This window comes from Sulfitobacter dubius (assembly GCF_027214245.1).
GTDB classification, from domain to species: Bacteria; Pseudomonadota; Alphaproteobacteria; order Rhodobacterales; family Rhodobacteraceae; genus Sulfitobacter; species Sulfitobacter dubius_A.
The window spans coordinates 1-56,897 of sequence record NZ_JAPWHM010000007.1 but is presented as its reverse complement, the minus strand read 5'-3'; the positions used below and the strand labels follow the sequence as shown (position 1 = coordinate 56,897).

At 60.0% G+C, this 56,897-nt stretch carries 52 protein-coding genes and 2 pseudogenes (1 of these 54 running past the window's edge); 19 read left to right on the top strand and 35 right to left on the bottom strand.

All coding sequences use genetic code 11. From position 1 onward, the window contains the following. The 5 genes in view from O4H31_RS16565 to O4H31_RS16545 are tightly spaced (at most 12 nt apart) and all read left to right on the top strand, a layout consistent with a single transcriptional unit that may run on beyond the window. On the top strand, positions 1-819 hold the 3' portion of the coding sequence (locus O4H31_RS16565) for a TrbI/VirB10 family protein (protein WP_120352487.1). 561 nt of this gene lie to the left of the window's left edge; 819 of the gene's 1,380 nt are visible here — the last part of the coding sequence; the start codon falls outside the window, past its left edge; it ends in the stop codon at positions 817-819. Positions 820-823: 4 nt separating this feature from the next. Further along, on the top strand, positions 824-1,810 hold the full coding sequence (locus O4H31_RS16560) for an ATPase, T2SS/T4P/T4SS family (RefSeq protein ID WP_120352486.1): 987 nt from the start codon (positions 824-826) through the stop codon (positions 1,808-1,810). Further along, on the top strand, positions 1,807-2,001 hold the full coding sequence (locus O4H31_RS16555; RefSeq protein ID WP_047997766.1) for a DUF4177 domain-containing protein: 195 nt from the start codon (positions 1,807-1,809) through the stop codon (positions 1,999-2,001). The genes O4H31_RS16560 and O4H31_RS16555 overlap by 4 nt, the downstream gene beginning before the upstream one ends. Beyond that, positions 1,998-2,408 (top strand): hypothetical protein, encoded by a 411-nt coding sequence (locus O4H31_RS16550; RefSeq protein ID WP_120352485.1) that lies wholly within the window; start codon positions 1,998-2,000, stop codon positions 2,406-2,408. The genes O4H31_RS16555 and O4H31_RS16550 overlap by 4 nt, the downstream gene beginning before the upstream one ends. A 12-nt stretch (positions 2,409-2,420) precedes the next feature. Further along, entirely contained in the window at positions 2,421-3,497 is a 1,077-nt protein-coding gene (locus O4H31_RS16545) for a type IV secretion system protein (RefSeq protein ID WP_120352484.1), read from the top strand. 218 nt (positions 3,498-3,715) lie between these two features. Here the strand turns inward: O4H31_RS16545 and O4H31_RS16540 are convergent, their stop codons facing one another. The 9 genes from O4H31_RS16540 to O4H31_RS16500 form a co-directional block, all read right to left on the bottom strand. Further along, on the bottom strand, positions 3,716-6,361 hold the full coding sequence (locus O4H31_RS16540; protein WP_162931911.1) for a TrlF family AAA-like ATPase: 2,646 nt from the start codon (positions 6,359-6,361) through the stop codon (positions 3,716-3,718). A 777-nt stretch (positions 6,362-7,138) separates the two neighbouring features. Continuing rightward, positions 7,139-8,221: a macro domain-containing protein gene (locus tag O4H31_RS16535; RefSeq protein ID WP_120352483.1), complete on the bottom strand. Its 1,083-nt coding sequence runs from the start codon at positions 8,219-8,221 to the stop codon at positions 7,139-7,141. Next, positions 8,221-8,850 (bottom strand): DUF4433 domain-containing protein, encoded by a 630-nt coding sequence (locus O4H31_RS16530; RefSeq protein WP_206054332.1) that lies wholly within the window; start codon positions 8,848-8,850, stop codon positions 8,221-8,223. The genes O4H31_RS16535 and O4H31_RS16530 overlap by 1 nt, the downstream gene beginning before the upstream one ends. Positions 8,851-9,105: 255 nt before the next feature. Next, a complete protein-coding gene (locus O4H31_RS16525; protein ID WP_120352482.1) occupies positions 9,106-11,106 on the bottom strand; it encodes a type IV secretory system conjugative DNA transfer family protein in 2,001 nt (666 codons plus the stop codon). 8 nt (positions 11,107-11,114) lie between these two features. Continuing rightward, positions 11,115-13,466 carry a relaxase/mobilization nuclease domain-containing protein gene (locus tag O4H31_RS16520; protein ID WP_269347612.1) on the bottom strand — a complete coding sequence of 784 codons (2,352 nt, stop codon included), beginning with the start codon at positions 13,464-13,466 and terminating at the stop codon, positions 11,115-11,117. Next, the gene (locus tag O4H31_RS16515; protein WP_120352480.1) at positions 13,453-14,046 is read right to left on the bottom strand and encodes a helix-turn-helix domain-containing protein; all 594 of its coding nucleotides are present in this window, start codon (positions 14,044-14,046) and stop codon (positions 13,453-13,455) included. Before O4H31_RS16515 ends, O4H31_RS16520 begins: the two co-directional genes overlap by 14 nt. Before the next feature lie 563 nt (positions 14,047-14,609). Further along, entirely contained in the window at positions 14,610-14,816 is a 207-nt protein-coding gene (locus tag O4H31_RS16510) for a hypothetical protein (RefSeq protein ID WP_007120662.1), read from the bottom strand. Between the two features lie 538 nt (positions 14,817-15,354). Further along, the gene (locus O4H31_RS16505) at positions 15,355-16,284 is read right to left on the bottom strand and encodes a DUF2493 domain-containing protein (protein WP_120352478.1); all 930 of its coding nucleotides are present in this window, start codon (positions 16,282-16,284) and stop codon (positions 15,355-15,357) included. Between the two features lie 672 nt (positions 16,285-16,956). Continuing rightward, positions 16,957-17,319 carry an ArsR/SmtB family transcription factor gene (locus O4H31_RS16500; protein WP_120352477.1) on the bottom strand — a complete coding sequence of 121 codons (363 nt, stop codon included), beginning with the start codon at positions 17,317-17,319 and terminating at the stop codon, positions 16,957-16,959. A 48-nt stretch (positions 17,320-17,367) separates the two neighbouring features. On the opposite strand from O4H31_RS16500, the gene O4H31_RS16495 reads away from it, so the two are divergent. Both O4H31_RS16495 and O4H31_RS16490 read left to right on the top strand, forming a co-directional pair. Next, positions 17,368-17,814: an SRPBCC family protein gene (locus tag O4H31_RS16495; protein WP_120352476.1), complete on the top strand. Its 447-nt coding sequence runs from the start codon at positions 17,368-17,370 to the stop codon at positions 17,812-17,814. A gap of 28 nt (positions 17,815-17,842) precedes the next feature. Continuing rightward, positions 17,843-18,181, top strand: a complete 339-nt coding sequence (locus O4H31_RS16490) for a hypothetical protein (protein ID WP_120352475.1) — start codon at positions 17,843-17,845, stop codon at positions 18,179-18,181. A gap of 70 nt (positions 18,182-18,251) precedes the next feature. On the opposite strand, the gene O4H31_RS16485 is transcribed toward O4H31_RS16490, so the two are convergent. The 7 genes from O4H31_RS16485 to O4H31_RS16455 form a co-directional block, all read right to left on the bottom strand. Beyond that, positions 18,252-18,656 (bottom strand): VOC family protein, encoded by a 405-nt coding sequence (locus O4H31_RS16485; protein WP_240791658.1) that lies wholly within the window; start codon positions 18,654-18,656, stop codon positions 18,252-18,254. Between the two features lie 9 nt (positions 18,657-18,665). After that, a complete protein-coding gene (locus O4H31_RS19690; RefSeq protein WP_120352474.1) occupies positions 18,666-18,959 on the bottom strand; it encodes an ArsR/SmtB family transcription factor in 294 nt (97 codons plus the stop codon). A gap of 248 nt (positions 18,960-19,207) precedes the next feature. Next, a complete protein-coding gene (locus O4H31_RS16475) occupies positions 19,208-19,936 on the bottom strand; it encodes a DUF736 family protein (RefSeq protein WP_269347531.1) in 729 nt (242 codons plus the stop codon). Positions 19,937-20,061: 125 nt separating this feature from the next. Next, complete coding sequence (locus O4H31_RS16470; protein ID WP_120352472.1) at positions 20,062-20,364, bottom strand: hypothetical protein; 303 nt, start codon at positions 20,362-20,364, stop codon at positions 20,062-20,064. 100 nt (positions 20,365-20,464) lie between these two features. After that, positions 20,465-20,926, bottom strand: coding sequence for a DUF6915 family protein (locus O4H31_RS16465; RefSeq protein ID WP_120352471.1), 462 nt, complete (start codon positions 20,924-20,926; stop codon positions 20,465-20,467). Between the two features lies 1 nt (position 20,927). Continuing rightward, positions 20,928-21,314, bottom strand: a complete 387-nt coding sequence (locus tag O4H31_RS16460) for a DUF6878 family protein (protein ID WP_120352470.1) — start codon at positions 21,312-21,314, stop codon at positions 20,928-20,930. Positions 21,315-21,432: 118 nt separating this feature from the next. Next, on the bottom strand, positions 21,433-22,644 hold the full coding sequence (locus O4H31_RS16455) for a strawberry notch C-terminal domain-containing protein (protein WP_419723613.1): 1,212 nt from the start codon (positions 22,642-22,644) through the stop codon (positions 21,433-21,435). Between the two features lie 42 nt (positions 22,645-22,686). Between O4H31_RS16455 and O4H31_RS16450 the strand changes: the two are divergent. Continuing rightward, positions 22,687-24,005 (top strand): annotated as a pseudogene (locus O4H31_RS16450) (IS256 family transposase). A gap of 9 nt (positions 24,006-24,014) precedes the next feature. Here the strand turns inward: O4H31_RS16450 and O4H31_RS16445 are convergent. From O4H31_RS16445 to O4H31_RS16415, 7 genes are all read right to left on the bottom strand, one after another. Continuing rightward, positions 24,015-27,104, bottom strand: coding sequence for a strawberry notch-like NTP hydrolase domain-containing protein (locus O4H31_RS16445; RefSeq protein WP_254694018.1), 3,090 nt, complete (start codon positions 27,102-27,104; stop codon positions 24,015-24,017). 106 nt (positions 27,105-27,210) lie between these two features. Next, on the bottom strand, positions 27,211-27,486 hold the full coding sequence (locus O4H31_RS16440) for a type II toxin-antitoxin system mRNA interferase toxin, RelE/StbE family (RefSeq protein WP_071974127.1): 276 nt from the start codon (positions 27,484-27,486) through the stop codon (positions 27,211-27,213). Further along, positions 27,473-27,772, bottom strand: a complete 300-nt coding sequence (locus O4H31_RS16435; RefSeq protein WP_044353023.1) for a type II toxin-antitoxin system RelB/DinJ family antitoxin — start codon at positions 27,770-27,772, stop codon at positions 27,473-27,475. The genes O4H31_RS16440 and O4H31_RS16435 overlap by 14 nt, the downstream gene beginning before the upstream one ends. Positions 27,773-27,876: 104 nt before the next feature. Next, on the bottom strand, positions 27,877-28,533 hold the full coding sequence (locus O4H31_RS16430) for a DUF6927 domain-containing protein (RefSeq protein WP_120352469.1): 657 nt from the start codon (positions 28,531-28,533) through the stop codon (positions 27,877-27,879). Further along, a complete protein-coding gene (locus O4H31_RS16425) occupies positions 28,533-29,126 on the bottom strand; it encodes a regulator (protein WP_120352468.1) in 594 nt (197 codons plus the stop codon). Before O4H31_RS16425 ends, O4H31_RS16430 begins: the two co-directional genes overlap by 1 nt. A 74-nt stretch (positions 29,127-29,200) precedes the next feature. After that, positions 29,201-31,183, bottom strand: coding sequence for a ParB/RepB/Spo0J family partition protein (locus O4H31_RS16420; protein WP_120352467.1), 1,983 nt, complete (start codon positions 31,181-31,183; stop codon positions 29,201-29,203). A gap of 155 nt (positions 31,184-31,338) precedes the next feature. Then, positions 31,339-31,728 carry a DUF3768 domain-containing protein gene (locus O4H31_RS16415; RefSeq protein WP_120352466.1) on the bottom strand — a complete coding sequence of 130 codons (390 nt, stop codon included), beginning with the start codon at positions 31,726-31,728 and terminating at the stop codon, positions 31,339-31,341. A gap of 96 nt (positions 31,729-31,824) precedes the next feature. On the opposite strand from O4H31_RS16415, the gene alaE reads away from it, so the two are divergent. Then, positions 31,825-32,289, top strand: coding sequence for an L-alanine exporter AlaE (gene alaE, locus O4H31_RS16410; protein WP_254694017.1), 465 nt, complete (start codon positions 31,825-31,827; stop codon positions 32,287-32,289). Positions 32,290-32,364: 75 nt separating this feature from the next. Here the strand turns inward: alaE and O4H31_RS16405 are convergent, their stop codons facing one another. Both O4H31_RS16405 and O4H31_RS16400 read right to left on the bottom strand, forming a co-directional pair. After that, a complete protein-coding gene (locus O4H31_RS16405) occupies positions 32,365-33,312 on the bottom strand; it encodes an ArdC family protein (RefSeq protein ID WP_120352464.1) in 948 nt (315 codons plus the stop codon). A gap of 40 nt (positions 33,313-33,352) precedes the next feature. Then, complete coding sequence (locus tag O4H31_RS16400; protein WP_254694016.1) at positions 33,353-33,823, bottom strand: hypothetical protein; 471 nt, start codon at positions 33,821-33,823, stop codon at positions 33,353-33,355. Between the two features lie 293 nt (positions 33,824-34,116). Here O4H31_RS16400 and O4H31_RS16395 point away from each other — a divergent pair, with 293 nt between their 5' ends. Then, complete coding sequence (locus tag O4H31_RS16395) at positions 34,117-35,319, top strand: Fic family protein (RefSeq protein WP_120352462.1); 1,203 nt, start codon at positions 34,117-34,119, stop codon at positions 35,317-35,319. A 212-nt stretch (positions 35,320-35,531) separates the two neighbouring features. Here O4H31_RS16395 and repC read toward each other — a convergent pair whose 3' ends face one another. From repC to O4H31_RS16375, 4 genes and pseudogenes are all read right to left on the bottom strand, one after another. Then, positions 35,532-36,587, bottom strand: coding sequence for a plasmid replication protein RepC (repC, locus tag O4H31_RS16390; protein WP_120352461.1), 1,056 nt, complete (start codon positions 36,585-36,587; stop codon positions 35,532-35,534). Positions 36,588-36,825: 238 nt separating this feature from the next. Continuing rightward, positions 36,826-37,794 carry a plasmid partitioning protein RepB gene (gene repB, locus O4H31_RS16385; protein ID WP_254694015.1) on the bottom strand — a complete coding sequence of 323 codons (969 nt, stop codon included), beginning with the start codon at positions 37,792-37,794 and terminating at the stop codon, positions 36,826-36,828. Beyond that, the gene (gene repA / locus O4H31_RS16380) at positions 37,794-38,993 is read right to left on the bottom strand and encodes a plasmid partitioning protein RepA (protein ID WP_120352459.1); all 1,200 of its coding nucleotides are present in this window, start codon (positions 38,991-38,993) and stop codon (positions 37,794-37,796) included. The genes repB and repA overlap by 1 nt, the downstream gene beginning before the upstream one ends. A gap of 425 nt (positions 38,994-39,418) precedes the next feature. Then, positions 39,419-40,243 (bottom strand): annotated as a pseudogene (locus O4H31_RS16375) (recombinase family protein); the annotation flags it as partial. A gap of 204 nt (positions 40,244-40,447) precedes the next feature. Here O4H31_RS16375 and O4H31_RS16370 point away from each other — a divergent pair. Then, the gene (locus tag O4H31_RS16370) at positions 40,448-43,786 is read left to right on the top strand and encodes a DEAD/DEAH box helicase (protein ID WP_165935604.1); all 3,339 of its coding nucleotides are present in this window, start codon (positions 40,448-40,450) and stop codon (positions 43,784-43,786) included. 103 nt (positions 43,787-43,889) lie between these two features. Here the strand turns inward: O4H31_RS16370 and O4H31_RS16365 are convergent, their stop codons facing one another. Further along, positions 43,890-44,984 (bottom strand): tyrosine-type recombinase/integrase, encoded by a 1,095-nt coding sequence (locus tag O4H31_RS16365; RefSeq protein ID WP_120352530.1) that lies wholly within the window; start codon positions 44,982-44,984, stop codon positions 43,890-43,892. A gap of 158 nt (positions 44,985-45,142) precedes the next feature. Here O4H31_RS16365 and O4H31_RS16360 point away from each other — a divergent pair, with 158 nt between their 5' ends. Beyond that, positions 45,143-46,021, top strand: coding sequence for a DUF1403 family protein (locus O4H31_RS16360; RefSeq protein WP_120352529.1), 879 nt, complete (start codon positions 45,143-45,145; stop codon positions 46,019-46,021). Between the two features lies 1 nt (position 46,022). Continuing rightward, positions 46,023-46,631, top strand: coding sequence for an SMC-Scp complex subunit ScpB (gene scpB / locus O4H31_RS16355; protein ID WP_120352528.1), 609 nt, complete (start codon positions 46,023-46,025; stop codon positions 46,629-46,631). Between the two features lie 75 nt (positions 46,632-46,706). Here the strand turns inward: scpB and O4H31_RS16350 are convergent, their stop codons facing one another. From O4H31_RS16350 to O4H31_RS16340, 3 genes are all read right to left on the bottom strand, one after another. Continuing rightward, positions 46,707-47,792, bottom strand: coding sequence for a LacI family DNA-binding transcriptional regulator (locus tag O4H31_RS16350; protein ID WP_269347503.1), 1,086 nt, complete (start codon positions 47,790-47,792; stop codon positions 46,707-46,709). A gap of 76 nt (positions 47,793-47,868) precedes the next feature. Beyond that, positions 47,869-48,807 (bottom strand): ornithine cyclodeaminase family protein, encoded by a 939-nt coding sequence (locus tag O4H31_RS16345; RefSeq protein WP_120352526.1) that lies wholly within the window; start codon positions 48,805-48,807, stop codon positions 47,869-47,871. A 10-nt stretch (positions 48,808-48,817) separates the two neighbouring features. Further along, positions 48,818-49,825: an SIS domain-containing protein gene (locus O4H31_RS16340; protein WP_120352525.1), complete on the bottom strand. Its 1,008-nt coding sequence runs from the start codon at positions 49,823-49,825 to the stop codon at positions 48,818-48,820. A gap of 80 nt (positions 49,826-49,905) precedes the next feature. On the opposite strand from O4H31_RS16340, the gene O4H31_RS16335 reads away from it, so the two are divergent. From O4H31_RS16335 to O4H31_RS16315, 5 genes are read left to right on the top strand one after another with little or no spacing between them, the layout of a single operon-like run. Beyond that, the gene (locus O4H31_RS16335) at positions 49,906-50,838 is read left to right on the top strand and encodes a PfkB family carbohydrate kinase (protein ID WP_120352524.1); all 933 of its coding nucleotides are present in this window, start codon (positions 49,906-49,908) and stop codon (positions 50,836-50,838) included. A gap of 20 nt (positions 50,839-50,858) precedes the next feature. Next, positions 50,859-51,857 carry a TRAP transporter substrate-binding protein DctP gene (dctP, locus tag O4H31_RS16330; RefSeq protein WP_254694014.1) on the top strand — a complete coding sequence of 333 codons (999 nt, stop codon included), beginning with the start codon at positions 50,859-50,861 and terminating at the stop codon, positions 51,855-51,857. Positions 51,858-51,903: 46 nt separating this feature from the next. Then, positions 51,904-52,386: a TRAP transporter small permease gene (locus O4H31_RS16325; RefSeq protein WP_254694013.1), complete on the top strand. Its 483-nt coding sequence runs from the start codon at positions 51,904-51,906 to the stop codon at positions 52,384-52,386. After that, positions 52,383-53,657, top strand: a complete 1,275-nt coding sequence (locus tag O4H31_RS16320) for a TRAP transporter large permease (RefSeq protein ID WP_120352522.1) — start codon at positions 52,383-52,385, stop codon at positions 53,655-53,657. The genes O4H31_RS16325 and O4H31_RS16320 overlap by 4 nt, the downstream gene beginning before the upstream one ends. A 46-nt stretch (positions 53,658-53,703) precedes the next feature. Then, positions 53,704-53,865 carry a hypothetical protein gene (locus O4H31_RS16315; protein ID WP_269347498.1) on the top strand — a complete coding sequence of 54 codons (162 nt, stop codon included), beginning with the start codon at positions 53,704-53,706 and terminating at the stop codon, positions 53,863-53,865. A 237-nt stretch (positions 53,866-54,102) separates the two neighbouring features. Here O4H31_RS16315 and O4H31_RS16310 read toward each other — a convergent pair whose 3' ends face one another. Continuing rightward, positions 54,103-55,416, bottom strand: coding sequence for a glutamine synthetase family protein (locus O4H31_RS16310; protein ID WP_120352521.1), 1,314 nt, complete (start codon positions 55,414-55,416; stop codon positions 54,103-54,105). Continuing rightward, a complete protein-coding gene (locus tag O4H31_RS16305; protein ID WP_120352520.1) occupies positions 55,409-56,260 on the bottom strand; it encodes a MurR/RpiR family transcriptional regulator in 852 nt (283 codons plus the stop codon). The genes O4H31_RS16310 and O4H31_RS16305 overlap by 8 nt, the downstream gene beginning before the upstream one ends. 120 nt (positions 56,261-56,380) lie before the next feature. On the opposite strand from O4H31_RS16305, the gene O4H31_RS16300 reads away from it, so the two are divergent. Further along, the coding region (locus tag O4H31_RS16300) for an ABC transporter permease subunit (RefSeq protein ID WP_419723611.1) at positions 56,381-56,897 on the top strand (517 nt) is incomplete at its 3' end.

Sequence of the window (56,897 nt, the reverse complement as noted above, 5' to 3'; positions counted from 1 at the left end):
CCAACGGGCCCTACGGAGGATGAGCTGCGCGCACGTGAGCAAGAGCGACTGCGCCGTGAGGAAGAAGCCCGGCGCATGGCCGAGCTGGAGCGCCGCGCCGCGGAGGAACGCGCCTTCCAGGAGCGGCGCATCGTCTCTCCCACCATCGCTTTTGGTGGTGCCTCCGGAGCGAATGAAACGGCTCTGACCGAACGCACTTTTGGCGAGGTGACGGATTTCGTCCTGAACGGTGCGCTGCCCTCCACGGTGACGCAGGCCGAGGTGATCGCCAATCCTTCCAACACCATCATTCAGGGCACAATGATCCAGGCCGTCATGGAAACCGCCCTCGACAGCTCGCTACCCGGCCAGACCCGTGCCGTAGTGTCCGAGGATGTCTACAGCGTCGATGGCGCGCGCCTCTTGATCCCCCGCGGGTCCCGTCTCATCGGGCGCTACCGCGCTGGCGTCGATATCGCGCAGCGCCGGGTAACCATCGCCTGGGACCGGATCATCCTGCCTGACAATCAAACTATCCAGATCAGCTCCTTCGGGGGCGATGAACTTGGCCGTTCGGGTGTCACCGGTTTCGTGGACACGCGCTTTGCCGAGCGTTTCGGGTCGGCCGCCCTGATCTCGCTGATCTCCGCGGCACCTAGTGCCGCCGCCTCCGAGGTCCAGGATGAGACTGCCGCCGACGTTCTCGAAGACGTTGGCGATGATCTGGCAGATGCCACGGACAGCGTCATGGGCGATTACCTCTCCATCGGCCCCGTCATCTATGTCGACCAGGGCGCGCGCGTTACTGTCATGGTCGACCGCGATCTGGAGATATTCTGAGCCCATGTCGCTGAGCTATCTCGAAACCTCGCTCGACCGGATCGACGCCGCCGCCCGCGACGATGTCATCGAGATCTGCATCAACCCCGACGGGACCTGTTGGGGCGAATTCCAGGGCGATCACTTCATGCGCGCACTGGACCAGAGGCTGACGAGCGTTCAGGTCAGGGACCTCGGCAACCAGATCGCGTCCTCTGCCAATACCACGATGAGCAAGGACCGCCCCATCGTCTCGGTTTCGATCACCTATAAGGGTCGCCCGATCCGCGCGCAGGTCATCACCCCGCCCGCCGTGCTGTCAGCCATGTCGATCAGCTTGCGGTTCTTCTCGAGCCTGCCACTCGAGGGAATTGCGCTCGATTTCCTCTACGGAAAAGAGCGCAAGCTCGAAGACCTGCGCGTCGAAAAAAAGCGCGCCTTGCGCGCCGTGGTGGCCGCGGGTTTGATCGATGATGCGCTCGCCTTCTGCGTCGCGAACAAACTCAACATGATCGTCTCGGGCGGCACCTCCACCGGCAAGACCGTGGCCGCGCGCAAGATCCTCTCTCACGTACCAGCCGAGGAACGCATCGTCACCATCGAAGAAGCCGCCGAGCTTCTGCCGACCCAGCCAAATGCCGTGACCCTCATCGCCAATCGCGACGCGGAATTCCAGACCGCCGATGTGCTTCTCACCGCCACGCTGCGCATGCGCCCCGACCGGATCATCCTGGGCGAGGTGCGCGGCAAGGAGGCCATGACCTTCCTGGAAGCCATCAACACCGGCCATGGCGGGTCCATGACCACACTGCATGCCGAAACCCCGCAACTCGCCGTGCAGCGGCTCGCGATCGCGGCACTCAAGACCGAGATCCCGATGACCTATGCCGACATGATCCAGTACATCGAGAATTCCATCGATGTGATCATCCAGGCCGGTCGCCATGACGGTCGGCGCGGCATTACCGAATTCTACCTGCCCGGCGCAACTGAGATTGGAGCTTCCCCATGAAGACCTTTGAATACGATATCTTGTCCTTTCCCATGACCCGCAAAACCAGCCTCTCCGACATGCAGGCCAGCCTGAACGAGAAGGGCGCAGACGGGTGGGAGGTGGTGTCGATCAGCACTTCGGAATTCGCCAATATCGGGCACACCGTTTTCCTGAAACGCGAAACCACACCCGCTGGAGCCACGGCATGAGGCAGGCGCAGCACCTCGCCTTGGCCGCACTGGCCCTAAGCCTGACGCCTGCCTTCGCCGTTGCCGAGCGCGACCTGGTGCCAACCCTCGATCGCAGCTTTGACGTCTGTCCGGACCGGCCCGCCGAGCCCATCTGGATGCAGGAGATCCCCCTGCGCCAAGCCTATCAGCGGGTTCTGGTTCAGGACATCTATCGCGCCCAGAACCTCGAGCGGGTCGTCGAGATCGGCAACTGCGACTGCGCGACCCGGTTCCCGTCCTGGGACGCGGCCGAGGCGATGTTTCGGGAGAGCTACGCGAGCGACGAACGGTGGGAAATGCTCGAAGCCTCGGAAGGCTACAATCGCCGCGCCAACGCCGCCCGAACTGCCGCCAAGGCCATCTGCGACGCCGCAGGCAATTGGTAAGGCAATCCCGCGATGAGTGTCGTCACCTACTTCGTTGAAACCTCCCAGGCCTATCTCGACACCGCCGCTGAGACCCAGTTTGGTGCGGTTGCGGCAACGGTCGGCACGCTCCTGGTTTTGGGGACAACGTTGGTGGTGATCCTCGTCGGAATCAACATGATCTATCAATACCGGGCCATGGATGGGCACACAGCCTTCTGGCTCGCGGTCAAGATCGGGCTCATCGGGATATTCGCGACCAACTGGATGCAGTTCAACGCGTTCTCATCTGCCATTCTCTATGGGATCGACAGTATCGCGGGCGCGCTTGTAGCTTCAGTTGGCGGCGGCAGCCCGGGCCCTTCAGGCACCTTCGCGGAGGAATTCGACCGGCTGATCGCGGAGCTGGGCGACTATCTAAACGCTGCCGGGTCCGAGCTGAACTGGATGGCTGGCGCCATGCTTGACATAGTCGGTGTGCTTCTACTCTCAATCCTCGGCGGACTGGCCGCCTTCATCCTCGTGGCCTCCCGACTGATGATCGCGCTTCTGATCGGGATCGCCCCGGTGATGATTTTCCTGACCCTCTTCGAGGTGACCAAGGATTATTTCGCGCGCTGGTTATCCGCGCTTATCTCCTTCGCGATCTACCCTATCGTGGTCGCAGGGGTCTTCGCGACCATCACCGGGGTGGCCTCGGCTCTCATAGGCGAGTTGGGTGATCCGGAAGGGGCTTCCAACATCGGCGCGCTCATACCCTTCTTTATGATGGTGCTCATGGCCAAGGGCTTCATTATCGCCACGCCCTTCATCGTCCGCGCGATCTCCGGCAACATCATGATGCCCGCCCTCTCCGGAGGTCTCGGCGGCGGCTACAGCTTTGCCCGCGCCGCCATGGGAAGCCAGCAGGCCTACAATCGCTACCTCATCGGCGGGGCCAGTGGCGCAGAATACGCAGCCCTCAGGGCGCGGCAGTTCTTGGGCGTGCAGCAAATGCCAGCGCGGCAAGGCATGGGGCAGACGGGTTCCGGAGGCGGCACAGGATCCGCAGACTCGGGATCAAAAATGCTGGCGCAGCTTGCGAGACTGGGACGGCTTGGACGACGGTGACGGCCCAGTCCGGCCGTTCACCGAGTTCACTTTCGCTGTGCTGCGGCTACACCGAACCGATCATCTATGGCGGTGTGCAGCGTAGTCGGGAAAGCCAAGTGTGCCAGCGCTGCATTCGGGCCTCCGAAGTGGCCGCTCACAGCCGAGTGCAGCAAAAACCGGAGGCGAATGTAGCCGAGAATAGAGTGGTGAAGCGTTTCGTGTTCTTTTAGATATGGTCAGACGGCACGGGCTTTCCAGATTTGATAGATTGTCTTGCGGCGCTCAAATGCCTCCGGGCCGCCCTCCATGATGGAAATGACGTTGGACTGACAGGACTTATCGTCGATATTGCCAACCGATATGGCGATATCATCATCGCTGGCGCTGCATGTGGTGATGGTCTCGGCATCGCCAAGCACCGGAAAATTCGCGTTATGTGTCGCGAAGATGAATTGCTGGTTTGGCTTGATCCGCCGAAGCAGCTTGACCACCTCCTCGTAGACGGTCTGGCTATCAAGATCATCTTCCGGCTGGTCGATGAGCAGAAGATCATTCCCCTTCTGGCTAAGCAGGAAGAGCATCATCGCGGAGGCGCGCTGACCAAGAGAATGCGACAGAAGTGCTTTGCCGTGATACGTCACCGCATAGCTGTTAGGCACCTGATAAGAGATGAGTGCGTAGAGATTTGCTATGAAGCGCTTTTTGAAGTCCTCGCTTTTTCCCTTCGCGTGAGCACAAGCCTTTTCGAGGTCTTTGAAAATCTCGCCAAAATCGGAGTAAGCCTCTGCAAGTGCATTATAATATTCCCTGCGAAGATTATTGCCTCGAAGTAACCCGTCGATATGGGTCGTGAAGGCGTTGCGGTCTCCCTTGAACGCTGCATTTACTCTCAATGATCCTTGCGATTCGTTGATGATTTTCAGCGCCGCCGCGATTAACTTGAATTCATCGTGCCAGGCATCATTCAGCGATGTCATGGCGATCAAGACGGCTTCGAGCCTTGTTTTTTCCTTTCCCGTCCGCTTGGCCAGCTCGGCGATTTCAGCTTCAAGCTCCTGCTTGCGCTGCGTAAGCTTGATATAGGCATCCGGCTGGATCGAGGTAACGCCCTGTTCGTCCAACGCTTTGACCAGTTCCCGCTCGGTCTCGGCAAATTCTTCCTTTAGGCCGTCGCGCACGCCTTCAAGCTCTTGGCGCAGTTCATCCAGATCGCCGGACTTGGTCTTGATGGTGGCAGCAAGAGCCTTGGCTGTCGCAACCGTGCCTTTTAGCTCTTCCACCTTGGCTGCGTAGCGCGTGAAGAAATCAGCATTTTGATCGGAGGCATGAACTTCTATCAGCTTGAAATCTTCTTCGGCCTGGGTTGCAGCATCATCAATCGTCTTGCGCCAGGCCGCAGCCGTCTCGTCAATACCCTGACAGTAGGTCAGGTCCTCGCTATAGGCCAATTGCTTTTCAAGCTTGTCCTTGATGCCATGCTTGTCGAATTGCTCCAGGTTGAATTCAACATCCTTGAGTTCATCTTCCAGCGCTTGCTTGTCCTCCGCATCGCCGCGGACAGAATTGAAGCTCTCTATAGCCGACTTTAGTTCGCCCGCGCGTTCCTCGATCTTTTGCCGCACACCCTTTAGGCTATCGCCCATGAGCTTTTCGACAAGATCGTGCCCGAAGCCCTTTCCAGCAGCGGAGAGGTCCTTCTGCCCGAAGTAAAGCGGCTTGGCGATGATCGTCTCCTTAATGGAGACACCGGGGCGCAGCACGCCATCGACATAAACATCCGGCAAATGCCCCCAGATGCGCCTTACCTCATAGCGACCGCCATGCCGATCGGTCGCTTCGACAATTACCTTGCCGCCGCTTTTCAGAACATGGGGCAGGAGCTTATCCTTATATTCCTTGTCCTGTGCCTTTTCGCCAAAGGGGATATCAAGTGCGTAGCGCACGCTTTCCAGGATAGAAGATTTTCCGCTGCCCTGAATGCCAATCAGACAATTCAGATGCGGAGAGAAGGTAACACGCCTACCATCCAGCAACCCGCCTTCAAAGCGAACGGCGTTGATGTGGGAATGGCCTATGGACGGTATATCCGGCGCAACGCGGAAAGCATGATCAGTCAGGGCAAATTTCACCGCATCGAAACCAACATCGCCAAGCTTCAGATAAACCTTCTTACCTTTGCCGATTTCAGAAATTTCTTTTGCATCAGAGCCTTCCACTTCGGCTGGATAGTGATCGCCCCACCAGCGCTTGACCTTCGTGCGGCAAACGCCATCCTGCTTGTCATGGGTGCGGACCTTCTGGAAGCCAAGGGCATATTTTTGAATGAGCGGCTCAGCGGCAAGTTCGCCCATTCGCCCGCCGCTTAACTCCTTCCACAGGCCACTATTGGCCTCGACATGCGCGAAGATAATGAAGAAGTCGCGGTTGTAGGATTCCAGTTTTCTGAGCGTCTCGATCAGGTCATCATTGCTACGTCCGTTTTCCTGCTCGTATTGCGCGGGAACCTTCCCAGCAAACGCTACGCCAAGAAATTGGTTGATGTAATCCTGACCATCGGCCAACCAAGCTTCGGAAAATACCACGAGTGTGTGAACGCCGTTTGCGCCGTCCTTGACGGATAGTTCCACGCCGGGGAGCACACCGATACCGAATTTGCGCGCCCTCTTGCGCAGAGCCTTGAATTCTTCCAAGTCAAATTTGTTGTGGTTGGTGATGACGGCAAGGCGTGTTCCGTTAGCTTCAAGCGCCTCGACATAGCTGGCGACGAAACGGTCAGCGTCGCCGTCATAACGAAATTCCTTATCCGCTTGAGTGTGCAGGTGGAAATCTGCCCTTACCCACTTCGTGCCATGCTCGAAGAGTTTCTGAAGTGCCTCACTCATTCGCTACGTCCCTGTGATCAATTAGTTTTTCTTCCCAATGAGACCACGCAATGCGGGTCTCTGTAAAGTTAGGCGCTGACTGGCCCGCGGTTGGCCAGAACGGCGCGCGGGCGGCGGCAGTGTGACTTGCCGTAGGGTGCAAGCGCGACTACGTCCGAGCGGTCGCTGCAATTGTGTTGCAGGCCCTTAGAGGAAGTCGACGTTATACCCGTTAGGTGGTCATGAATCCGTTGCCAGCGGCAATCAATCTGAATGGCTGGTCTCACGGTTAGGCTGCGGCTGCAATGCCGCGGCGCCATGAGGCCGCTTTCCGCCCTGCGTTTCAGAGTTTGGCGCGATGCTGCGCCAGACGCGCGGGACTGCTCTCAGCGCTTTGCGGTCTTATGCCCAAACGGCTGCGACCGTTAAGGTTCAGACTTAGTCAGAATTAACCGGCCTTTCCGTCCCGAGACCCGCCATCCTACGTGGAAGTGATCGGCCTGCGAGGTTAGAAGGGCGAATTAACGAGAACCCTCTTTCATTTTTTTGCGGGGGGCTTGCTAGATTTGCTAGGTTTGAGGGACGGTGTGTTCCCTGGTGTGGTTTTGTTGTCACGGCGTCGCTGATCTGGGGTCCCGGTTGATTTTGCTATCGGCTTCGGTCCTGGTTTAAGTGCCATGAATGCTCTCCTTTATTGGTTTGTTGATTTGATGCTCCCACGAATGTCCGCGTTGTAACGATGCTGCGGAAGCAACGCGGCATCGCCGCATGTGTGCTTCCCGCCCACGAACTCAAAGATTAACAGGCAGGCAGCCTGTTCGATGTCTGAAGTTGGCCCAAAGCTATGGCGACCAACCGGCGATCGAAGATCTTCAATTTGCGCTGTCCAGCGACTTCCCCGCCAGCCCAGTCCTTAAGACCTTCCATCACTCCCTCAACAGTCGGTTCGATATCGTCGTGCTGCATCATCCAGTCGACAGTCGCCAGAAGTTCCATGCCGAGAGGCGACTCAAAGCCATCGATGGTGGCCGAAGCCCATTCCAGTACGCTTGAGAACTGCTTCCCTTCACCCGAGTTCAGATAGGCTTGCACTCGATCATACTTTGCGTCGTTGAACCAAATGAGATCCAAGGGATCGGCATCTGCAAGGCGCTTGTCGCACCGGAGATAACTTCCATCGAGACTGTCGAGCAGCTTCGTCAGGTTATGCGAATAAGGTCCGTACTTGTTTGCTTGGAACCTGAACTTGAGTGCGTCCGAACCCCCGAACCGTTTCACGCCGCGCTCGAGAAACCATCCCAATTTCTGCACCTCAAGAATCGAGCATTCAATCCCAAGGAGTGAGTACCGACGTACCATCTCAGCCACCAGTGCGCGTGCCGGGGTGAGCTTCTCAACACCAGTGCGCTTGGCGACATTCTGATACTTGGAAGTCGGCTCGTAGACGATGGCATTAACCCCTTCAAGTTCCGCCAATGCCGACTCGATAAGAGGACGCACATCGCGCCAGTCAAGGCCACCATTACCACAGCCAAGTGGAGGGATCGCAATTGAATTAATTCCCTTCTCACGAATTACTCGGACAAGGTCCTTCAATCCATCCTCGACCCATTCAATCTTAGTTTTCACTCGCCAATGGGTCTTTGTCGGGAAATTGATGATCCAGCGCGGCCCGAAGAGCTCCTTGTTCTCGGTAACAAACATTTTGCCAGTACGCACTTCGCCTGCATCGCAGGCGCGCGCATAAGCTTCGAAGTTTCGTGGGAATTGCTCCTTGAACATGAGGGCAATTCCTTTGCCCATGATTCCGACCGTGTTCACGGTGTTCACCACCGCGTCAACGTCAGCTTCCAGAAGATTGCCTTGCGTGTAAGTTACCATCAGAAATACCAGCCTGGTCGCGCCACGATCTTGAGATCGAGCCCAACCTCCTCCCGTTGCTGTTCAAGTGTTCCTTTTTCGTTCTCGCTCAGGCAGACTATGCCTGCAAGGTGCTCCACTGGCAAGTGCCTGTGCACGAGCGCCTCGGCCTGGTAGCGATCCGTCTTTTCGGGATCATCGACGTCGCGTTTGAAGTCTCTACGCTGCAGGATGCCCCAGTCGACCTTGTCGAGGTCGTCGAGCGAGGTGAAGAATTGCGCAGTCTGGAGGTATGCGTGGCGATCTGAAAACACCGTTGCTACGCCTCGATCCTCGAGCCCTCGAAGTGAGGACGCCATGATCACAATCTCCGTGTTCGGGAACTGGCGAATTCCTCCGTAGCCAGTCTTGATGTTGTACATCATCATCGAAAATGGCGTGAAATAGAACGGAATGTAATCTGATAGCGATCCGCCCGGTGCAACAGGTACATTCCGTGCAGTCCGACGCTGAATTAATTCGAGGTTCCCAATTCGCACGAAATTGGGGTCTTGCACTCCGGAATTCTTACAATGAAGCCCATGCCTGAGGATCCACGGCACATTGTTGATGTGCGTAATCCTGAAGATCAGAGCTTTTTCGGCGGTCAAGTTGTTTGCCATGTCTCGATATGGATACAGTTTGGGCCAACTTCCCTCAAGATGTTATATGGTGACCAGCGCCGTCGAGCACATAGCCGATTGACTGGTTCGCAAAACACTTGCCATTCGGTCTTCGCACGAACGCCAACCATTGGCGACGGCCAGCCCCGAATGTCCGCACCTGCTTATGGCGTTGAACCTTTTCGCACCCTTTGCAAATGCCCGGAATCCGTCCTCCCCGACAAGCAGGCGATGTCCGCCACCCTATCGAGCAACCAGCTTTTGACGACCGTTCTCTCGCAGCATCGCTTCCATTTCATCCAAGCCATCGACAGCAGAGCGCATTTGCGCCTCATCAACGACGCTCGCAACTTCGGCATCCACGACCTGACTGCCAAAATCCATCTCCATCTGACGCTGTTCCTCGGCGATGACGGCTTGAACGACGGGCGCGGTTTTCTTTGGAACAACATCAGATTGCCCTGAATGTTCAGCATCATTAGGCTGGCCTGCTACGTCTACATCGGCCTCGGGTCCACTTGGCCCGTCCGGCGGCGGCGCCATCGGCATGGCGCGCACACTCAGCGGCAGCGTGCCTTGCGACCCACCTCCCCCCGGCTTCGGAAAAGGCAACTCCCCCGTCTGCGCCGCGTGGATCGCCTTGAACAGCCGATCGTCAAAATATTGGATCCGCTTTGCCCGGACCGGCATCTGGGCATCGATGACCATGACGATCTCGTCGAGCGGCAGACGGCGCGCCTCATCTTCAGGCAATAACGAGCTTTCTTCGGTCCGCGTGGATTGGCTGCGGCCTTCAAAGGGGTTTTTGCCGATGGACTGGGATCGCGTGATGACGGTCTTCGTGGTCTTGCCAACCGCCTTGCTCAGTTCCTCGACTGTCTTTTCATCCGAAGGCGTGAGATAGAGTTTCACGCCGGCGTTGCCCTGCAGGGCGCGGCGGGTGTTCTCGCCGTAGATTTCATCGAGGGCGGGGATGGTTTGGGTGACCACGGCCAAATGGCCGCGATAGGTCCGCAGGGTCTCGATGCTCTCGACCACGATGGGCATCTTGCCGAGACGGTTGAACTCGTCGAGCATGATCATCACTGGCCAGGGCTCGTCGGGCCCGGGGTCCTTGTCCTGCATGGCGGAAAGGAGATCGGAGAAGAAGAGCCGGATCAGTGGTGCCAATGGTTTCACCATCAGCGGCTGGACCACGAGGTAGACCGAAAAGGGTTTCTTGCGGATCGTTCGGAAATCAAAGTCCGACACCGCCGTCGCCTCGTCAATCGCCGGGTTCTGCCACTGGTCGAGCCCCGAGGTCATCAGAAGCGAGACGTAAGAGGTCAGCGTGTCGTTGTTGGTCGAGGCCAACCGCGTGAAGATCAACTTGGCGGCCCTGTTATCGACCTCGTGGCCCCGCGCGAAATACTCCTTCTGCTTGTTCCCGCCCGAGGCCGCGATGCGGTAGATCTCGCCCAGGGTCGGACGCTTGCGCTGGAAGGCCAAGAGCCCTGCCGCCACGAAGAGATCGATCCCGCCCTTGAGGAGGCCCTGCACCCGGTCATTGTCGCTTTGCAGGAAGAGCGTCGCCAGAAGCTGCAGTTCCATCTGCTGGCGCGCGGGATCTTTGAGCTCGGCGATGCGCAGCAGCGGGTTGTAGCGATGCGTGCGCTTGCCCTCCCAATCGGTGGGGGCAAAGCGATAGACCTTGTCGCCCTGGGCTGCGCGGTGCCGGGCCGTTGCCTCGAAACACTCGCCCTTCACGTCGAGCGTCACGGCAGAGCCTTGCCATGTCAGCAGGTTCGGAATGACAAAGCCCGTGGTCTTGCCGCGGCCCGTGGGGGCCACGATCAGCGCATGGGGGAAAACCTTCGAGCAAATGTAATTGGCGCGGGAGCCCGGCGTCCCCAGCTTGCCGAGGATGAACCCGGTCCCTGGCGCCCCAAAGAACCCACTGGCCTTCATCTCGCGCGCGGTCTGCCAATGGGTCTGGCCAAAGCGTGTCAGAGCGGACCCCGAGAGAGCAAGGCTCAGCATCAGGCCGGCAGCGGCAAAGCTGCCGATGATCAGGTGGATGAGTTGGGCGTCCTCCGGGCGGCGATCCAGGATCGCCATGTAGTTCTGCGCGATATAGGCAAAGTCGATCTCGGCCCCGAAGCCGAGATCCTGGTAGGTCAGCACCGCCGAGGCGATGGTATAGCCCATGGCCCCGGTCACCAGCGTCACAAGCAGGACGCCCGTGGCAATCCGCGCTTTTCCCATGGAGGCGCTCAATGGACCTGACCCCGCTCGGTCTCGCCATCCACGTCTGTCGCGCGGTGTTTTTCATATTCGGTGTCGGCAAGATCATCGACCACCTGGCGCAAGGCCTCCGTGTTGGCCGTCGCTGCATCCGATTGCAGGTAGACCTTCGCGACATAGAGCCGGTCGAGGCGGTCCTCGAGAACCTTGTCCAGCGCATCGGCATCGCCGGATGTGAGCCGGTCGAGTTGGCGAACGTCCAGCACCCGCGCGATCTCGCCACGGAAGGCGTCCCGCTCCGCCTCCGTCTCGAAGGGCGCGGAGAACTCCCCGGCCCGCTCATGGTCCAGAACACGCGCAATCTCGTCTGCGAGGCGGTCGGCACGGTCAGACTGCGGCGCAGTTTCATCGCGGGCTGCGAGGATGTCGTCGTGCATGCCAGACCCGAGCCCATCGCGCATCTCGGTTTCGCGGCGGACCTGATTGATGGCCTCCGTGTCGCGTATCTCGACAACGGCCGCATAGGTCGCACCGAGCCCACGGGCAAGGTGGGACGGCATGTCCGGATAGCGCGCGCGCAAGTCATCCGTGACAGCATCTGCAACGGGCGTGCGGACGTCGCGTCCCTCCATGATCCGGTCGACCTCGCGGGTGATCGCGCTGGCGCGGGCCGCATCGGTGATGGTTTCCCTGTAGGGTTCAGACCGATCGATCACATCGCCTGGGCGTGCAAGCAGGTCCGGGTGCGCTGCGAGATACGCGCGCTGCTCGGTCTCGATCCGGCGCTCCGCCCGTGAGACAACCTCCCAGTCCCGGTCCTCGATCTGCTGCGCAGTCAGGCCGTCTGCGCGCATCTCCTGACGGATTGTCCCTTCCATCTCCCGCACCGCGCCCTCATGATAATGGAACTGCTCGCTGACCGGTTCCGCTTCCATGACCCCATCCCGGCGCAGCACGTTCTCCCGCTCCAAGAGCGTGCCAAGCGCGACGTGCACATCGTTGAGAATGTCACGCGCCTGTTCCAGATCGGCGCGGCGTTCAAGGTTCAGATCGCGCGCCTCGGCCACCTTGGAGAGATCATCTGCGATCCATTGATGCTCCAGCGCTGCATTTGAGGCGCCCGTCTCGATCCGGGCCACCACTTCCGATGTGCTGATCCCGGTGCCCCGTAGTGCCGCGTCAATGCGCGATCTCAGATCGGGCTCGGCCAGACGCTCGCGCTGGCTGGCGTCGATATTGGCTTCGGAATAGATCCCGCCCTCCGAGGGGGTCTCTGACAGCGTGGATGATCGCAGCCCCAAGGGCTGCATGTGCTGGACCTGCGTCTGGATCTCGATGAGGCGTTTTTCCAGCAAGGGACGTTCCGCGTCAGACTTCTCGGCGATCATGCCCTGCACCCGCGCGAGCTTCTCCGCATAGAGGCTTCTGAGATCCTCGAAGCTTTGATCCTCAGCCATATAAACATCTCCTGTTCGGTCCACCTTCCCGCCATGCGCCAGAACCTCGCCCGCGCGGAAGAGTGCCGCGGCAATGTCTTCGCGGGCCCCGCGGACCTCGGAGGTCTCCCGGGAGGCCTCCACGGCAAGCGAATGGTAGACGGTTCTGGTGTTGGCGATCTCCGCCAGCGTCCGCGTCAGGTCGGCCCCCACGCGTTCGCGTTCGCGGGGCGCGCGGCCCTCGTCTTTCGCGGCATAGACCTCGCTGGTGCGGGCCGGGTAATGCACGACACCGCGATCAACGCGGCGCGTGGCCTCCAGGCGCACGCCATACTTTTCCGCCTCCTCGACCATGGCGAGGCGGAAATCGTCATAGTTGAAGCGATGGTTGCGCCCCAGAAAGAAGAACTCGCCTTCCTGCGAGCGGCGGTTCAGCACCAGATGCGCATGCGGGTGATCTCGGTCTTCATGCACCGCGATGATGTAGTCGAAATGCCCCTCCTCGGTCTGGAAGAACCGCTCCGCCACATCCGTCGCGATGTCGCGCACATCCTCCCCGCGCGTGCCGATCGGGAAGGACATGAGCAAATGCGTGGTTTGCCCGAGCTTGGGTTTGAAGCCCGCATCCCACCGCTTGGCAAAGCGCTCTGTGAGGTCCTTGATGTCGCCCGCCTCGAGCTTTGTCTTGCCATCCAGAAACCCGCTCGAGTCGACGATATGGGTGGACTTGGTGGTGAGGTAATCGAGCTGGTTTGCGAGCTGTGATTTGGTATGCGTACCCCCGCCTCGGATCGCCTTGAAGACCGCCGGACGGTGCCCGGCCGCCGCGCGCACAAGCTGGCTCTGCTTGGCCACGTGCAGCCCTTGCATCGAGCCCCGGACGCGGCTCCAGCCATCCCGGAAGACCTCGCCCGTGACGGCATGGACGGCATCATTCAGCCGCATGGGCAAACTCCCTCAGCGCGACCGTGGCCTGCAGCTGCATCGCGTCCCGACGGCGGCGCAGAAGCAGATCGATCTCGTCAGCGGAATCCAGAATGAACCGCGCCAGCCCGCGCATCTGCGCGAGGCGCAATTCGGTGAACTCGGCACTCGTGCCCCCCACGGCCCCCTGCCCCCGCCGGTTGGCCTGCGTCATCTGCTTGGCGATCTGCGCGACCCCATTGCCGACCTCGTGCAGAGAGGCGCGATAGCGCGCCATCTCTGCCGCCATCTGCGCGTCCGGGACAAACACGCCGCCCGCAGCCTGAATGAGCCGCCGCAGCCCTTCGGCCCGGCTCTCGATTCCGGCCTCGGCCAGCACCTCGTCGAGCGCCGCAAGCTCCGCAGCCGTGACCTTCACACTGATCGCTGAGACCGGGATGGCGGCATCCGTCTGGCGCTCGGCATCAGCTTTCAAGACGTAGCGCACGGCGCGCGATGTAACACCGAACCGCGCAGCCAGCTCGGACGTCGACACACCCTCCGCGGCCTCGCGGACGATCTGCATCTTCTCCGTCTCTGTCAGGCGTTTTGTTCGGGACATGCGGAAGAAAGACCCCCTATTTCCTGCCACCTTCCACCAAGGCTGCCCCCACCTTACGATAATATACCGTGCTGTCAATTATATACTTACGTTGCATTCAGTCTCAGGCAGCCTTGGTGTCCGCTTCACGCCGCGGCCCGCAGGGACGCGGCTCTGCCGCCCTCACCACCGGGCGACCCACCTGTCCAATGGGTCCCCTTCCCCAGCACCGCCCGAGGGTCTGGACGAACACGCATGTGTTCGGACGGAACCGCGGGCGGGCGCAAACCCCACCGACAGGGCGGACAGTCAGGGTCAAGGCGGGCCAGATTTGGCTTGCCAAATCTCTGCCGCAAAAACCGGGAGGCCCTGGCCGATAGGTTTTTGTGGATGGCCCCCTTGAGGCTGACTGGCCGGTCTGTCGCGGCCTGATCATTTCGGGGGGAGTGCGTCCGTTGAACGCGCAGCGGCCGACGGCTTCGTGAAGTCGCCTCGGGCGATCTGACCGCCGGACGCGGCATCCCTGGAACAGGGATCGGGCCGCCCCAAGATCGTCCTGGGGCGGCCCATCCTCGTCAGAGGATTTAGTCCTGGGGATCTTTCGCGCTCGGCGGGAACATCACCAACTCCGAGACCGCGACCGGGAAGTCGAGCTTGAGGCTGAAAAACTCCGAGCCGTCCCCGTTGCGGGTGTTGCGGAACATAGCGCCCACGCGCTGAAAACGGGTGCGCTCCTGGCCATCGGTATCGGTGAACTTGACGGGGACGGTGGCGACGTAGTGGTTGGTCATTTAGGTTACTCCTTGTTGCGATGGGGATCACCCGGCACGGGGGCAAGAGGCCCGGTCGCAAGCGCAAATGCGGAGGGTCCGCGGCCAGCCGTGGAAGCCGTATTTGTGCTTGCCGAAGCGCAAGCGCAGGGCACGATTGGGCCGACCCCGTGCGATCCACATCTATGAGCAAAAAGGAGTGATCCGGATGACCCTTGCCATCACGCAGCCGCCACCATCCGCGTCCGCGTCCCGCCGAGCCTGGCCGGGGTGCTGACGGAGCCCGCCCGCGTGGATGCGATGTTCCGAAACACGCCCCGAGGGACGTGCAGGTGTTCAGCCTCATATGCGACGTCTCGACCCCTCGCGTCTTGCGCTGCTGACGATGTGCGTGAGGTGCGTACCATCCCCAGCCCGTACCGATGCGGATGGGCCGCACTCTGACGGACCGGGTAGAGGGATAACGGTGCTGGCCGCCGCGAGCTGCCGATCACGCATGACCAATCGCACGCGCCATGAGACATGACGAAAGGGCCGCGCCAAGCGCGACCCCCTCTCTTCAATCCTGCGACGCCTTCTTCGTCGGGTCCGCAACCCGCATGACCGTCAGGCCTTTCGCTTCCGCCTTCTGCCCGAGATTCAGCGCGACCCCGTTGCCGCCGAAGAGGACAACCCCCGTCGCCGCGAACTTGTCGTCGAGCATTTCGTCGTTGCACTTGAACGGTGCCGCCCGCCCATGCGCGGACCAGCGAGGATCAAAGCGCGCCTGCGCTATCCCGCGTGCCCGGGCCCACCGAGCCGCAATCATCTCTGCCCCGTGCTTGCCACCCTTGTGGCAGAGGAAGATCTCCTGGTTGCGGTTCTGCTTGATCCGTTCGCGAACCTTGTCGAGCGTGTTGAAGATCACATCGACATCTGTCCAGTCGGTGGCTCCTGAGACGATCAGGGGCACCCCCTCGACTTTCGACTTCTCGGCGGTTTCGCGGTCGTGCTGCTCCAGGAGCTGCCGTGCCTCGAAGACCGCCCCGGTCTCTTGCGCGCGGACGCTTGCGCGCGACCCGGCTGCCGGAATGAAGGCGTGGCCCGCCTCGATCTCGTAGCATTCCGCCGCAGCCTCGCTCATCACCTCGATGGCGCCGACAATCTCGCGCAGCTGCAGAAAGCGCGCCTGCGCCTCTTCGAGCGCGGTCTCGGCGATCTCCGATCCGTCGTGGGATTTTGCCAGCGCGCCGATCTTGTCGGCGGTGCGGTCGACCTCCTTGCCAAGCGCCACCTTGCGGCGCTGGAGGATCGTCGCGAGCCCATGGGCCAGCGGTTCGATTTCGGCTTCAAGCCCGGTCCCGCGCAGCTGCCCGAGCAAAGCCTCGAAGCTCTCGCGGATGATGCGGTCGGTCAGGACGTGATCCTCGGGGATCGGCAGCTGCGCGTCCTTCTCGGTCAGTCCGAAAAGTTCAATGGTCTCGTAGGTGTTTGCGTTGTCGTAAGCCATGTCTGGTCTCCAGTGTTCGGTTCCAAGGCCACCACGTGAGTGTGGGGGCATGGCCGAATGCCTGGTTTCCGAATCTGCCCGGGTCAGGGACGGCGCAGCCGCCGGCTTGCCGGGCGAAAAAGTTTTCTGCGCGCAGCACCCGACACATGCGCGCGCTCACGCACGGGACCGCCCCAAGCCACCGGCTACGCCCTCGCGGAAAAGTTTTGCGATCCTTGACGCGGGCTGATTTGGGGGCCATCCGGAGGATATGCTTCCGCACTCATGTGTGTGTGTTTTGACGGTAGGTTTGCCCGACCCGAGCAGGCAAACGGCCCGACCGGACGCGGGAGACGGATGGAGCGGCGGGATCGTTTTGGCCTCGGGCCAAAACAGACCAGAGCGCAATCCGGCGGAGCGGCCGGGGAGGGACGTGCTCGCGAGGCGGGCAAACCGGGGGCCTGGGTGCGACGCCGCGGTGAGGCCGCATGGCCGAATGCGCGACGGACCGAAGGGCCGTTCTCCCCTGCGACACGCGAAGCCGAGCTGGGGAGGCCGGAAGGCAAGTTGGAACTGCGTTACAAAAGAAGATTAGGGAAATTCTGAGTTTCAGTTGTAGAGGTCAAAAGCGGAACTTCGCTGCGGGACGAACGAACTGGTAAGATGCGGACAAAGCAGACTTGCCTTTCTCCCTCAATCACTGCTGGTGCCGGCATCGTCCGGCGATGCTGCTTCGGTCTCTGCAAACGCCTCCAGACTCTCGAGAACCGCGACCGCATGCGCCGCGTACGGACCGATCCAGCGGTTCTGAACGTCGTGGATCGGGAGGGCGTCGAGATGGTTCCAGCGTTCTCGGCCGCGCCGCTCAACAACCACCAGCCCGGCTTTTTCCAACACCGACAGATGCTGCATCACCGTGCAGCGGTCGAGATCCGTAAGCCTCCCGCAAAGGGCGCCGGTGGTCTCCGGCCCATCCTTGATCAGGTCGAGTATCCGCCGCCGCGCTCGATGGCCAAGCGCCTTGAACACGGCATCAAATTTATCTTCGATTGACATGTTATGATTTTATAACATGATTGACGAAACGCAAAGAGGATTCGCATCATGGAGCTGAAATTCACCGTGGCAGGACGCATATCGAAGCCGGTCGAAGAGGTCTTCGAGGCCGTGGTCGCTCCTGACTGCCTGTCGAAATATTTCACCACGGGCGGGGCACGGGGGCGGCTGGAAACCGGGGCCGAGGTGACCTGGGACTTCCACGACTTTCCCGGCGCTTTCCCCGTCCTGGTGCAGGAGGTCGTCCCAAATCAGAGGATCGTGCTGCAGTGGGAGGCGGACGAAAAGACCGCCACATGGACGACCGTGACCATGGAGTTCCGCCCGCTGGACGATGGGCGCACCCTGGTGCGGATCAGTGAATTCGGCTGGCCCGAAACCGAGGCCGGCCTGATCTCCTGCTTCGGCAATTGCCAGGGATGGACCGGGATGCTCTGCGCCATGAAGGCTTGGCTGGAGCACGGGATCAATTTGCGCGACGGATTCTACAAATAATTCAACATAGAAAGAGGAGAACCATCAAATGGAGCCGGGAAAAAACATCGCCATCAAGGTTCCCCTGCATCGCTGGGAAGACACCGTGGCCTTCTACCGAGACAAGGTCGGCTTGACGGTCGCCCGCGAACTGGAGAACAGCACCGGGTTCGAGTTCGGCAGCTTGACCCTTTGGATCGACCGCGTGCCGCATCAGAGCCAGGTGGATGTCTGGATCGAACTGTTCGACGAAGACCCCGACGCCGCCCTGTCGCGTCTCGGCAGCCCCAATCGGGACGAGCTGGAGCCGCTGACCAATGTGACCGGGCACTGGACGTCGGACCCGGCCGGGACGGTGATCCTGTTGCGCAAAGAGCAGATGGGTTGAGCCACTGGATTGATGCCACCACCCGATCTTGGGTCGGGTGGTGGCGCTCCGCTGCGACCGCAGGCGCCCGTTAGCGGGTTTGCGCATCCTTGATCTCTACCAGCTGGATCAGGTTGCCGCAGGTATCATCCAGCACGGCCATTCTGACATCGCCCGCATCAACCGGGTCCTGCGTGAACCTGACGCCACCTTTTGTCAGGTGATCATAGGTGTCGGCCAGGTTGTCGACCTGAAAGGAGGCGGCGGGAATACCATCCGCAACAATCGCTGCCCGGTAAGGTTTCACAGCCGGATGATCGCTGGGTTCCAGAAGCAGCTCAGTGCCAGTCGGCTGCTCCGGCGACACCACCGTAAGCCAGCGGTTCTCGCCCACCGGAATGTCGTTCTTCAACTGGAAGCCCAGCTTTCCGACGTAAAAATCAAGCGCGCGGGCCTGATCGTCGACAAAGACACTGGTGACATGGATTTTCATCATCGTTCGCTCCTAAAGAAATGGGACAAGGGCCTGTTGCACGGCCTCGCGCAGCGGACCCGGCTCAAACCTGTGGATCTTGGTTCGCCCCTGCCACGAAATTTCCAGCAGTCCCGCCCGTTCGAGGGCGTCGAGATGCTGCGAGACAGTTTGACGGGACAGATGTCGTGCGCCGCCCGGCTGATCCGGGGCGACACACAGATCGAAAAGCGTCTGACCGGGCTTCTGCAAAAGCGACGCCAAGATGCGGCGCCTTTCGGTATGCGCCAGCGCTTTGAATACAAGTGTTATCTGATCCTCTGTCATGCCTGCTAAATATGCAGTACAAATACTGCATGTCAACCTATTCAGTAAAGCGAGTGCCAAGACCTCAGGGTAGAGGTCGAGGCATGGTCACGAAGGTCGTAGTAGGGCTCTTCGGTAGCATTAGCTGCAGGCGACACGAACGTCTGCAATGTAGGCCGGGTTCATTCAACCACACCAGCACAGCAAAAGGGGAACCGTGGTCCCACGGCTCCCCTTTCGGTTCAGATCGTCTCCCCCTCGCGCGCCGATTAGGCGACCAGCGAGAGCCCCGCGCCTGCGTCCTGCGGCTGCTCACCGCTGTCGATGAACGGGATGATCGAGAAGGTCTGCCCGCCGCGCTGCTCTTCGTTCTGCACGGCGTTGACGCGCAGGTCGCCATCAGGCGTGTTGATCAGCAGCGACAGGTAGTCATTGCCCGTGCGGCTGCTTTTGGCCATCCACGCCGAGCCGACGCGGATTGGTTTACCCCGGGGCGAGCTGACCTCGATCCGGTAATCCGGGTGGGTCTCCTCGGATTTGTAGCTGTTCTCGATCAGCGTGAACTCCAGATCGAACATCATGTTGGCGATGTAGCCGGTGAACGCGTTGTCGGCGTCCATGGCGGTGAGCTCGCCTGAGATCGAGCCGGATTTCATCAGGCCGTTCGAGACCAGCGGGATGATCTCGAACTCCCCGCTTTGGGTCGCGCGCGATTCTTTCGTCTGCACCGCGTTGACCCGGAACGGACCCAAGCCGACATCGATCTGCATCGAGATGTAGGGGTTGCCGCTGGTATTGCCGGTCTCGTTCCAGGCCGTGCCGATGCGCACCTTGCGGCCTGATTTGTTGACTGCCGTCACGTCAAAATCCGGGCTGCGTTCGGACATCTTGGCCCGTGCCTCCAACTGGATGGCGACGTCAAAGCGCGTCCCGTGGATCATGCCGGTGTACTGAGCGGCTGCGGTCTCGACGTTGCGGGTGAGGGTTCCTGCGAACATGGGATAGTTCCTTCTTGGATTGGCCGGTGCCTGACGTTCTTGCCAGCGCATCCGGGATTGCTTTCTCGACCCCTTGAGGGATCACAAACCAGAAAGCTTGCTTTCCTTTCAGCCCCGCCCACGGGTCAGAGCTGCCGTCCGAGTGGGAATGCCCCCGCGCCTCCTAGTGCTACGCCCCTCCCCTGCCCGTTTGGTCTTGATTGGCTGCCCGGATTTTCCGCGCCGTCCTCCGATCTCGCGATGAAGAACTCCGCCTCTTTTCCGTTCAACCGGTGCCCGCTCCGGTCGGTCAGACCGATGCAGCTTCCGTTCGGCACATAGGTGATGAGGTACTGACCGAGCCGGTCTTTGTGCACAACGTAGCCGGTATTGGCCCAATGCATGGTCTGGCCGGCATCGACGGCCGCCTTGATGGCTTCGAGTGTCATGCGATCCTCCTCAAGAAGAATGGTGGGGAAACGACGCAAGAAGCCCGATCTTCCAACCGGGCTTCCGTGCGGCATTCGTTTGGCAAACGACCGAGACCTGTCAGGCGCTTTGCGTGGCTTGCATCGCGCGCGCCGCCATCCAATCCTTCAGGCCAAGAACCGTTCTTCCGGCGGCGACCTCGGAGGCCCAGGCAACCCTTGGGTCGCCGCAGGGCTCATCGCCAGAATGCCGGTCGATATGGCCATTGGCCATCCATGGCTCAGGCTGGATCCGTCGCAGCCAGTCCGCCATGCTCGGAATGCGGCCCTGGCAGTCTTCACGGATATGCTGCTCGCCGATCCAGCGCACGGGAATGTCCCGACCTGCGCTATTGGTCAGGGTCAAGCCGAAGACACGTTCGGCCTCGAACAGGCCTTGAGCGTGGTGGCGCATGGCTCGGTGCGTGAAGAGCGCGAGGTGCTCTTTCGAGGCGTCAAACCAATCGTGCACAGACTGATAGTCAGATGGCACCCCGCCGAATTTCCGGGCAGAGCTTTCGGCATGATGAAGCGGATGGGCCATCTCACAGCCCCTCGTCATAGCTGTGCGAACATTCGACATAGCGGTCCGCGTGATCGAGGATGATGCTGTCTAGTGCTATGTCCCAGGTCAGCGTGCCGTAGCCGCCCTCGTTGTTTTCGAACCCCGGATGATGGTGATAGGCAAGCGACCAGGCGAAATCGCCCACCTCAGTGGCAAGCGCCTCCGGCAGTTGGACCTCCGCAGGCTGCACCGTCACATCCTCGACATTGCCGGAGTCGCCATAGCCTTCGTATTCGGCGGTGACCTCGCTGATGCCAAGCGCGCGTAGTTGCGCAAGCAGCTCCGCTCGGGATGCCTTCAGGGTGGTTTCGCGCTCCGCGCGCCACTGAGCCGCCATCGCGGCGTAATCGATCTGGGGATTGGTCATGGGTCTGTCCTCTTGTCTGAAGTGGGGGCTGGGCAGGCATGGGGATGCCCGCGGCCGGGAAGCGCAGACCGGCCAAATCCCGATCCGCGACGCCCGACCGGAAGCCCGCTTTGACTTTTCAGGCGGCTTGTTCTGCAGCTCTAGCGGCTCGATGCCCAACGATCCGGGCCAGAATGCTTCCCGTGTCGATCCCGTCCCCATGCGGCAGAAACACCCGCAACTGAAAGGCGATGATCTCCGTGAAACACCCCATAGCCTTGAGGCCGTCGATCATGCCTCGATCTGCACCGCCCAACTCAAGGCGCATCTCGCCAGCGACACGACGACGGGTCAGGCTCAGGCCCCGGCCCAGATCGACAGGTGCGGTGGTGCCGAGGGCGGCGGTCAGCATATCCTGTGGCGTTTGCGGATTGGAGACGAGGAAGCGGGCGCGCAGCGCGGCCGCTCCTTCCTCGCTCAGCGTGCGCCCGATCATGGCGGTCGCCCCATCGGGCGTGACCCGGTAGATGCGCTCATTGGTGGTCGGAATGTCCTTCCAGATCGGCAGCAGCAGCCCGGTCAGCAGGTAGAGCTTGGTCGTGGTGGTTTTTGGCAAGGACGCGGCCTCGGCATCCCAGACCTGCGTGAACTCGGGCCTTTCAATGTCTTCCCAGGCAGACGCCTCAAATCGGGTCTCCTCCAGATAGCTGGACCCGTTTGGCCGCACCATCTTGCGCATGAGGGTGACGATATCCTCATCGTACATCTGCATGGGGCGCGCCGAGATGAGCGCCGCGCGGCCGGAGGCGCGATTAACCATCGGCAGCTTATCCGGATTGCGCGATATGGCCTCTTCGGCGCCCAGGACATGGACCGGGTCCGTCACCTCAAGTCCGATGATCCGCGTCACGGCGCCGGATTTCGGCCAGGTCCAGAGATCCTCAGTGGAGACCTGTTCGATCTTTTCGCCGCGCAGGGTTTCGACGCCGAGATCGAGCGTGCCCGCCGCGCGCGCCCTTTCCGTCTGATCGGCAATCCGGCGCATGAACTCGGCAAAGAGCGCGTTCTGCATGTGGATGGGAAGGGCCAGAACCCGGTTCAGAAACCGCTGGATCGGGGGCAGCTCCTCGAGCAGCACCCCGTCCTTGTCGATCAGCCGCAGGGCCGTCCAGTCGGTGAAGTTCTCATAGCTCATCGCCTCGGCGCGCCCGGCGGCAAGATCGGCGTAGTAGCCACGCAATGCCGCCCGCGCGATCGGGCTTTCCAGATTGTCCTCCTCGCGGAACATGCCTTGCGAACCGGTCTCGCGTTGGCCCTTGGTCAAGGCCCCCAGCTGGTCGAGGCGAGCTATGCGGGAATTTGGGTGATGGCGTGATTTGAAGTGCGGCGTATCGTGGCGGGTGTCAAAGCCGGCCAGAACCTCACAAGGAGCGATACGCCATGAAGGAAGATACAACGATCCTGCCATTTCGCCAATCGGAAACGATCGTCGATCCGCTGACAGAGCTTGCTCGGCAAGGTGCTCGTCGGATGCTGGCGGAAGCGCTGAAGGCCGAGGCTGATGCCTTTGTCGCCAGTTTTGCCGATGAGCAGTTGGAAGACGGGCGTCAGCGGATTGTGCGGCATGGATTTGGCCCTGAACGGAAGATTCAGACGGGGATCGGTGCTCTGGATGTCCAGCGGCCCAAGGTGCGCGACCGGATGGCGTCCTCTGATGGGGCAGAAAAGATCCGCTTTACCTCGAACATTCTGCCGAAATGGGCGCGCCGCTCGATCAGCTTGGACGCGCTGCTGCCTGTTCTTTATCTGAAGGGCATATCGACGGGCGATTTCCAGGACGCGCTGTCGGCCATCATGGGGCCGGATGCGCCCAACCTCTCGCCAAGCGTCATCTCGCGTCTGACTGCCGGATGGCAGGTTCAATATGATGCCTGGGCACGGCGGGATCTGTCTGCCCGCCACTACGTCTACATTTGGGCGGACGGCGTTTATCTTCAGGCGCGGATGGAGGAAAATGCCGAATGCATGCTGGTGATCATCGGCGCGACACCGGAGGGCAAGAAAGAGCTGATCGGCTTTCAGGTCGGCCTGCGGGAGAGCGCGCAGAGCTGGCATGAGTTGCTGACCGACATCAAAGGCCGCGGGCTGTCCGTCGCACCGGAAATTGCGGTTGGGGATGGAGCCATGGGGTTCTGGAACGCACTGGACAAAACGTTTCCAGGCACAAAGCACCAACGGTGTTGGGTGCATAAGGTAAAGAACGTCCAGAACTGTTTTCCCAAGCAGATGGCCCCGGCGGTCAAGTCAGATCTGGACGACATCCAGCACGCCGGAACGCGCGCAGAAGCCGATGCTGCGTTGGCAGTTTTCTCCGAAAAGTATGGCGTCAAATACCCAAAAGGTGTTGCCTGCCTGACAAAGGACGAAGAGGCGATGCTTGCATTCTTCGACTTCCCAGCCGAGCATTGGGGCCATCTGCGCACCTCGAACCCGATTGAAAGCGTGTTCGCCACTGTTCGGCACCGAACGGTGAGGACCAAAGGGGCGCTGTCACAAAAGACCGCAAAACTGATGGTTTTCACCCTCATTCAGGCAGCATCGAAAAAATGGCTGCGCCTCAAGGGCAGAAATCAGTTGCCAAAGGTTATCGAAGGAATCAAATTCAACGACGGTGTCGAAGTGACCAACGACACCGAAAACCGCGCCGCCTGATGATGCGCGTCACCCAAATTCAAGCATAGCTCGGTCGAGGCGTTTGCTGATCGTCGAGGTGAAACGCTTCTCGCCATGCACATCCGAGGTGCAGACCCGGAAGAAGGGCGCACTGACCTGGGCCGAGCGATGCGTGCGGCCCAGCCCCTGGATGGCCGCGTCGGCGCGCCAGCCGGGCTCCAGAAGATAGTGCCGCCGCCGTTTCTGGTTCTTCGCGGTCTGTGCCGCATGATAGGACCGGCCCGTCCCACCTGCATCGGAGAAGATCAGGATGTCCTTCTCGCCGTCCATGAAGGCCTGGGTTTCGGAGAAATTGCTGCTGGCGGCGCGCTTCTCGATGAAGAGATGGCCATCTTCGGCCTTGAGTGGCCGGATCGAACGGCCCGTGACCTCCGCGACAGCCTCGTCGCCAAAGGCCCAGAGGATTTGATCGAGGGCCGAGGGGATCGGCGCCAGCGTCATCAACTCCATCATGGCCGCGTCACGCAAAGCGAGCGCCTCGCGCGAGACGACCAGCGCGCCAGTCTCATCGCGCAACGGCTCGGCCACCATGTTGCCGTCGATCTCGACCAGCTTTTGCGCATGGATCGGGAAGGCCTGTTCGAGGTAGCCCAGAACATAATCACGCGGCGTCAAGGCACCCTCAACGAGTTCATCCTCCGGGTCCATCGTCTCAAGTCGGCGCTTCAACAGGCTCTCGCCTGTCGAGACCACCTGGATGACGCAAGCATAGCCCGCCACCAGATCCTGCTCGATGGCACGGATGATGGTTAGGGCTTTCATGCCCAACAGGAGATGGTTGAAAAACCGCTGCTTCGTGCTCTCGAAGCGGGACTTGGCCGAAGCGCGTGCGGCCGAGGCATTGGTCTCGCCCGAGGCGTCGTTGACCCCAGTCGCGGTCAGCGCCGCCTCGAGATTGTGGTGGATCGTCCGAAACGCGCCCGCATAGGCGTCGTAGATCTCGATCTGGGCCGGGGTGAGCGCGTGTTCGAGCACGTCATATTCCACCCCATCAAAGCTGAGGGCACGCGCCGTGTAGAGCCCGAGCGTCTTGAGATCGCGCGCGACCACCTCCATGGCAGCGACACCGCCGGCTTCCATCGCAGAAACGAAGCTCTCGCGTCTTGGGAAGGGGTATTCGGGGCCCTGCCCCCAGAGCCCCAGCCGCGCGGCATAGGCCAGGTTGTGCACGCTCGTGGCACCCGTGGCCGAGATGTAGAAGACGCGGGCGCGGGGTGCTGCCAGTTGCAGCCGCAGGCCAGCAAGGCCCTGCTGGGAGGGTTTGACCCCCCTGCCCTGCTCGGACCCTGCCGCGTTCTGCATGGCATGGGCCTCATCAAAAGCGAGGACGCCTTCAAAGTCTGCGCCCATCCAGTCGAGGGTCTGGTGCAGTCGCGTGGTGCCGCATTTGCCCGCGGACCGCAGCGTGGCGTAGGTGACGAAGAGGATACCGTCGCCCATCGGGATGGGCTGGTCCGGTTTCCATTTGGAGAGCGGCTGAATGTCGGCAGGCGAGCCGCCGAGATCGGTCCAGTCGCGGATCGCGTCCTCGATGAGCGTGGCGGATTTGGAGACCCAGATCGCCTTCCTGCGCCCGGAAAGCCAGTTCACGAGAATGAGCCCCGCGCATTCGCGCCCCTTGCCGCAACCGGTGCCGTCGCCGAGAAAGTACCCAAGGCGATAGGCCCGTGCGTCTGGGTCATCATCGGCGCGCGTCAGCTTGGTCTGGTCGTCATCGATGGTAAACCGACCGGGCAGGTCGCGCCCATGGGCATCATGCGCCATGATGATGGTCTCGAGCTGCGCCTCGGAGAGATCTCCCTCCTCGACCAACCGTGCGGGCAGGCGCAAGTCATCACGACCCGTATTTGAGGGCATGGGCGGGGCAACCGAGGCCATGGCGATGCTCTCGACGAGCGGGGTGGGATGTTCCTGCGCACCCGCGATCTCGATCCGTTGCGGCCGGTAACGCGCATAGATGTCCGAGATGGGCGTGTTGTCGCGAGGGGTCTCAAAGCTTGTGAAGCTGAGCGGACGGACGGCATTGGCCCGGGGTTTGGAGGCGGCAACAGGCGCAGCGGCGGTCTTGCGCGGGGCAAATGATGGAACGGTCAGCCGCGCGTGCGGCATCGACGCCGCCTGTTGTACGGGGCGCGCCTCGGGCCGGGTTGCGGCCACGGCGTCGACAAAAGGAAGGGCTTCGTCCAGATCGCACACAATGGCGCGGATCATCTCGCCGTCCTCCTGCACCTTGTCGAAGACCATGAGCTGTGTTTCGACAGAGGTGCCAAGCTTGCGGTAGACCTGCCCCGGCATCGTCAACGCCAAGCGCAGCGTCAGGAGACCGCAGGCGCGTGACCAATGCGCGGCATCGCGTTCGGGCGTGAACCCCGGCGGCATGATCGCCACCAGCCGCCCACCGGGCGCGAGACGCTTTGCAGCCGCGATGAGATGTTTGGCGGCGATGTGCTTGTCCCGCGACCGATCGACCGAGGAGGCGAAGGGCGGATTCATCACCACGACGTCGGGTAGAACCGGCGTCTGCAGCAGATCATCGATATGCTCGCCGTCATGGCCCGTCACCTCGCCGCCGAAGAGGGCCCGTAGGAGGCGCTGGCGAAAGGGGTCGATCTCGTTGAGCAGAAGCGTGGCACCGGCCCGGGCGGCGAAAGCAGCCAGGGCACCGGTGCCAGCCGAGGGCTCCAGCACGGTCTCGCCCTTGCGAACGGCTGCCGCCCGCACCGCCATGGTCGCGAAAGGCAACGGCGTGGAAAACTGCTGCAGCCGGATCTGCTGCTCTGACCGGCGGGTTTCCGTCAGCAGCCGTGAGGCAAGCAGCTTTGCAGCAGCGATGTCACCTGCCGCGTCGGCCCCACGCAGCAGCACCTGGACGGTCGCGGCCTGCATCAGGTCATAGGCCATGCGCCAGTCCCAGGCACCGCCGGCATCGCTGCCATGAAACGTCTCGCGCATGATACGCGCGAGCGCTGAACTGCGCAGGGGTTGGTGGTCGATCTCCGTGCCGATCTGCGCGAGGGCAGAGGCGAGGTTTGCGTCGGATTCAACAGGATTGGGGAGCGTTGAGCGGTGCTTGGACATGGGGGTTTCCTTTGGATCAGGGTCTGAGTTCCAAAGGACAAAAAGCCCGCTCTACACTTTGAAGGCGTAGAGCGGGCAATTTCTTAGCGGAGGGCCTGCACGCCGATCATGGCCACTGCTGCGCAGCATGAAGTACGCGCAAAATGGTCACCATCTCAGGGCTTTCAGCATAAACCACGATGTAGTTTGGCCGAACAACCATCTCCCTAGTCCCGTCCACACGGCCCGCGCGGTACATCTGAGGGCGTTCTGGAAGGAGGGACGTCTTGTGTTCAATCTCGTCTTTGAGAACTTGGGCGGCATCCGGGTTGTCGTCAGAGATGTAGTCAATGATTGCCAACAAGTCGGCGATGGCCGTGGCTTTCCATTCAAGATTTGGCAAGGCGCTTCCCGTCAATCAATGCCTGGGCGTCTTGCATCGCCTTGGCATGGGGCGTTGTGGGCCTTGGATCGTCCAGCGCTTCCTGTACCTTCGCCCGGAACCAGGCATCATAGGCATCCGGATCAGCGGTCAATCCGGCAGGCAATCCGCCTTCTGCGGCCACGCGGGTCAGAAGAATACGCACCGCATCGGAGAGCGTCAGACCGACGCCCGCAAGTGCGTCCGAAGCCTGTGCTTTCAGCTGATCGTCAACACGAACATGAAGCATGGATGTTTGGGCAGGCATGGATGGTCCTCCAGTTGATGGGAGTGATGTATCTCATTTGAGATACGGTTTCAAGTCGGCATTATGTGCGCGCGTGGTTCCGTGGTGTTGTCTCAGCGAGAAACTCAACCACCCTGCCCCGCCAGGAACTCCGCCAGCACCGGGCTAGCCGCACCTTTCGCGGAGCTGAGCAGCTCCGAGCCCGCAAGCGAGGCCTTCGACAGGCGTACGAGCCCACCAGTTTCCTCGATGCGGTAGCAGCGGCGTTTCTGCCGACCCCGCCTGTAGTGTGTCGCGGTGACGATCTGGCAGGTGCTGCCATCGGTGAGCGTCACGGGTGCTGCGAGCCTGATCTTGTCGCCTTCCTCGTAGTCAGGGATCGAAGCCCAGTCCCGGCAGCGCTGGCGCCAGTCCTGGGCGTAGCTGTCCGGGTCTTTCAGGTCGGAGAGGAGCTCGATCAGCCCAAGGGGAGCACGAGACTCGTTCGGGCCAGCGCTTTCCTCCATGTCCTTGTAGCCCCAGCAGCCGTCATCGTATCGGGTGAGGAAGACAGCTCCGAAAGTGATGGAGCCATCCGCATCGGTGACATAGGTCGCGTCTTCGACAGGGGTGCCGTCGCGATTGGTGACCCTAGCCGCTGCATACCAGGTGGAGCCGACCTTACAGGCCTTGACCAGTTCGGTTTTGCGCGTGTCGCCCTCGAAGGTGCACAGCCGGGCAATCTCCGCTTTCTCGTCCGCGTAGGTCTGGACGCGGCAATCGGTGTAGAAGAGCCATCCCATTATGCCGCCCTCCGGTCATCGATTTCCATCAATGCATCGAGCGGCACGCGGTAGGGCTGCATGGCGTCGAAATCCTCGCAATTGCCGCAGTTCTGCACGATCGCGAAGGTGTCGCAGGCATCCTTGAGGATGACCCGGAAGGTGCCGCCGAGGCCTGACGGCACCTCGTAGGTCCCGCCGATGAGATAATCCGAGGCCCGGCGCACGAAGACGCGGATGCTGTGGCCATCGGTGGCGAGCCGGATGGTCCCCCGCCCCCGGTCGATGAGCACCTGCACGTCATCCAGGATGTCGGTGTAGAACTGGCCTGTCAGATCGCGAAACGCCATGCGGCGCTGCGCCATCCAGTCGGTATCCCGAAACGGGTTCATGCCGTCGGCGAAGGCAAAGGAGGGATCGGCCTGTTCGGTGGTGACGATACGGGTGGTCGTACCATCGATGCCGTTCGAGCGCAGATGCACACCATTGCCAACGATCAGGATCAGGGCCGGCCTGTCCACGGGCCCGTTCCAGTTGGGCAGGAAGGTCTTACAGGCACGCGCATGTGCGATTTGCGCCGCGACAGCGGACGCAGAGAACTTGAGAATAGCCATGGGGATGTCTTTCTGTTCGGTTTGGAAGGGTCGACCCGCGCGCTCGGAATGCTCCGCGCGGGTCACTTGATGCGTCAGGCCGCTTGCGCGACCTCGCTGGCAGGCTCCGGAGTTTCCACGGTGGGCTCCGCCTCTTCAAAGGCGACACCGGCGGTCTGCATCATCGGCGGGCACCAGGCGGCCACGGCAGCGCGCTGCGCGTCCGTGAGTGTGGCGAAGGGTTCGGCGAAGAGCTTGTCACAAAAGGCGACGATCTCCTTCTTGCTCGACGAGGCCAGCGTCACCGCCTCCTGGGCGAGACCCAGATCTTCGCCGAGGATCCTCAGGAGCCAGGCCTTCTTGAAGCGGTTGAAGAGGGCCGCATTCGGCGTCCAGTGGGCGCGAATGTCGGGCATGATCTCGATCTCGAACGCATGCATCAGGCTGTCGCGCTGGCGGTCCCGCGTGAAGCAGGACTGCGTGGTGCTGGCGGTTGCAAAGGCGACGAGCTTGGCCTTCTCCCCTGCCTCCAGCGCGCGAAACGCCGCGAACTGATCGGTGGGCGCGCGGGTGTCATCGAGCCACGAGAGGTCCAGCGCATCATGTGCCGCCGCCACCTGCTCGAGCGAGGTCTCGTCGATCTCGTCCATCTTGGCATGGCTGCGGTATTCGTTGCGGGCATCGATCTTGATCGCCTGCGTGACACTCATGCCGCTGGCCAGAACGTCACTGACCAGCTTGAAGAGCGTCAGATCGAGCGTGGCCTCCGGATGCAGCGCCATCGCGGCGCCGAGGGCCATGGCCCGCTCGGTCTTGAGGTCCTCGGCCAGCGAGGCTGGGTAGGTGATTTCGCCGGCGTCCGGGGCCTCCTCCCCTGTCGGATTACTAGCGGAGCCGCGCGCGCCCTCCTCTTTGACGGTGTCCTCGGGGCGGACGAGGCCCACATGGAGCGTGACCTTACCGGCCGACCACGACGCAATCACACCAGCGCGGGCGAGGTCCTCGGTGCTATAGGCCTCCTGCAGGTCGCGGGCTTCCTCTTCCAGAGCGTCCACGCGCTCGTAAAGCGCGTTGTAGGCACCGTCCTCGAGCCCCTCGTCCTCCATTTGGAGCTGCAATTTCTCGAGTTCGGCGGTGATCTCATCGACGCGCTTCTGGGCAGCCTCATCCGGCTCGATCGGGCCGGGATAGACGCGGCCGTAGTCGGCCATGGTCGCGTAGTCATAGCGCACCATCGCATCGGCCCAGGCAAAGCCCAGCTTTATGCGGGCCTCTTCGGCAGCGGCACCGAGCTTCTCGAGCAGGATGGTCTCGACAAGTGCTGCATCCTCGAGCACGGAATGCTCTTCCAGAAGGTCAGCCGCGACAGCGCCGCCGCGTTCCTCGTAGTCCGCGCGCACGAAAGCCCCGATGTCGTCGCGGACCTGCACACCGCGGGATTTGAGTGCCTGACGGACGGTGTAGGCCTGCAGATAGCCGCCGTCTTTCGTGAGCGCCTCGAAGACCTCGCGCTGCGTATCCTGGCTCGGATGCTCGGCGAAGGCCTTCATCGTGTCGAGCGTGATCACCTTGCCCCGGGCCGCGGCGCGGATGTCGGGGTGGATCAGGCCATAGCGCAACCGGCCTTTCACGACGGCAACGGTGGTGCCGAAGGTCTTTGCGATCGTCTCGGGCGTCTGGCCGTCGACCTCCATCATCCGGGCGAAAGCCTCGAACTCGTCGATTGCGTTCATCGGCGCCTGGGTGATGTTCTCGGCGAGCGACAGCGCCGTGGTGACGTCGCAGTCGTCAGGGACAAGGCGGCAGTCCACCTTGGTCTTCGCCGTGAAGCCCTTGATGGCCTTTTCAGCGACCAGCTCCTTCAGCGCGGCATGCCGCCGGCCACCAGCCAGCACGGCGTATTTGCCGTCGAGCTTCTGGACCAGGATCGGCTGCAAGAGGCCCAGAACGGCGATGCTGGCCTTCAGATGGGCGATGTTCTCGGGATCATAGGTTTCCGGGGAGTTGCTGCGCACATTGGCGGGATGCGGGACGAGATCGCCGATAGCGACGGTAAGGGGAGCAAAGCTTGTGGTCATGGGATATCCTTCCAGGAGGGTGAGGTGTGGCCCGCGCGCTCACGCGCGTGACCAATCCCCGGCTTCAGGGATCACCACGACAAAAGGCCCACTTTCCCTTTGAGGGGTCAGTGGGCCTTCATCGCTTGGAGTGTCAGGGGGGGGTGTCCCCTGCCCTACCAGTCGCGCGCCAGCATGATGGTCAGCACGCGCATGGTGGTGGCAGGATTGTCCGGGGTCTCAGCCCCGTAGCGGAAATCCGAATCTGCCTCATAGAGATCGATCTTCCAGAACACGGTCTCGCCTCGGATCTCGACCGCGCCAAAATCGTGCCAGCCCTCGGGATCATTCTCTGGCTCGAACGTGGCAAACTCACCAGTCGCCTTCACCGCCTCGACCATGAAGCCATCGCCGGCCTCCATAAGCGAGCGGGTGACATGCATCCGGCCCTTGATGGGCTGCGCGGGCGGCACACCAAGGCACGCGAGCTTGCGAAACGCGTCGTTTTGCGCCGCGATCACACTCGGATCCGGGCGGTATGTATGGGTTTGTGCGGTCATGGACATGGGGATCTCCTTTGAGAGGTTTGAAACACCCTTCTCAAAGCCCGCTTTCACTTTTCCGCGTGGTGAACCAAACCTCCCCAACCCAAACAGATCCAAGTGTCCGTTCAGCGGGACTTTGCTGCCGTTCGACAATCTGGTCCAGAACCGCTAATCGACGGCATGCGCAAAACCATCGTTGATACACTTGCGACAGTGATCTTTTTCACGTTTGTCGCATCGCTTACCGAATTGTTCGTCGCAGGTATGGAGCCCGGCGAAGTTCTGAAGACGCGACTGACAATGATACCGCTCATGCTGTTCACAGGGCGACCGTACGGACTCTGGCGAGACTGGTTTTTTAGCACAACCAAGCCCACGGTTTCTTGGAGCAAAACTCTGATCGACGGGCTCGCCTTCTTGTCGTTCCAATTGCCCGTTTATGCCGTAGTGCTGTTTTTCGTTGGAGCTGACCGAAGCGAAATTGTTTTGCTTCTTGTATCAACCGCTGTGCTGATGTTCGCAGTCAGCCGACCGTTCGGACTGTTCCTCGATGCAGTTCGCAAAGTTTCTGGTGTGACCTAGCCTGAATTTCGGTCACGCATTCGATGTGATATTGGACTCAAAGCGGCCATATTCCGCTTCGCAGCAATAGATCTGTCAGGCGGCCTCGGCGCTGCGCCCTGCCCTGCCCGTCTCCGATCTGGCGATCAGATAGTCGCAGGCGCGCTGCGCATCCGCGGCGTGCTTGAAGATCGCACCCTTGTCCGACCGAAGAACGCGCAACCAGTTGTGGAGATAGGCGGCATTCATCTCGAGCGTATGGGCCGTGAAGCCGAGCGTTTGTCCCAGGAACACCGAGGTCAGTTCTGCGACGATCTCTTCGCGCGCGTAGGAGGTGTTGCCGAACTTCGAGAACCCGAAATCACGGTTCAGTCGATGGGGGGCTTTCGTGGCATGGGCCAGCTCATGGGCCCAGACCCCGTAGAAATTGCGCGGGTCCTGGAACCGCGTGATGGATGGCATGTAAACCTTGTCCACGGGGGGCAAATAGTACGCCTCCGTGCCCGTGAAGACGGTTGTGATGTCGATGGCATCGAAAAACGCCTGCATGTGCGGGATGGGCTCGGACGGCGGATGCTCGGGCACGGGCACGGGCTCCGGGTCAGTGTAGAAGCTGTCGGGCAAGCCCTCGATCTGGCAGGCGTTGAACACACGGTAGGATTTCTGGAAGCGGAAGATGCGTGCTTCCTCGGAGTGATCATCCCCGTCGCTGCGGTCATGCTCATCTGCGCCCGCGTCTTTCCGGCTTTGACCGTAATAAACGACGACAGAGGATTTTTCGCCCTTGCGGACCTTTGCGTCCAACGCATTGGCCTGCGGCAGCGTCATCCAGAAAGGTGAGCTGTGGCCCGCCATCACGGTCCGCATCGTCAGCAGAAAGTTGTTCACCCCCTGATAGGGTTCACCGCCTACGCGCAGGGGACGAGAGCTGCCACCTGCGGTCCATGGCTTGCGCCACGGCAGGACACCGCGCTCGATGATGCGGATGATTTCGTTTGTGATGACCTCGGAGGCATCGAATTTGGTCGTGCGGGATCGGGCCATGGCTGGCCTCCTTTCGAGTGTTGATGAGAGGGAGTGGTGATCAGGTTGACTGACGGGGGCGTGGATCGTTGGCGATCCTGCCACCGAGGGCTTCGACCATGTCGATGTAGGCGGTCAGCGAGACGGACCTGCCAGGGCCGCAAGGTTCAGGGTCGATCGATCCGTCCCGCGCCACCCGCGGCAGGTTCGCGAAGGCGATGACATCGGTGACGGGTCGGATATCGATGAACGGGATCCCTCGTGCGACCGCAAGAGTGGCCAAGGGAAAGCGCTCGATCGGCGCGAAGGTCGACACGGTGATCCAACCAAGATGGATGAATGTCCCGCCCTCTCCGCAGATCACATGCGCGTTTGGCAATGACGCCGCCTGCTTCAGAAAGCCGAGATCACGCAGGACGGTCTGGCGTTCGAGCTGCAGTGCCTGGCCCGTCTGGCCGGTTCGGCGTAGTTCCTTGTGTCGCCACCACGAGGCAGCGGTCGCGCGTAACACGCGCAAGACACCTGTTTGCATCGGAATGCCCTTCATCAGGAAAGACAGACCGGAATCCGGCCCGGACCCATCTGAGGGACCCCAAAGGCCCTCATCCGTCAGTCACAAAACCCGAAGAACACTTTTACTTTTTCCGGCCCCTTTGGGCACACAACAAAACCGAAAAGCCCGGCCCTTCTGCCGAAGCCATTGATTTCATGCAGCAATTCCAGATCGGCAGGCAAGATCGGCAACGCATATCGGCAAAACCTTGCTTGAAAGTACGAAATGTGTTTATTTTTCAATTACTTTGCAAACATGGAAGATCGGCAAAAATGCTGGAAACACCCGCCAGAATCGAACCCTGCTTCTTCAAGGAGCATATTCCTACAGAATTGGCAGACCTTTCGGTCGACATCCAGAGGGAAGCCACCAGGCTGGGACAAGGGCTGCATCCTGACAGCGCAGCCGAGCTTGCCGATCTCGTCCGCGTGATGAACTGCTACTACTCCAACCTGATCGAAGGACACAACACACGCCCCCGCGACATCGAAAGGGCGCTGGCTGGCGCCGAGCTTGAAGAGGAAACCCGTCCTCTTGCCCTGGAGGCACGCGCTCATGTCATTGTTCAGCGTTCCATTGACGAGATGCATCGCAAGGGCACCCTGCCCCGCCCCACATCCGTCGCATTCCTGACTTGGGTCCATAAGAGCTTCTACGACGAGATGCCTGACGAGTTTCGGGTCATCGAACATCCCGATGGCACACAAGAGCCCATCGTTCCGGGGCGCATGCGCCAGGATGACGATCGGGAAGTTGCGGTCGGACGCCACCTACCCCCCTCATCATCGCGCGTTGCGGCATTCATGGACCATTTCGACAGACGGTTTCAGATTGCGGCGCGGTCTTCGAGCGGAAGGATCATCGCGATCGCCTCTGCACATCACCGGCTGAACTACATCCACCCTTTCCCGGATGGTAACGGCCGTGTCAGCAGGCTGATGTCTCATGCCATGGCCCTGACAGCGGGGATTGGTGGCCAAGGGCTCTGGTCCGTATCGCGTGGGCTGGCCCGCGGGCTGACCGACCGGGGTGAGTACAAACGGATGATGGATCTGGCCGACAGCCCACGCCGCGGAGACCGCGACGGACGGGGAAACCTGTCAGAAGCGGCACTGAAGACGTTCAGTGAATGGTTCCTAAAGGTGACGCTCGACCAGATCACTTTCTCAGCAAGATTGTTCGATCTCGGCGGATTGGACCAACGGTATCGTCGTCTCGTTGCAGATACCATCGATGACAAGCGAGCGCCGGAACTGATTTCGGCGGTTCTTCGGCATGGCGCACTGGAACGTGGTGACGCGCAGATTGTGCTCAAGACGTCCGAACGTACTGCTCGCAACACACTGAGTAAACTGACCGCCGCCGGATACCTGACTTCTGCCTCACCGAAGACGCCAGTTCGGCTGGCGTTTCCGTTGGATTATCGAGAGCGGCTCTTTCCAAACCTTTTTGGTGATGGTGACCTCCCACAATAACTCTAGGGATTTAGGGTGTAATGCCTGACCGCATATTTCTTCCATGGCCGGCGAGATTTCCAACAAGGCTCGCTCGTGTGTCACTTGTCCACCGCGGTGGACATCTGCTGGTCTGAGATAAACTGAAGAACCACCACGCGCCGCTAGGTGCGTTTGGACAGTTGTGGTTGCCATAAGCGCTGTTTCCCGTTCGAAGTCCACCGCGGTGGACATTAGACGGTTTGCTCATTGGTTTTGGACAGTCGCTTGATCAAAGCTAATGGGTCAAATTGGTTTTGTCTTTGACCCAGGGTGATACTGTGGAAATACGCTCCAAAATCCCTGATGCGTTTTCCGAGCTGTAGCATGATGAAGATCGCGCATGACGTTTTCTGAGCTCCTACAGCATTCTTGGCTTTCTCGAAAGTTTCTGGGTGAATGCCCATCATGGGTGCAAGTGTTCGAGCATGGTTTTCAATGTCCAACCAGTTTCTAAGTCTCTCTGTGGAGAACGATGTCGCCTGATCGCAGACTGAGGTAAGCAAGTCTGGTTTCAGGGCCTCATCGCCTATGTTGCTATCTAAATCTTTTTTTTCTTTTTTAGACTTAGATTGATGCCGGACAGTTTGTCCGTCATTGGCGGGCAATTCCATAGTTTCAGGTGGGTCATCCGGGGTAGATAAACTCTGGAATTCTGCATCTGTATTGGCGAGCAGAGCGTGGTATTCGGGGAGGCTCAGCTTCCTGCGTAGAGCTTTCCGTGCGTGGTTGATGAATGTGTTGCTGGGATCATGCTCTTCCAAATGGGCGAGCTTAGTAAGAATCTGTTTGCGAATAAATATCCGATCGCGCCGGTTATTCTCTATCTCTTGCGCGATGGCGATAAGCTCGCTCGCACGTTGGAGCAGGGGGGTGAGAGACAATCCATAACTGATGCACTCGCCGCCGGATGAGCGTACGCGGTAGCGCTTTCGGTTCGAACTGTCATTGCGCTTGATGAATCCGAGCTCAACGAAGCGGTTGATGTGCCTGCGGAGTGTCCGTTCGTCGATCCCGCCAACGCGCTGGCAAATGGTGTAGTTGGACGCAAATACCGTTTCGCCGTTGCCAGGTTTCAAAAAGCTGAGCATTGCTTGAAGGGTCTGGATGTGGCCAGGGCGAAGCCCGAACACGCTGCGCGCGTCTCTCAGGGCCCGGAAGATGGTCCAGATATCGATTTCAGATGCGGGAATTGAGCCGCATGATGCATCTGCACCAGCAGCCTCGATTGATAGTTTTGTAAATGCCATGATTTGATCACGATGACCGTTTGGCCCACAGCTTCCCTGTCTCCTCCCAAGATTCTATCTGGGAAAAGGCAGTAAAAATCGGTTCACCGAATCGGTGACTCTTGACCGGTTTGCTGGAGGTTGCTACATCATGAGTGCAAATCGAATGATGAGGGCTCTCCAGGGGAAACTTTGGGGGGCTCTTTTCTTTCTGGTCTTCGCTTTTCTCCTTTGCTCGGGTTCCTCTATGTGGCTTGGGTTAGGACCCAGAGCCGCTCTCATTCCGCCACTCATCGAAGAGTTGCAAAAGCGTAGCTTCCGCACGTTCCTCGAGCCACTGGCCGAATTCCGGGTTGTCCTTTTTGGCGATCTTGATGGCGATCGCTTTCTGATCGACTGTCAGCGTTCCGACAGTGTCGCCGCTCTCATTCTTGACGACGGACGTCACGCCGCGACTGGTCGGTTTCTTGTCTGCACGCGCCTTGTGCGAGCAAGCAGAATAGACTGCCTGAAATCTCTCGGGGCTTGGAGTGTCGTCGGGCAGGGCGGCGATCACCTCTTTGGCCGAATTCACCAAGTCTACCTTTCCCGATAGGGCCGCTAAATCACCCCACTGCCGTCTTCCGATGCCATGTGCCGGCCCGATAAGCTGAACAAGCCCATCAGGCAGTTGATCGATAACGACCCGGTGGTTGGACACGCCTTGCCGGGTTAACCCCAAAGCATCCTGAATGACGCCGGGTTTGTACCCAATTTCCTGCATCTCTCTGATAAACAGAGATTTTTCGATGAAAGACGGATCAAGTCGAAGGTTGTTTTCTTGACCCTGTGCGATAAGCGAGGCGTCGTCGTCCAATGTGCGAACGATTGCCTTGACCGTTCCTCCGATTTTGCGGATCGCTGCCAGTCTACGGCGGCCGTAGATGATGCGGTATCTGTCGGGTTGGCCCGATGGGCGGACCATGATCGGCACTTGTTGGCCATGCTTGCGAATGCTCTCGGCAAGCTCGTCGATACTCGTATCTTCCAGCACCAACCGATCGCGAAGGCCATCCATGTCAATCTGACCGGGTTCGATGTCCCGGATCGAATTGGCCGTGATTTCGCGCAAGGAGTCCCGCAAACCGCCAACAGAGCCGGGCAGCTTTGCAGTTTTTTGCAGGGTAGGGGAGGGAGCCGCGCTCTCTTTTTCGTCCTTCGGAGGTTGGTTGAAAATGTTTCTGGCCATCAGCGACGCCCCCATGCCATTTGGATCGTCTGCTCCAGTTCATCGGCAACGCCGTTCACGCTGGTCAGAGCGCGATCAATCGTTTTCCTGATGAACTGGCCGGGATCAACTTCATAGACGGTTTGCTGGGTCATTCCGGCGTCAGAGATTGCGGTAGACTTCAGCATGGGTTCAGTCATGACCTGGCCGGCGAGAATTGATCTCAGGTAGCCAGCCATTTGGGTCTGTGGCCCATCTGACGGCTCATACCTTGTGATCAGGAATTTGACGAAATCCCATGTCACACGGCGTCCAATCGCTTCTTCAACGGCCTTTACCGTTTCTGACGCAAGTTTCAGGAATTGGCTCATGGAAGCGATATCCAGCATTCCTGGCACGACCGTCACCAGGAGCCCTGTAGAGGCCGCCAATGCCGTGAGAGTCAGAAAGCCGAGTTGAGGAGGGCAGTCGATCAGTACGATGTCGTAATTTGCCTCTACCTCCTCAAGTGCCAAGGCGAGGCGCTCCGCAAAAATGGGCTGCATCCGACGGGCGAGCGCGTTTGCTGTCTCGGTTTCGTACTCCGAGAGCATCAAGCCGGCCGGAACCATGTCGAGTTTGTGAAAGTAGGTCTTTTGGATCACGTCAGAGAGCGGAACCTGATCCTCATATCTCAGAGCATCATAGATTGTTCCGCCCTCGGCGAACTCGAGCTCAGGCCGAAAGCCGAAAAATGTGGTCAAACTTGCTTGCGGATCGAGATCCAGGACCAAAACACGGTAGCCGCGCAAGGCATAACGCTGTGCAAGATGAATCGTCGCTGTTGTTTTCGACGAACCACCTTTGAAATTGACGACCGATAGCACCTGAAGTCGGTCGCCATCGCGTCGACCTGGCCGATACGATTCGGCGTTCTTTCCTGTGCGCCCCAAGATGTTGCGCAATTCGTCCACTTCTTGGGCTGTGTAGAACCGGTGCCCGCGGTTATCAGTATGCACTTCCGGGAAGCTACCGTCCTTGTGCCGGTTGCGCAGGTTAGACGTGCTTACGCGCAGGAGACCGGCAACTTCGGTCGAGCTGAAACGCCGCAAGGCTTTACGCTCTTCGGGTTCGAAGGCGATCTTCATCTGCCGATCCAAGGACTCGGCCAGATTGTCGGCAAACGTGCCGATGTCAGAAGAGCCTATGCCTTGCGCATATCCAACGTTTCGATCATCCATATCCTGCCGCCCGCTCTCGGCCTCTGTTAAGGCTCTTGATCATTTTGACGACGCACAACGTGTCTGACGCAATTTGCCGTCAGAATGGGAATGCCACGATCCAGTGAGTCCGGCAAGAAGAATCTAGATGTAGTGCAAAAGTTATCCACAGCACCTATAGGTGTTGCCACGCAAAAAAATCAGCAAGTCATTGAAATGGATATATTAAATGCAGATCTAACCGAATCGAGCCACCACTCTGTTGAGTTGGCACAATAGTAGCTAACCCCAAGCAACAAATGGCACTTTCGGCCTCCTGCGGAGTTTTCTCCCGGTGAAATTTTTTGGATTCGGGTCAGAAGCTACACCTGATCTTGGCTCGATTCGTACGGCATGAGGCCGAGTCGTTCCGCCCGCTCCAACAGCATTTTCACCGAAGACGGCTACCAGCTGGCGCGTCCGCGCGGGGAGCGTTCGCGCATGGATTCCAGCCGGTCACAGATCGCCTGGAGCGTGATGTCAGGGTCCGCGCCCTTGATGCCAGCGACAATCGCGGGCAGGCGGTCGTCGGTTTCGCGTCGTCCAGCGCGACCAAGCACTTCATTGGGCAGAAACCCGTCGCGCACATAGGCTTTCACTGCGCGCAGAAGTCGGCTTTGCGTCCAGTGGCGGTCGTAGGGCAGGGAGCCATTGATGATCCGAAGCACATCTTCCCAGGCCATATCGGGTCGAAGTCGTCGGACATGTGGCACCCAGTCTTGAGCCGTCTCGTTCAGCCGCTCCATGTAGCCGTCTTGCCGCGCGAGCCGCACCTTGCGTAGCGCCGCTGGATCGCGGGCGCGTAGGCCCGGGTTCCCGCCGACCCGGCCCTTAGTACGGGCACTCGCCAGCCCCGCCTTGGTACGTTCGCGGATCAGCGCCCGCTCAAACTCGGCCGCGGCGCCCAGAACCTGCAGCGTGAACTTGCCTTGCGGGGATCCGGTGTCGATCGGGTCCTGAATGGAACGAAAGAACGCCCCCTTGGCCTCCAACCGTTCGATCACCTCGAGAAGGTGCGACAGAGACCGCGCAAGCCGGTCGATCCGAACGACAACCAGCGTGTCGCCCTTGCTGATGCGCTCCAATACCCGGGCAAGCACCGGCCGCGCGCGATTGCTGCCTGAAGCGTGCTCTTCATGGATCTCGACGCATCCCGTAGCTTGCAGGGCCTCAGACTGGGGCAGGGGGGTCTGATCCTCAGCGGAAACGCGGGCGTAGCCTATCAGGGGCATGAAAACAGGCCGTTTGCAATTTCAGGTATCGCTACTAAACGACCGATTGATGGCAGAAGAATAACGTTTCGGAGGTTGGTGCCACCTTTTTTCTGTAAGTTCCACATAGGCGGCGCAATGGAAAACCGCTATCTGGAAGAATATGCGGGAGACCTGTGGGCCGGGTCTGCGGGGCGGGCATTGGGGTGTTGCATGGACTTACGGTTGAGGGATTATTTTGATGTCGGCACGCTGCAACGCGGTGAAGATTATGCGCATCGCGGTCTGGTCGCGACGGTCGAGCCTCTGCCGGATGGGAGTATCCGCGGGCGCGTGTTGAATGGGCGCGGGGAAAGCTACCAACAGCGGATTACCCTGAGCAACAGCTTTGTGGACGGGATTTGCTCTTGCCCGGTGGGGCATAATTGCAAGCACGTGGTCGCTGTTTTGATGACATCGGCGGAACGCGATTCCAGCTCCCCGCAACTGGCAGCACCGGTGCGGGGTTGGCTGACCCGTGTCAAGCAGCAGCCGACAGCCCTAGTGCCGCCTGAGGCACGTCCCGAGGACTATCCGGACAAGGTGAAGGAACGCCTGCTTTATGTCCTGATCCCGAATGAAACAAAAGTCAGGATCGACATTTACAAGGGCCGTATCAATGCTGCTGGCACGGGCCTGAACAAGGCGATCCGGCGCTATGATGCGCTGCATGCCCTGCGCAGCAACGCTGTGGCAAAATTCATCCGACCGACCGATCTGGAGCTTTTGTCTGCGCTGGCGCAGACCCAACTGTGGGAAACGCACTATAGCTACGGCCTGCCCGGTATGTTCAAGCCAAAGGGGCAGGATGCTTTGCCCCTGATCCGGCGCTTGTGCGACACGGGTCGCTTCCTCCATGACAATTCTCCGGACGCGGAGTTGAGCTGGTCAGAAGCGTGTCCAAAGGCCAGACTGGCCTGGCGCATGGCGGCGGATGGCAGTCAGAGCCTGGGGTTTGAGGACGCAGACGGCATACAGTTGGAGTTGCGGGCGTTGGACGGGGCAGCGCTATGGGTGAACACCGCGCACGGTCAGATCGGGGCGCTGGCACAGCCGGTGCAGATTGAGGCGCTGCAGCTTGTCCAGAGCGCTCCCCAAGTCGCGCCCGATGAAGCGGCGGCCCTGGCTGCGGAGATGCCCGCCACGCTCGCTGGACTGGCCTTGCCGCCGCCGCATGTGGCGCGACAGAGACGGCGCGCGGCCCATAAACGCATCGCTCGTTTGACGCTTGGAGCGGAGAGCGCGCGTGACGGCTATAGGCGTTGGGACAGCGTTTCTGTCACTCTGCCAACACTGACATTGCGCTTTGTCTATGACGGGCAGGAGGTTTGGGAAGGCGACGCCGACCCCCGGGTCGTTGAAAACAACGAGGTCGTAACGCTGACGCGCGATCATCAATGGGAAGCTGCTTGCGTCATCCGGCTGATGGATGCAGGGGCGATACCCGTTGACGAAATGGACTATCTTTTGCCGAGCGCTCGAATGCTGCAATGCGATTTCGTCTTCGCTGAGGAGGAGATGGGCGCGAACAGTATGCGCCTCCCGTCGTCGCGCGATGGTCTCGAGTTTGCGTTCCGGACGCTGCCCGGGTTGCGGACCGAAGGCTGGGAAATCATTGAAACATCAAAGTGGCCCTTCCGTTTGAGCGATGAAGCTGCCGCGCTGACGGTTGCAACACAGGCCGAGGCAGGCGACGCATTCCACGGCAACGACTGGTTCTCGCTGGGGTTTCAAGCCGAGATCGGCGGCAAGCCAGTGGATGTCGCGCCCCTGATCGCGGCCTTTCTTGAACAGGTGCGTGACGAATGGGACGCCGTGCCGGATGTCGACGTCCTGTCGCAGCATCTGTCCGATAAGCCGGTTTACCTGAACCGGGGCAAGGCGGGCTATGCCCCCCTGGACCTCAGTCCGCTGGCACCCCTACTCCATCTGGTGCTGACGCATTATGCCGAGTTGGGCGCGCTGCACCCGTCGGATGCCGATGTCGCTCGGTTGGCAGAAAAGGCGCTGGCAGGCAGCTCGGTACACTTCGCCGATAACGCCGGGATCATTCCGCTGGCTCGTAGCCTGAAGGCATTGGCCGAGGCCGAGAGTTTTGCTCCACCAAAGGGATTGCGCGCGCAGTTGCGCCCCTATCAGGCCTATGGTTCCGCCTGGATGGGCAGCTTGCTCGAAGCCGGTTTTGGCGGAGTTCTGGCGGATGATATGGGGCTGGGCAAGACAATTCAGGTGTTGGCCCTCTTGCAGGCACGTCGCGAAGCAGGAGCAGCTGGCCCGGCGCTTCTGATCGTACCGACCAGCCTGCTGCATGGCTGGCAGATGCAGTCCGCGCAATTCACACCGGATATTCGGCTCGTGGTCCTGCATGGCACAGGCCGGGCGGCGCTGCGCGACGAGGCTCTGCGCGCCGATCTGGTCGTCACCACCTATCCGTTGCTGGCGCGTGATCAAGACTGGCTGACAGCGACAGAGTGGCCTCTGGTGATCCTGGACGAAGCGCAAACCCTCAAGAACCCTGCGTCGCAAATGGCCAAGAGCCTGCGCAACATTCCTGCCAAGGGGCGGCTGGCGCTGACCGGCACGCCGCTGGAAAACTCGCTGCAAGACCTTTGGACACTGATCGACTGGGTGAATCCGGGTCTTCTGGGGTATAGAAAAGAGTTTCAGAAACTGTTTCGCACCCCGATCGAAAAGCATGGTGACGCGGTCGCACAATCGCGTCTCAACCGTCGGCTGCGCCCCTTCATGCTGCGTCGCACCAAGGAGCAGGTCGCAACCGAACTTCCTCCTAAGACCGAAATCCTGGAACGGGTGGAGCTGCCAAAGCCGCAGCAAGCGCTTTATGAAGCCGTACGCAGCACCATGGATGCCCGGGTGCGCGAGGCGATCAGCGCCCGTGGTCTGGCCGCAGCGCAGATTACCGTGCTCGATGCGCTGCTCAAGCTGCGGCAGGTGTGCTGCGACCCGGCGCTGGTCAAGACTGACGCGGCGCGCGCGGTGGCGAACAGCGCCAAACGCTCGCGATTGCGTGAATTGCTGGCCGAGCTTGTGGCCGAGGGTCGCCGCGTTCTGGTGTTTTCGCAATTCGTTGAAATGCTGCGTCTGATCGAAGCGGATCTGGCCGCCGCCGGCATCCCCCATCTGACGTTGACGGGCCAGACGCAAAAGCGTGCCGATGTACTGGAAAGCTTCGCGAAAGGCACTGCGCCGGTTTTCCTGCTTAGCCTGAAAGCCGGTGGTCTTGGGCTGACCTTGACCGAGGCGGATACGGTGATCCTTTATGACCCATGGTGGAACCCAGCTGTGGAGCGTCAGGCCATGGACCGCACCCATCGCATAGGTCAGGACAAACCGGTATTCGTGCATCGTCTGGTCGCCGCAGGCACAGTAGAGGAAAAGATACTTGACATGCAGTCGCGCAAACAGGCGCTGGTCGACGCCTTGTTCGACAAGGATGGGGGACAGGCTGGCCCGTTGCTGGACGAGGCGATACTGGAAGATCTGTTTGCGCCGCTCGGGGTGTGACAGGGGCTCGCCGCCTAGACGTTGCGCCAAAGCATGCGAACGCGGCTCTTCCGGCTTGAGATGTTACCGACCATTTCTGGCAAACGCGCCGAAGGTCCGAAGATTACAGCCCCGCAGCCTTGGTCAGGTTTACGCGGAACCGGTCGCGGCGACGCTGATAGCGGCGGGTCATTTCGGCTGAGGCGTGACCAAGATGCTTTTGGACGTAGCGCTCATCGACTTCGGCAGAGCTCGCGAGACCGGCGCGCAAGGAATGGCCGGAAAACAGCGCCAGGCGCTCTTTTTCGGACAGTTCGGATCGGATGCCGGCGTCGAGGACCGTGCGCTTGATCAGTCGTGCGACATGTTTGTCGTTCAGGCGTGTTTCAGATGCGCACTTGCCATCCCGCGAGGTGCCGACGAAGACAGGGCCGAAGTCGATCTTTGCAAAGTGCAGCCATTGTTCCAGCGCCTGGACCGGGCAGGTTTGATCGCTGGAGCCGCGGCCAATCTCGACCTCGCGCCAGCCGGTCTTCGCGTTGAGCGTGAGCAGGGCGCCTTTGTCGAAGATCTTAATCCAGCCACCAGAATCCGGCGTGTCGTCCTTGTGCACGTCGAGGCTGACGATTTCGGATCGGCGCAGACCCCCCGCGTATCCCAACAGCAGGATCGCGCGGTCCCGCAACCCACGCAGATCGAAGGGAAGGCTGCCCACCATAGCGAGTATATCGTCGGCCATGATTGCTTCTTTCCGAACCGGCGGTCGCGCGTGCCTGCGCTTGATCCCGGCAAGCACGGAGGCGATGTGGCGGTTCTTACGATCAAGGGTGAAGCCGCGCTGAGTGTAGTTCCAGCCAAGGCCAGAAAGACGGCGATCGATTGTCGAGACTGAGAGGGCAGGGGCCTTTCCCGTGGGTGCCGCCAGGTTGGCGAGGTAGAGCCCGATCATCTCGGGTGAAGGCGGCAAAGGGTCCGTTCCCTTCAGTCTGCACCAGCGGGTAAAGTGCGCCCAGTCTTTCGCATAGGCCTTCAGGGTATTCTCAGAGGCCGCCTGCTTTGCATAGCTGCGTGCGGTTTCTACCAGCTGATCGACGGTGCCTGAACCAGCCACATGCGAGGGCAAGGTGATGCTATCACTTTTCTCTTGATCGCCCTCGCCGACGCAAGCATCAAGTTTGTCAGAGGGCGTTGACGTCGATTTCTCGATCTCTGTGTCCATTCTTTCCCCTTAAAATTCGCTGATTTTGAGACTGTGTAGCAGCATATTCCACCAAGTCCGATAATGTAAACTTATTGGACATAATGCATGGCGGCAAGCTGGGGCGGTTTTTTCTTTAATAAATAGCCTAAAGCGCCGCACAGTTGTATGCTTTCCGTATGAATTTTACACAACCGGTTCACATCAGGGACCTTGATGCGCTACCTCGGTTGCCCGGGTGGGTCACCTCCACGCGTTCTGAAACCCTTGAAGATGCGGCTTTTCTGTCCGGCGCGGCCCTGAACCACCTCTATCTTTTTATGACGCGCGACGACGTGCCTGTGGCGTTGATACGTGCGCGCCTGGCCCTGCGCGCGGCGGAAGCTTGCGTCAGGTTTTCAGGCCGGCCAGAGCGGGCAGGGGCGCTACGCGATGCGGTTCATTTCTTGCGCCCCGGGGATCTGCCCGGGCCGGGGGGAGAGGTGTACCTGTCTTGGCAGCGCGCTGTGGCGCGGGTGGTCTCGGTCAGGTCTCTGGGCCGGGCGCTGCCAACTGTCGAGGCAGGCCGGATCGCTGGCTATCTCGACGCGGGGCAGGGGGCACCGGTTTGTCGGGCTGCGACGGTGCTGGAGGCCATGATGGCAACGCGGCAAGAGGGGGCGGCACTTATCCTCGCAGATGCCGCATTGGCGCAGGCGCTTGGTTTGGACCATGTAACGCCTCTCTTGGCAGCTGGGTTGAAGCGCGCGGACCTGCGCAAACGCGGAGATGAGCTGCGCCGCGCCTGTCATCGCGCCGTCGTGGCTTCGGTGGTCGAGACGGCACGCCTTGCTGTTGCTCTTACGCGGCGGGCAAAACATGTGAAAGCGGTTGCGCCGAAGCTGCGCGCCAAAGGGGCAGGGGAAGCCGTCGAAATGTTTCTGACCCGCGATGCCGTCGCAGCAGCAGCGCTGCCTTTGCCACCGCGCGCGGCCCGGCGGCTTTGCGATCGGCTTGTGGATCTGGGGGCGGTACGCGAACTCACCGGCCGGGACACGTTCCGGCTCTACGGGGTATAATATGATTAAACAGTGTTCTGAACCGGAGCTGGACCGCGAGCTGGCCAACCTTCCGCCAGAGCTGCGCTGGCGAGAATGGATGCGACGGATCGAAGCGGTGCTCTTTGCCTCCGCCACCCCTGTTCCGCGCGCGGATCTGGCGCGGGTTGTGGGGAAAGACGCGTCGGTCGATCTGCTCATCGAGGACCTGGCCGCCGAGCTGGAGGGGCGCGCATTTGAAGTCGCTAAGGTGGCGGGGGGCTGGATGATGCGCACGCGCTCTGCCTATGCCCCCGCGATCCGCGCGGCGGCGGATCTCGGCGAACAACTGTTGGACTTAAATGAACTCGACCTCGTTGTGCTGGCGGCGATCGCTTACCACCAACCGATCACTCGTGACGGGCTGAAGGATATTTTCGGCAAAGAGATCAGCCGCGATTTGATCGGGCGGCTGCGTGGGCGTGATTTGATTGGAACGGGCCCGCGGAGCCCGCAGCGGGGGGCGCCATATTCATTTGTGACGACAGAACAGTTTTTGGTCGCGTTTGACCTTGAGAGCTTGAGGGATCTTCCGGACAGGGAACAGCTACAGGATGTAGGGGGCACTGAGGTGTGGCGCGGTTATGGTTAGGGGTCGCTAGGCTGATTACGCCATTTACGGCCCTCCAGAAGCAGATGGCACTCTCCTTGAGAGCTCGGATCGCCGCTAGAGAATTGACCTCAATGATCCCCGCGCCACCATCCGGGGCGAAAGCCGCATGTCGCGCGGCGCACCTTCTGCCTCACCAATTCGCGCCAGCAAAAAACGAGCAGCGGCGCGCCCTAATTTACGTCGTGGCTGGGCAATTGCATCAATCCCTGGGCCTACAAACGTCATCCAGTCAAGATCATCAAAACAGACAAGCGATAGGTCACGCGGTATTTCTAGCCCCTTGGCGGAAATCGCAGACATAGTCCCCACTGACATCAAGCCATCCGCACAAAACAATGCCGTCGGCCGTGCGTTTTCATTCAGCGCGGCCAAGGCCGCGTTTTGTGCGGCGAGCGCAGAATGCCCTTCCGCGGCTAGAATTAAGTTAGGGTCAACCTCCAACCCGAAGGCGCGATGTGCCTCCAAATATCCTGCAAGACGCTGCCAGCTCGTAGAGAGCAGTTGCAGCCCCTCGGGAGGCTGGTCTTTAGCAGATGCTAAAAACCCCCTCAGCCGACTTTCATCCGCCGCCAGCTCCGCGATAATGCCCACCCGGCGATGGCCCGCCAGCAAGAGACGCCTGACAGCGTCGCGCGAACTTTTGATGTTTTCCACGGCCACTGTGTCGACGCGCAGCCCCTTCACCTTTCGGTCGATCAGAGCCATTGGCATTCCGGCCTTCACCGCCGCGCGCAGATGCGGGGAGTCGGTAACGTCGCAGGGCGATACGATTAACCCATCCACCTGATTTTCTCGCAGCAACTTGGTGGCAGCAACTTCGCGATCCAGCGTTTCGTCGCTGTTGGTGATCAGCATGCCAAGACCATGGCCCTCCACGACATCCGAAATTCCGCGCAGGACAGCAGCGTAGAAGGGGCTGGAAATGTCGCCGGCGATAACCCCTATAGTCCGTGTCTGACCTGTGATCAGACCACGGGCGATTTTATTTGGCTGGTAGCCAAGTTTCGCCGCAACAGCGAGCACTCGTTCTTTGGTTTTTTCCCCCACATAACCATACTGGCCAAGGACGCGACTGGCTGTTGCAGTGCTGACACCCGCCCCTTTCGCGACCTCGACTATGGTGATTTTCTGGGTCTTCATATAATCCTTGCTCGCAACCGCTCCCCTTAAGCTAGACGAAGTTGACGGGAGCATACACAGGTCAATTCTGCGTCTCTCATGCCAGGCGGTGCTTCAAAGCGATTGCAGCAAACAGATCAAGATGTCCCCCTCCGACGTTCTTGAACACCGTGATCTCTTCTTCTGTTTGCCTGCCGGGGCGGTCACCTTGGGCCAGTTCGTAAAAATCAGCTTTGACATCTCCCCAGGTGATCACACCTCGGTCGACAGGCCGGGAAAGCTCACCATTTCCTTTCATCCCCTCGCGGCAATCCACAAAGACAGTGCCTCGCGCCATAGCCGCATCATCGGCTTCCCGCATGTCGGGTCGATAGGCCCCCACAAGATCAAGATGCGCGCCAGGCTTCAAAAGCTCGCCCTTTACCAGTGGTTCCTGGGCCATGGTCGCACAAGAAATAATATCCGCCCGTGCCACAGCGCTGTCTAAGTCCCGCGCAACACCCACGTCCACGCCTGGCACTTCAAGCCGTTCTATCAGCGCTTCCGCCCGTTCTTGGGTGCGGTTCCAGACCCGGATTTTCCGCAGTGAGGGACGTGCGGCGAGATGGGCCTGCACCAGATGAGGCGCAAGCCCGCCTGCGCCCACCATAAGCAATGTTTCACTGTCTTCGCGCGACAAAAGCCGGGCCCCCAAGCCGGAATCGGCGGCCGTTTTGCGAAAGGTCATCGCCTCTCCATCAGCGACCAGTTGCGGGGCCCCTGTACCAGGGTCAAACAATGCCACGAGCCCTTGAACAGAGGCTTGCGGCGGCTCAAGAGACAGGTTTTCCGGAAACACCCCGACCATTTTGACCGCGATGCCTTTGGCGCGTTTCCAACCCACCAGCGTTACAAAGAGATTTTCTCCTCCGCCCGGTTCGTTGCTGACCATATGTTCTGCTGTGGGCGGTGCATCTCTATGGGCCGCTTGCAAGGCATCCATCAAATAGGGGTAGTCCAGATAACGGTGAACCGTTTCGGCATCAGCAAAGCGCATCGGGTTCTCCTCAATAGTCATTGAGCTTTTTCATATAGCGCCGTGCTTCCATCATCTCATGGTCACGCAGCTCGGCCAGACGGTAAGCAAAACGCCACAGCGTATCGAAGAACACCAATGGCGCCAGTGCCCCGCGGAACATCTCATCCACACCGGTAAAGTCGAACTCAGCCGCATCGAGCACAAGGATGTTTTCCGGGGCGCCAAAGCGCAACAGGAATACTTCCGCGCGATCTTCCAAGGGTCGGGTGTCATCTAAGCCTTTCATTAGAATATAGCAGCGGCTTTGGTCGAGAACCTCGAAAGCACCGTGGAAGAATTCATTGGCATGGATCGGATAGCTGTTGATCCACTGCATCTCCATTAAGACGCAATTGGCGTAGGAGTATGCGGCCCCGTAGCTTGCGCCGCTGGCCATGGTGTAGATCACCTCCTGCTTCGCAAAATGCGGCGCGTATTGGTTAAAACGGGGGGCCAGAACATCTTGCGCTTTGTCGATTACGCTCTGGAGCGCCTCAAGACTATGCATCAGGGCGCCCATATGTTCCACGCCGTCATAGTGCTGCGCAAGCCCAAGTACGATCTGGTAGATGCGAGCATAGTTGCTGTTTTTCGCATCGATTGGCACGCCAGTCGTATAGGGGGCCTCAAAAGATACCAGATGGTCGCTCCCTCGGCCCAAGGGGCTTTGGGGCTCAACGCTTAATGCAATGGTCATCGCGCCTGCCTTGCGTGCGAACTCGGCTGCCGCGACGGTCTCTGCGGTCGTGCCCGTCATTGAACATAGAATGACGATCGAATCGGAGGTGAGCCGCTTTGGCGCGCGGTGGGTAAACTCAGCCGCGTTGTAAACGTCTGACGGTAGGCTGCGCGACAACTGATCCAGCATGAATTTTGCCGGATACATGATCGATAGAGAGCCACCGCAAGCCACGAAGAAAACATGGTCCGTCTTGCTTCCCTCAAGTGCTTTGAGAGCACTGGCGACGTCTGGGTGCGGAGAAAGGGTCTCGGTCATTGGCAAGGTCCATTAGCTAAAATTTGGCCTGGGAAGCGTATCTCTTGACAGCGCGAACAGGATTGTGTGAACGTTCTCACATGAGAATTAAAAGCGCAACCTCTCCTCGACTGATCGCTTTTGGCGACAATGACGTGGACTGCTATGAAACCACTGGCATGATGTATCCTGGGGGCAATGCATTGAATGTTGCCGTCTTTGCGCGCCGCGCAGGGGCCGATGCAGCCTTTATTGGCGCGATGGGTGATGACCCCGCGGGGGACCATATGCGCGCCGCGCTACGCGCTGAGGATGTGGATATTTCGCGCTTGCGGACCGGGGCCGGGCGCAGTGCGCATTGCATGATCCGCAATTCCCCAACAGGCGAACGGGAATTTCTTTCCGCCGACCTAGGCGTCTCAATTATCGCGCCTGAGCCAGAGGATCTGCAAATGATCACAAACGCTCATGCCGTCCATACCGGTCGCTCTTCTCATGTTGTGCCGCATCTGCCCGCCTTTGCGGAGCACAGCCGACTTTCCTTCGATTTCGCGGATCAAACGGAGCCTGACTATATCGCCCAGGTGGCCCCTTTTTGCTATCTTGCCAGCCTGTCAGGCGGAGGGTTGAGCGACGCTGACGTCATGTCTTTGCAAACGCAAATCCGCGCTCTGGGGGCAATATGGTGCCTGATCACACGGGGCGAAAAAGGCGCTGTTCTGTTTGGCCCTGAGACCGAGGTTTCGGTCCGTCCGGTCGCAGCGAAAGTGGTCGACACATTGGGCGCAGGCGACAGTTTCATCGCACGTGTTCTCGTCGGGCTCCTGCGCGAAGAGCCGGCTCAAGCCCTTATGGACGCCGCCGCACAAACAGCGGCCGAGACCTGCGAACAACATGGAGGGTTCGGATATCCTGCACCGATCGAGATCGACGACAGCCATGCAATGCCAATCAGCCAAGTCCATGCGCATGCTGCCAAACTGGCGGCCCGGGCCATGCAGCGCAACGCCAACAAGAGCGTCCCGGCAACATAATCCGTCAGGAGGAGGACCATATGACAACCCCAATGAACACTCTGAGCCGCCGCCAAGCTCTTGCGATGCTGGCCAGCCTGCCGCTTGGCATGGCCGCCACATCCGCTCTGGCCCAGGCTGCAAACTTCCGCATCGCCTCGGTGAACGCCCCCACGGCCTTGTCAAACAAACTTGCCGAGGAGACAGGCAAACGCATTCAGGACCGCACTGAAGGCCGCGTGACATTCCAGATGTTCCCAAGCGCCCAGTTGGGCACCACCACCGATACGATTGAACAAGCAAGCCAGGGTCAGCCCACCATCGCCTATGCATCGGCCAGCTTCCTGTCCCAATTTGGCGTGCCAGAACTTGCCGCCGTCGAAGGCCCCTTTATCGTCGGCAATGCGGAAGAAGCAGAGCGTCTTGCAAATTCCCAGTTGATGCAGGGCTACTATGACCAGCTGGCACAGACCGCCGGTTTGCGCGTGCTGGCTTTGAACTGGTTCGATGGTGCCCGCCATATGATCGGCACGCAACCCTATACCAGCCCGTCAGATCTCGAAGGCGTCAAAATGCGCGTACCGCCTTTGGAAACCTGGCTTAACACCTTTGAGCCTATGGGTGTCGTGGCGACGACCGTTGAGGCCGCTGAGGCCTATTCCGCCCTGTCGCAAGGCGTGGTGAGCGCCGGTGAATCGCCCCTTACAGGCCTGCGCGCGAACCGTTGGTATGAAGTTGTCAAAGAGATCACCCTCACGGGCCACTTCAACCTCTTCCTCGGCTGGATTACGTCAGAAAAGGCATTTCAGGCTCTGTCTGAAGATGACCGGGCGATTATGATTGAGGAGTTCCGGCGCGGCGGGCAACAGCTTACAGAGCAATCAATGGCACAGGAGAACGAGATCCGGCAGGAATTCGAAGCCGCCGGGGTTACGTTCCACGATCCCGACCTTGAGGCTTATCGCGCCGCCACTGCAAGCTTCTTCGATGACCTGCCCGAAGGTCTATTTGACAAAATTCGCGCCGCAGCGGCAGGTTGACCATTGCTTCCGGCGCCTTGCCGCGCCGGAAGCCTCCTCCTGAAAGGTGAGCGCCATAGAACCCCTTCTACGAGCCCTGCTGCGCCTGATCGGCGAAGTGATCCCGACTTTGCTTCTGGCGGGCGTTCTCGTTGTGGTGGGCGCAAACGTCATTTCCCGAACCATCCTGCGCGAAGGGTTTCAAACCGCTAATGAACTTGCCGTCCTGTGCTTTTCCGGCGTCGTCTTCTTCGGCATAATTGGCGCTGCGCTGAACAAACAGATGTTCGGCGTTGATTACTTTCTCTCCCGTCTGCCGCGCGCACTTGAGCGCCCTGCTCTTTTACTGTCGCACCTGTTAGTGATCGCAATATCAAGTGCCGTATTGCACGCAGCCACAGCACAGGTCGCAACGGCGCGATTTACAACCTTTCTGGCGCTCGGCTGGCCTAAGTGGATCGTTTCTGCCGGGCTTGCTTTTGCCATGGGGGCGATCATCGTGACGCAGCTGCTACATATCGTGATCCTTTGGCGGAGGCGCAGCGAATGATCATCTCAGGCATAGTATTTATTCTGTTATTGGTGCTTGGCGTCCCGATTGCTTTCGTCATTCTTGGTGCTTCGGTGTTCTACTTCACCTTGAACCCGATGATGGCCAGCACAGTGGCCCAACGTATGGCCTCCTCCCTCGAAAGCTTTCCATTGCTAGCCGTACCGTTCTTTATCGTTGCTGGCGCGGCCATGGCGCGGGGCGGAATTGCCCGGCGGCTCTATGATTTCGCAGATGGGCTGGTTGGCCACTGGCATGGCGGATTGGCCCAGGTCGCAGTGATGAACTCGCTGTTTCTGGGAGCCATGTCTGGATCTTCCAACGCTGATGCTGCGATCGACGCGCGCACCATCGCGCCGATTATGCGCGAAAGAGGATATTCCAATGGTTTCGCCTCGGTCGTCAGCGCCGCATCCGGGGCCATTGCGCCCATCATGCCCCCGTCAATCGGGCTGATCGTTTACGGCCTGCTCACGGAGACTTCCATTGGGCGCCTGTTCATCGGCGGAGTCATTCCCGCCATGATCATCACCTTGGCACTGCTTCTAACTGTGCGCTACGTCGCGAAACGCCGTGGGTATCGGCCTGAACGTGAAAGAAGGCTGCCAGTCCGTCAGATCGCAACCCGCGCGCGCGCGGCTCTTTGGGCCCTCGCCATGCCAATCCTGTTGATTGTCGGCTTGCGCGGGGGCTGGTTCACCCCCACTGAGCTTGGTGCCATTGCTGCGCTTTATGCCTTTCTCGTGGGCATGTTCATCTATCGCGGCTTTAATCTGTACGAGACCTATGATCTGCTACGCGAGTCCGCTCTGACCACGGCGAATGTCTTGTTCATCGTGGCCTCGGCGGCCGTATTTTCTCTTGTCTTGGCCCTTGAACAGGTGCCGCAGACTCTGCTCTCCGGACTGCTTACCTTATCAGACAACAAATATGTCGTCTTATTGATCCTAAACGTTCTGCTGCTAGTGCTTGGGACCATGCTAGAAGGCCTGGCCCTCATGGTAATCCTAGTGCCGATCCTGATTGAGGTCACGCGGACCTTGGGGATTGACCCGGTGCATTTCGGGATCGTGCTCGTGTTCAACACGACGATCGGCTCCATTACGCCGCCCGTCGGAACAGTGCTCTATACAGTCTGCTCAATCACCCGATGTTCAATTGAAGAGTTTTCCAAAGAGTTTTTGCCATTTCTTCTCAGCCTAATTTGCGTTTTGCTCTTGCTGACCTTCGTGCCGCCCTTGGTTACATTCTTGCCGGACTTATTGTTCTGACGCAGCGTAAGCCACGCTGCCCTTTGGCGCTGAAGCGCAAGGCGGTATGCAGACCGTAACTTGCGCTGTCTCCGACATCGTCAATGGTGTGGCCGTTTGCAAACAGGTTGAACTGCCGCGGCCGCCCGCTGACATGGTCGTGAAAGTGCATCCGGTGGTCGCCACCATAACGACGACGAACCTCGGTCCGGGCGCACTCTCGACGTAGCCGCAGCCGCTGCTGCCGACGGCAGCTCCAAGGGCATCAATTTAACCAATAGTCCACAACTTGGCTATAGCCGCGCTCCTGAGGGCGCAGTTGTACCAACGCTTTTCTACCGGGAACCTAGACGCCACATGGCCGCGTATCTGCTGCGCTGCTTTGGTGGAATGCGCTTATCCGTCCGCATTCCTTTGTCCTGCGGCTGCCAACCCGCGCGAAGACGCAAATATTGCCGGCGCTTCATTAGTAAACTTCTTCATAGGCGACACAGCGGGTGGCGGTGTCTTTACCCTCCAATGCGGCTAGCTCGCCGCGTTTGTGGGCGGTATAGACAGCGGCGAAGTCGGCCGGGAACCATCCCCGCACGGTTGCATTGTCTTCGAATCTTTGCAGAGCTTCAGTCAGGGTTTCAGGCAGCCGTATATAGCCGCGCTCTGCTAAGGCATCGGCGGAGAGGGTGGACAGGTCTTCTTCTGTGACCTGCGGCGCGGGCAGGGCATCTTCGATGCCCTGCGCCCCGGCATGGATGATCGCCGCGAGGGCAAGATGCGGTGAGGCGGTGGCATCGGCGGCGCGGTATTCGAAGTTATATTGCCGCGCGACGCTGGAGCTGTCCTGCGCCGTCACCGGACAAATCCGCACTGAGGCTTCGCGGTCACGGAAGCCCAGGTTGTTGTAGGCGGCGGACCAACGGTGCGGCGTCAGCCGCAGGTAGGACACGTCCGAGGGCGCTGTCAGTGCGATGATGCTGTCGAGGTATTTTAGCACCCCAGCGATGAATGCGCCGGTAGCCTGCGACATTCCAGCGACGCCCTGGGCGTCATAGGTGGCCGGCTCGCCGGCGTCGTCGAGAAAGCTCAGATGGATGTGCACGCCGTTGCCAACGCCCGCAGGATTGCGGATCGGGGTGAAAGTCACATCTTCGCCCAACCGTTGTGCGGTCATCCGCGTGACTTCGCGCAGAATAACGGCCTGATCGGCGGAGCGGTGGTCCTGCGCCGGATCATTGGTAACTTCGAACTGGTTGGCACCGTATTCTTTCATGAAGGTGTCGGCCCCCAGTCCGCTTTGACCGAGCGCGGCCATTAGCGTTTCGCCGAAAACCCGGCGTTCGGAGAACACCGAATGGCCAAAGGCACCGCCGGGTTGATCGCCGCTCGTCTTGAACTGGAATTCGTGCTCAAACGCGGAGACGAGCCTGAGGCCGCTCGCATCTTTGAGCCTTTTTAGCGCGGTCTTGAGCAAAGAGCGCGTACAGAAATCCCAGGGCTTGCGGTCGAGATCCGTGATGTCGCCCAGCATGATCCGCTCAACCGGGCCGCCGTCTTCGAAATCAAGCTCGACGCCGGCCTCTTCGTCGGGGATCAGCAACAGATCGCCTAGCGAGCCGAAGGGGCTTTCCGCGATAGTATCGAAACAGGTGATCATCACGTTGGTCGGGGTCCAGCCGACGCCTCGTTTGGCGCGTTTGGCAAGGTCTGCCAATGGGAACGCCTTGCCGCGAGTTTTGCCGGCCAGGTCTGAGGTGGCGGCGAAAATCAGGGGGGTCTTAATCATCTTTGATAACTCCAAAATCCAACCGGAAGGAATCCCATTCCTCGATCCGGCTTTTCGTGAGGTCCCAGTTGTCGCCCGCGATGCGCGTCAACAGGGCCTCGAGCAGTGCCAGGGCACCGGTGTAGCTGTCCCACAGGGTGCTGACGTCAATTGAGGCGGCGAGGACTTCGCTGGCCTGTGCTGAAATCGGTGAGAGCCATTCGTCAGTCATCAACACGATCTGAACATTGCGCGCCTGAGTAGCCTTCAGCGCCAGCGCGGACAGATTGTGCTGGTACCGCCGAAAATCGATCACGAAGAGCACATCCTTAGCGCGCATTCGCAACAGGTATTCCGGCCAAACGTCGGGGTCGGGGGGCAGATGGAACACCTTGGCGCGGATCTGACGTAGGTGGCGCGAGAGGTATTGCGCGAGCGGGTCGCTCATCCGGCCGCCGATTACAAAGATGCTGCGTTTCTCATCTGCCAGCATTTCGGCGATGCGTGCGAATTGGGCTTCGGACACAGCCTTGTTTGCGCTTTTTACAAGGGTGCAGACCCGTTCGAGAAAGTTCTCGAGGAACGCGCCTTCAATCGGAGCGCTGGACGCCTGCAGATCGACGGGGGAGCGCTGGCCTTGTTTCAGCTCGCCGATCAGATGGCGCTGGAAATCTTGATAGCCGTGAAATCCCAGTTTGCTGACAAAACGCGAGATCGTGGGCGGCGAGGTGTTGGTGGCACGGGCGAGTTCCTGGATCGGTTCCAGTCCGGCAAATGGATAGTCAAGCAAGAGCGCAGTCGAAAGCTTACGCTCAGTCGCGGTCAGATCGCCCGACAATTTTTCTATGCGTTCGCGAACTTGCATTGGCTCTCCCTTTCCAAAGAAGGAAGCACCTGTGAAAACATCTTGTCAAGACTGGCAATATTATTGACTTTGAAAAAATACGGTCACTATGCTGGCCGAAATTGACCTGCGAGATTCGATATGATCACTGCACCACGCAAGCATATATTCGCCTCGGTTCTGGGGATTGTCGCGCTTGTGATCGCGGCGACCCTGATCGCGTCGTCGGTCGGCGCGGCGAGTGAGCGGGTGCTGACCGTGTTCTACATCTCGCTGATTGCGGTGGTCGGGATGGGGGTCTACAGCGGCAACTCGGGCATCCTCAGCTTTGGGCATCTATCATTCATGGCGATTGGCGCTTATGCGGCCTCGTTACTTACGCTTCCGGCACACCTTAAGATCGCGACGTTGCCGAAATTGCCTGGTTGGCTCGCGACGACCGAGGTGGGGATTTTTTCTGCGACGATTGTTGCGATCTTGCTGACCTGCGTGGTGGCGGCGGTCATCGGTCTGGCGATCGGCAAGTTAGAAGGGTCGGCCGCGGTGATCGCGACGCTGGGGCTTTTGATCATCGTGCATGGGGTCGCCATTGGTTGGCGCGATGTTACTCGCGGATCGCAAACGTTCTTTGGCATCCCAGCAGTCACCACGCTTTGGG

Bases quoted from the DNA above. Each gene is read 5' to 3' on its own strand.
- O4H31_RS16520 (WP_269347612.1), bottom strand. From the start codon at position 13,466: ATGCGGCTGAATGATGCCGTCCATGCCGTCACGGGCGAGGTCTTCCGG.
- O4H31_RS16395 (WP_120352462.1), top strand. From the start codon at position 34,117: ATGCTGGAAACACCCGCCAGAATCGAACCCTGCTTCTTCAAGGAGCAT.
- repC (WP_120352461.1), bottom strand. From the start codon at position 36,587: ATGGCATTTACAAAACTATCAATCGAGGCTGCTGGTGCAGATGCATCA.
- O4H31_RS16540 (WP_162931911.1), bottom strand. From the start codon at position 6,361: ATGAGTGAGGCACTTCAGAAACTCTTCGAGCATGGCACGAAGTGGGTA.
- O4H31_RS16465 (WP_120352471.1), bottom strand. From the start codon at position 20,926: ATGGCCCATCCGCTTCATCATGCCGAAAGCTCTGCCCGGAAATTCGGC.
- O4H31_RS16335 (WP_120352524.1), top strand. From the start codon at position 49,906: ATGAGAATTAAAAGCGCAACCTCTCCTCGACTGATCGCTTTTGGCGAC.
- O4H31_RS16485 (WP_240791658.1), bottom strand. From the start codon at position 18,656: ATGATGAAAATCCATGTCACCAGTGTCTTTGTCGACGATCAGGCCCGC.
- O4H31_RS16350 (WP_269347503.1), bottom strand. From the start codon at position 47,792: ATGAAGACCCAGAAAATCACCATAGTCGAGGTCGCGAAAGGGGCGGGT.
- O4H31_RS16420 (WP_120352467.1), bottom strand. From the start codon at position 31,183: ATGACCACAAGCTTTGCTCCCCTTACCGTCGCTATCGGCGATCTCGTC.
- O4H31_RS16365 (WP_120352530.1), bottom strand. From the start codon at position 44,984: ATGGACACAGAGATCGAGAAATCGACGTCAACGCCCTCTGACAAACTT.
- O4H31_RS16460 (WP_120352470.1), bottom strand. From the start codon at position 21,314: ATGACCAATCCCCAGATCGATTACGCCGCGATGGCGGCTCAGTGGCGC.
- O4H31_RS16515 (WP_120352480.1), bottom strand. From the start codon at position 14,046: ATGTCCCGAACAAAACGCCTGACAGAGACGGAGAAGATGCAGATCGTC.
- O4H31_RS16340 (WP_120352525.1), bottom strand. From the start codon at position 49,825: ATGACCGAGACCCTTTCTCCGCACCCAGACGTCGCCAGTGCTCTCAAA.
- O4H31_RS16560 (WP_120352486.1), top strand. From the start codon at position 824: ATGTCGCTGAGCTATCTCGAAACCTCGCTCGACCGGATCGACGCCGCC.
- O4H31_RS16345 (WP_120352526.1), bottom strand. From the start codon at position 48,807: ATGCGCTTTGCTGATGCCGAAACGGTTCACCGTTATCTGGACTACCCC.
- O4H31_RS16305 (WP_120352520.1), bottom strand. From the start codon at position 56,260: ATGCAAGTTCGCGAACGCATAGAAAAATTGTCGGGCGATCTGACCGCG.
- O4H31_RS16360 (WP_120352529.1), top strand. From the start codon at position 45,143: ATGAATTTTACACAACCGGTTCACATCAGGGACCTTGATGCGCTACCT.
- O4H31_RS16445 (WP_254694018.1), bottom strand. From the start codon at position 27,104: ATGTCCAAGCACCGCTCAACGCTCCCCAATCCTGTTGAATCCGACGCA.
- O4H31_RS16505 (WP_120352478.1), bottom strand. From the start codon at position 16,284: ATGGCTTACGACAACGCAAACACCTACGAGACCATTGAACTTTTCGGA.
- repB (WP_254694015.1), bottom strand. From the start codon at position 37,794: ATGGCCAGAAACATTTTCAACCAACCTCCGAAGGACGAAAAAGAGAGC.
- O4H31_RS16470 (WP_120352472.1), bottom strand. From the start codon at position 20,364: ATGACACTCGAAGCCATCAAGGCGGCCGTCGATGCCGGCCAGACCATG.
- O4H31_RS16545 (WP_120352484.1), top strand. From the start codon at position 2,421: ATGAGTGTCGTCACCTACTTCGTTGAAACCTCCCAGGCCTATCTCGAC.
- O4H31_RS16405 (WP_120352464.1), bottom strand. From the start codon at position 33,312: ATGGCCCGATCCCGCACGACCAAATTCGATGCCTCCGAGGTCATCACA.
- O4H31_RS16535 (WP_120352483.1), bottom strand. From the start codon at position 8,221: ATGGTAACTTACACGCAAGGCAATCTTCTGGAAGCTGACGTTGACGCG.
- O4H31_RS16400 (WP_254694016.1), bottom strand. From the start codon at position 33,823: ATGCAAACAGGTGTCTTGCGCGTGTTACGCGCGACCGCTGCCTCGTGG.
- O4H31_RS16475 (WP_269347531.1), bottom strand. From the start codon at position 19,936: ATGTTCGCAGGAACCCTCACCCGCAACGTCGAGACCGCAGCCGCTCAG.
- O4H31_RS16510 (WP_007120662.1), bottom strand. From the start codon at position 14,816: ATGACCAACCACTACGTCGCCACCGTCCCCGTCAAGTTCACCGATACC.
- O4H31_RS19690 (WP_120352474.1), bottom strand. From the start codon at position 18,959: ATGACAGAGGATCAGATAACACTTGTATTCAAAGCGCTGGCGCATACC.
- O4H31_RS16555 (WP_047997766.1), top strand. From the start codon at position 1,807: ATGAAGACCTTTGAATACGATATCTTGTCCTTTCCCATGACCCGCAAA.
- O4H31_RS16320 (WP_120352522.1), top strand. From the start codon at position 52,383: ATGATCATCTCAGGCATAGTATTTATTCTGTTATTGGTGCTTGGCGTC.
- O4H31_RS16490 (WP_120352475.1), top strand. From the start codon at position 17,843: ATGGAGCCGGGAAAAAACATCGCCATCAAGGTTCCCCTGCATCGCTGG.
- O4H31_RS16435 (WP_044353023.1), bottom strand. From the start codon at position 27,772: ATGCCTGCCCAAACATCCATGCTTCATGTTCGTGTTGACGATCAGCTG.
- O4H31_RS16430 (WP_120352469.1), bottom strand. From the start codon at position 28,533: ATGGGATGGCTCTTCTACACCGATTGCCGCGTCCAGACCTACGCGGAC.
- scpB (WP_120352528.1), top strand. From the start codon at position 46,023: ATGATTAAACAGTGTTCTGAACCGGAGCTGGACCGCGAGCTGGCCAAC.
- O4H31_RS16425 (WP_120352468.1), bottom strand. From the start codon at position 29,126: ATGGCTATTCTCAAGTTCTCTGCGTCCGCTGTCGCGGCGCAAATCGCA.
- dctP (WP_254694014.1), top strand. From the start codon at position 50,859: ATGACAACCCCAATGAACACTCTGAGCCGCCGCCAAGCTCTTGCGATG.
- O4H31_RS16315 (WP_269347498.1), top strand. From the start codon at position 53,704: ATGCAGACCGTAACTTGCGCTGTCTCCGACATCGTCAATGGTGTGGCC.
- O4H31_RS16500 (WP_120352477.1), bottom strand. From the start codon at position 17,319: ATGTCAATCGAAGATAAATTTGATGCCGTGTTCAAGGCGCTTGGCCAT.
- O4H31_RS16550 (WP_120352485.1), top strand. From the start codon at position 1,998: ATGAGGCAGGCGCAGCACCTCGCCTTGGCCGCACTGGCCCTAAGCCTG.
- O4H31_RS16525 (WP_120352482.1), bottom strand. From the start codon at position 11,106: ATGGGAAAAGCGCGGATTGCCACGGGCGTCCTGCTTGTGACGCTGGTG.
- O4H31_RS16495 (WP_120352476.1), top strand. From the start codon at position 17,368: ATGGAGCTGAAATTCACCGTGGCAGGACGCATATCGAAGCCGGTCGAA.
- O4H31_RS16415 (WP_120352466.1), bottom strand. From the start codon at position 31,728: ATGTCCATGACCGCACAAACCCATACATACCGCCCGGATCCGAGTGTG.
- repA (WP_120352459.1), bottom strand. From the start codon at position 38,993: ATGGATGATCGAAACGTTGGATATGCGCAAGGCATAGGCTCTTCTGAC.
- O4H31_RS16310 (WP_120352521.1), bottom strand. From the start codon at position 55,416: ATGATTAAGACCCCCCTGATTTTCGCCGCCACCTCAGACCTGGCCGGC.